This window comes from Paenibacillus sp. EKM211P (assembly GCF_011066175.1).
Taxonomy (GTDB): Bacteria; Bacillota; Bacilli; order Paenibacillales; family Paenibacillaceae; genus Paenibacillus; species Paenibacillus polymyxa.
The window spans coordinates 1-56922 of the sequence record NZ_JAAMNS010000025.1 but is presented as its reverse complement, the minus strand read 5'-3'; the positions used below and the strand labels follow the sequence as shown (position 1 = coordinate 56922).

Here is a 56922-nt window from a genome sequence, read left to right as displayed (position 1 = left end):
TATACAGATACTAATAATCTATATGGGACGAGGCGTGTAGTTAGTACAACTCAGGCATGAACATATTCTTTCATACCTTCAATCAGCACTTGAGCGACTTCTGGGCGTGTAAATTCCGGTGGCGGACAAACCCCGGAGCGTAACAATTCCCTCACTTTGGTGCCAGAGAGCGTCAAATGATGCTCCTTGGGATGTGGGCATGTTTTACTTGAGGCCATATTTCCACATTGGGTGCAGTAAAAGCTGTGTTCAAAAAACAACGGGGTAATCCCCAGCTCTTCAGGTGTAAAGTGCTTGAAAATTTCCTGCGCTTCATAGGTACCGTAATAGTCCCCTACACCCGCATGATCTCTTCCGACAATAAAATGAGTGCAGCCGAAGTTCTTCCGCACAATAGCATGGAAAATGGCCTCTCTAGGACCAGCGTATCGCATGGCAGCAGGAAAGACCCCCAGAAAGGCTCGATCAGCCGGATAATAGTTGTCCAGCAACACTAGATAGCTCTTCATACGCACATCTGCTGGAACGTCATCTGACTTGGTCTCTCCAACAAGTGGATTTAGAAATAAAGCATCCACAATTTCCATCGCGCTTTTTTGGATGTACTCATGTGCCCGATGTACCGGATTTCTTGTTTGAAAACCGACTACTGTCTTCCAGCCCTTTTCAGCAAAATGGCTACGTGTCTGTGCTGGTGTGTAATAAAATTCGCTAAATTGAGTAGGTTTGGGTCGATTCAGCACTTGCACCGTTCCACCTACATAGGTAGCAGGTCGATCTAACAATTTATTTACGCCAGGATGGGCCGGGTCAGCCGTCTTGAATACACATCTGGCTTCCTCTGCCTGGTCAACCTGATAAATACTCTCAATATCAAGTACAGCATAGATGATACCATCTGTTTCCCCCACCAAAGCCACCTGCTGACCTAGTTTCAGTTCACTGGCTATGGTTTCTACTACTGCAAGAGTAATGGGAATACTCCAGACTGTACCATCAGCAAGACGCATATCCGTTACCACTGAACGATAATCTGACTCATTCATAAATCCCGTCAATGGAGAAAAGGCACCTACTCCAATTAAATCCAGATCAGAAATCGTCCATGAGTTTACAGGGATAGGAAACAATTCACCTGCAGCCTGCAACAGTGCTTCTTGCTGCGGTCCAGTTATAATTCTATCAACGAGCGTTCCGCCATGCGGAAGAATTGCAGTCATGATGCACTTCCTTTCTATTCATAAATAAGTCTCAGAGCTACCTACATACCATTTTTTATTGGTGGAGCCCACACTCCGTTTTCTCATTGCCTGACCAACGGCCAGCACGTGGATCTTCACCTGGCAGGACTTCACGTGTGCATTGCTCACAGCCAATACTGGGAAAATTACGGTCATGCAATGGATTATACAATACATCATGAGTGCGAATATAGTTCCATACATCCTCGGAAGTCCAGCTTGCCAAGGGGTTAAATTTAACGAGACCAAACTTTTCATCATACTCTACCTTTTTTGCATTCGCACGCGTAGGAGCCTGATCGCGACGGATACCGGTAATCCATGCATCGTATTGAGACAGAATGCGTGTCAGCGGCTCAACCTTGCGTATACCACAGCATGCATTAGGATTTGATTTCCACAGCTCCTCTCCATGCTCCGCAGCTTGCTCTTCTGGAGTGATTAAGGGAGAGACTCTAACAAAATCCAAATTGTATCTAGCTTTCATCTGATCACGCGTATCATAAGTTTCTTGAAAATGAAAGTCGGTATCCAAGTAAAAAATGTCGGTAGAAGGGCTAATTCTTTGTAGCATATCTACTAGTACTACATCTTCTGCTCCGAAGCTACAAGCAAAGGTGAGGTTGGGAAATGTATGAACAGCATATTGGATAATTTCTTCAGGCGTGGCCTCTTCCAGTTCACTTGCCTTGACTCTAATCAACGCTTCTTTCTCCAATAAATTCATTATCAATGCGCCTCCATATGAAGATTCATAAATAAGTGATACTTCAATGCCGACTAAACTAATAAGATTAAGTACAGTATAAAACTTTCATATTCATTGTCAATCCAAGCAAAATCGTCATACTGTAAACATTTATCATCCCGCATGAAGCAGGAACGTTGTTCTGTCAGCATTCTTAAACGCTCTCCTGCATATTCAACCAAGTTCAGTGGCTATATATAAAATATTCTTATACCAAACGTTTAAAAATTGCCTTAGATTGCTTAATAACTAAAAGTAACTAGTCATAGCAGAGGGTATGCCTGAACGTAAGTATTTTAGGTTAGCGAAAATGCTTCCTCTACCCCACCCGAGACAAAGATATACCCACTACTCGGCTGTCATCGTAATCCTGGATAGCTATGGCTATTATGATCAGGTAAAAATATCTGAGGATAAAAGCGCCCTTCCTTAGAGCCATGATTATCCTTGGATTTGGTCAAGGAAATATAATTAGGGTTCGTTCGTCATATTTACATTTGCATTCAAAGATGAAGCATACGTGGTCGTGCTCAGCTCAAGGTAAACCAGCTCTGACTATAAGGTTTACATCCGAAGAATCCCACTACCAAATCGGGAGCTCTGATGCTAATCGTGCTTCTATTAAGGAATATTACAAAGAAATGGTACCCAGATCGATAATAAGCCTCTCAACGCTCCTATAGCGCTCACAGAGGCCCTCCCTGAGAAATTAAAGCATTCAGATATACAGATAGCCCTTAACGTAACTGGAGCCCTATTTTAGCCCATTCTCAATGGTTAAAAATACTCACATCATCATCGCTGCAATTACGGAAGCCGAGGAGATGGGCAGTACCAAGCTAAAGATTGCTCTGCAAAAGTTCCCTGATCTTTTTAATTAGTCACAGGTTGTGAACATTACAGGATAAACTGTGTTGAAATAGCAAACTATATTTGTGCATAAGTATACCGATCTTAGTTACATCGTGGATAACTTACGTATTCCAGATAGTATATGCACCTTTTTATGTATCGCAGGGCAGACGTAGCCATAAAATTCTAGTCTAGATCCATTTATCCACATGTAGTTAATGTGCAGCAAATGATCTAAATAAAAAAGAACCCTTTCCATAAGGAAAAGGTTCTTCTGTATTCGAAATATTAACGTTTCGAGAACTGTGGTGCACGACGAGCGGCTTTGAGGCCGTATTTTTTACGTTCTTTCATACGTGGGTCACGAGTCAAGAATCCTGCTTTTTTCAAAGCTGGACGGAATTCTGGGTCTGCTTTCAACAGAGCACGGGAAATACCGTGGCGAATTGCGCCTGCTTGACCAGAGATACCACCACCATGAGCGATAACGAGTACGTCATAGCTACCAAGTGTTTCTGTCAGATTCAGTGGTTGTTTTACGATCAGTTTGAGAGTTTCCAAACCGAAATATTCATTAATATCACGCTTATTGATGACAATGCGTCCTTCACCCGGTACGAGACGAACACGAGCTACCGAATGTTTACGACGACCTGTCCCATAGTATTGTACTTGTGCCATGAAACTGTCCTCCCTTTTAATTATCCGCGAAGTTCGTAAACTTCAGGTTTTTGTGCTGCATGTGGATGCTCTGTACCTCTGTAAGCTTTAAGTCTCAGCTTCATTTTGTCGCCTTGACGAGTTTTAGGAAGCATACCGTGAACAGCCAATTCCAACATACGTTCAGGTTTGTTCTTAACCATATCTTGTGCAACTGTTACTTTCAGACCACCTGGGTGCAGGGAGTGACGATAGTATTTTTTGTTCTCCATTTTTTTACCGGTCAATACGATTTTCTCCGCATTGATTACAACAACAAAATCACCTGTGTCCACATGTGGTGTAAACTGTGGCTTGTGTTTGCCGCGAATCAACGCAGCCGCTTCGCTTGCCAGACGGCCGAGCGTTTTGCCTTCGGCATCAATGATGTGCCAATTGCGCTCAACTTCATTTGGCTTCGCCATATACGTAGTACGCATGAAAAGTATCCTCCTTAAGTTCGTTAACAGAAATCATCATTTATCTTCGTTCGTTAAGTTGCTGCATTATTGATGGATTAGATGTTGCTATAAAGTGATTATCTTAATTGGGGCTGTGGGAAAGCCATTAAGAAAACACAACTTTTATATTACAGGATAACCATCAATTCTGCAAGGAAAAAATCAATGTTTTTTGATGTTTTCTTCGTACTCTACATTCCAGAGCGTTAAAGCGTGTCCAACGGCTGTAGGGCCAGCCTTTGAACGGTTTTTTGCTTCCAAAATGGAAGGAATATCATCCGGCGATTTTTTGCCTTCCCCCACTTCCAGCAAAGTCCCCATTATAATCCGAACCATGTGCTGCAAAAATCCGCTACCTGTAATATAAGTATGAATAATTCCCTGATCGTCCGACCCAGGACGTGAAAAGGAATGGTCTACCGTTATATAGGCTTCGTAAATAGTGCGAACATGATTCGTCTTTTGGGAACGTCGAGATGCGAACGAAGTATAGTCAAAGGTGCCCACTAAATGAGCCAACCCCTTTTCCATCGCTCTTACATCCAGACTCGTTGGATGATGGGCCTGTGTACGACGGTGAAAGATGTCTGGAAACCGGTTCGCATTAATACTGTACCGATACGTCTTCCGCTTCGCCATGCGGCGTGCATGAAAGGACAGTGGCACCTCTCTCGCATCCGTAACGATGATATCACGAGGCAACCAGGCATTAAGTGCCAGACACCAGCGATGTATCGGAATCGGCGATTCAGTATGAAAATTGAATACCTGCCCGTATGCATGCACACCTGCATCTGTACGTCCTGAGCCCGTAATTTTAAGACGTTCGCCCGTCAATGAGTATATAGCATTTTCAAGACAGTCCTGAATGGTGTTGCCACTAGGCTGTGTCTGAAAGCCATCATAGTGGGTTCCATCATAGTTCACCTTCATACACAAGTTCCGCATGCTTCTCACACCTTTGCAGGGGTATTCTCTGGTCTTGCAGGAAAAAACCGAACATAACAAAGGAGAAGCCCCTCAAGGACTCCTCCAAGAGAAAAAAAGGGTTGTTCAGAATCAAGCCGATTCTGTCCACCCTTCCCTCATCTTCGCCTGTTTACGCGCGGTCAACCAATTCCAGATATACCATTGGAGCGGCGTCGCCACGACGAGGTCCCAGTTTCAAGATACGAGTGTATCCACCTGGACGCTCATTGTAACGTGTAGCCAATTCGCTAAACAGCTTTTGGATTGCATCCTGCTCACCATCCAAAGTTTCACGGCGAACGAACGCAGCCACTTGACGACGTGCGTGCAGATCTCCTTTTTTCGCTTTGGTGATCAGTTTTTCAGCAATAGAACGAACTTCTTTCGCTTTAGCCTCAGTAGTTTGGATACGCTCATACAAGAACAGATCGGTTACCAAATCACGAAACAAAGCTTTACGGGCACTGGAATTACGGCCCAATTTTTGGTATGCCATGTAGTTTCCCCTCCTTCACAAAAACGTTGCTGTGCTATTCTTCCGTACGAAGTCCTAAACCAAGTTCCTCGAGCTTCTCTTGTACTTCTTCCAAAGATTTGCGACCCAAGTTACGGACCTTCATCATATCTTCTTCAGATTTAGTCGTGAGTTCTTGTACCGTATTGATACCAGCGCGCTTAAGGCAGTTATAGGAACGGACGGAGAGATCCAGCTCTTCGATCGTCATTTCAAGAACTTTTTCTTTCTTGTCTTCTTCTTTTTCGACCATAATTTCTGCATCTTTTGCTTCATCCGTGAGACCCACGAATAGCATCACATGCTCGGTCAAAATTTTGGCTCCAAGGCTCACAGCTTCTTCAGGACGAATAGTTCCGTCTGTCCAAACCTCAAGTGTCAGCTTGTCATAATTCGTAACCTGGCCGACACGCGTATTTTCTACGCCGTAGTTCACGCGTGCAATCGGAGTGTAGATGGAGTCGACGGGAATGACGCCGATCGGCTGGTCATCACGTTTATTCCGATCCTGCTTAACGTAACCGCGACCGCGATTGGCAAAAATACGCATGTGAAGTCTCGAACCCGGTCCGAGCGTTGCAATGTGAAGATCCGGATTAAGAATTTCCACATCACTATCCGCACGGATATCACCTGCCGTTACAACTCCTTCGCCTTCCGCATCGATTTCGAGTACTTTCTCTTCATCTGAGTGGATTTTAAGCGATAAAGCTTTCAAGTTCAGAATGATCTCCGTTACGTCTTCCTTCACACCGGGAACCGTTGCAAACTCGTGCAGAACCCCATCGATCTGAACCGATGTGACTGCTGCCCCCGGTAACGAGGATAACAGAATACGGCGAAGCGAGTTCCCCAGCGTCGTACCGTATCCGCGTTCCAGCGGTTCTACTACGAATTTTCCATAGGTGCCATCATCATTGACGTCAACCGTCTCAATTTTCGGCTTTTCGATTTCTATCACTGCAATATCCCTCCTTCAAAACGTCGCTCCTATATGAAACATTCACCTTATCCATAGTCTATCATGCAGTATACCTAAACATCCATTCTTGGCAGTTTGTGCCGGATCTATACTACACGCAGAGGAGAAATCTCATTAGACGCGACGACGTTTTGGAGGACGGCATCCGTTATGAGGTACCGGAGTTACGTCTTTGATCAGGTTAACTTCCAGACCAGCAGCTTGCAAAGAGCGGATTGCTGCTTCGCGACCTGCACCAGGTCCTTTAACCATGACTTCGACTGTCTTCATGCCGTGTTCCATAGCAGCTTTAGCAGCAGTTTCTGCGGCCATTTGCGCTGCGAATGGAGTAGATTTACGGGAACCACGGAATCCCATGCCGCCTGAGCTGGCCCAAGAGATTGCGTTACCGTGTGGGTCTGTGATCGTAACGATCGTGTTGTTGAACGTGGAACGGATGTGTGCCACGCCACTCTCGATATTTTTACGGTCACGGCGTTTTGTGCGTACAACTTTTTTCGGTTTAGCCATTGAATGTTATCCTCCCTTCTTATTTCTTCTTGTTCGCTACAGTCCGACGAGGACCTTTACGGGTACGAGCATTAGTTTTAGTACGTTGTCCGCGAACAGGCAACCCACGACGGTGACGAACACCACGGTAGCAGCCAATCTCAGTCAGACGTTTAATATTCAAGGAAATTTCACGACGCAGATCGCCTTCTACTTTAACTTCTTTGTCGATCGTTTCACGTAATTTGCTCACTTCATCTTCAGTCAAATCACGAACACGCGTGTTTGCACTGATGCCTGTTTCCTTCAAAATTTTCTGAGAAGTCGTCTTACCGATTCCGAAAATGTAAGTCAAGGCGATCTCAACGCGTTTGTCACGTGGCAAATCCACACCAGCTATACGAGCCATTTACGCTACACCCCCTTCTATTAACCTTGTTTTTGTTTGTGTTTCGGATTTTCGCAAATAACCATTACATTCCCTTTGCGGCGAATGACTTTGCATTTCTCGCAAATAGGTTTTACAGAAGGTCTTACCTTCATGTTGATTACCTCCTCCAAGCTTTACCCTGGTAAAACTCGCTTCGTGAACATTCACATCGTTTTGCCGAGCAAAACAAGTTTTTTTAAATGATGTACGTTTAATAAAAACCTGCATGAATTACTTGCGGTACGTTATACGGCCTTTGGTTAAATCGTAAGGCGATAACTGTACAACCACCTTGTCGCCTGTCAAAATACGGATAAAGTGCATCCGCAGCTTTCCGGAAACATGAGCAAGAATTTGATGACCGTTCTCCAGCTCTACCTTGAACGTAGCGTTCGGCAGTGGCTCGATTACCGTACCTTCAACCTCAATGACATCTTCTTTGGCCAAAGTCAGTCTCCTTTCTCTTCAGCTTGGTATTCGGACGAGTCCAGGAAAGTTTTCACTGCATGCCGCAGTTTTCCGTTCGTCACCCGACCGCTTTCGTTTAAACTATTTACAATCTCGCTACTAATCTTTGGCTGAGGTACCAAATGAAGAACATTTTTCTTCTTCGCTTGATCAAACTTTCGTTTATCCCCATCCGCAATATACACAAACCTGCTATCTGCTATTGAAACGACAACCGCAATCTGTCCGGCACCTCTGCCCTTCAGAATCTTCACCAGCTGACCGATTTGCAGGTTTCCTTGCTGATTCATTCCAATCACCTACGCACTCAGTTTCGTGAAAATGTCCATGCCGTCCGCTTCGCACGTCACCACTTGCTCAAAATGAGTACAAGTGATTACGTTCATCGTAACGACCGTCCAGTTGTCTTCCAGCGTCCCTACAAGGCGAGCACCTATTGGAATCATTGATTCAATAGCCAGCACAATGCCGGTTTTCAGCCTCGGCCCCTGCTCAGGAATACCACGGTTTGGATTCTCAATATATTGCCGAATGGCATGCGACATTGTAAACTGGCGAGTTTTCGTAATGACATCGCCTTTGTTTAACTTGCGTTTGCCGGGAAATCCGTGCACCAGTTGTTCGTTGACTGAAGCGCAAATGCTAGCAGGAAAACCGTTATAACCTTTAAAAGACGGCACAGCTCCCTGACTGCGAATATACCGATCAGCTAAATGATCAAGTTCACCGGTCGTAATACCGGGCTCGATGTGTCCTGCTAAGAAATAACTCGTTGCCGAATTCATTTTCCTAGCTTTCCTCATAAAGCTTGATTCCGTCCCCGACTTGCAAATGATCATTACAGCTAACCCCGCAACAAGGACACGATATTTTGGGAAACCACATCAATATCCTGTTCTCCGTCAATATGACGCAGAAGATTCTGGTTCTCATAAAACGTGAGGAGTGGTGCTGTTTTATTACTATATTCGTCAAGTCGTGTTCTTACGCTATCTTCGTTATCGTCAGGACGCTGATAGAGTTCACCACCGTCTTTATCGCAAATGCCTTCAACCTTAGGAGGATTAAAGACAATATGATAGCTAGCTCCGCAGCTTTTACAAACTCGCCGTCCTGTGATTCGTGCCAACAAGTTGTCACGATCCACTTTCAGGTTGATGACATCATCCAGCTTCGTATTCAAACGGCCCAAAATTTGATCCAAGGCTTCAGCTTGAGCTAAAGTTCTTGGAAAACCGTCCAGCAAGAAACCTTTCTTGCAATCAGGCTGCTGCAGCCGTTCTTCAACGATACCGATTGTTACATCATCCGGAACAAGTTCACCCTTGTCAATATACTCTTTGGCTTTAATGCCAATAGGTGTTCCCTGTTTCATCGCTAGGCGAAACGCATCACCTGTCGAGATATGAGGAATGCCGAACTCCTTCACAATGACATCTGCTTGTGTACCTTTACCAGCCCCCGGAGGGCCCATGATCAAAATATTCACAATCTGTCACTCCTCAAGACGACCCCTACACAAGAAACAGCACAAAAGGTGCCGGTAAGCATGCGAACATCCTATGCCGGTACCTATTGCCTATTTGTTGATGAAGCCTTTGTAATGGCGTTTGATCAGTTGGCTTTCGATTTGCTTCATCGTATCCAATGCTACACCAATAATGATGAGCAATGAAGTACCGCCAATTTGCACGGAACGAGGCAAGCCCGAAAGCGAACCGAAGAATACCGGCAAAACGGATATGACTGCCAGGAACAAAGCTCCTGTCATTGTCAAACGTGACATTACTCGTGTCAAGTATTTCTCCGTGGCTTTACCTGGGCGAATGCCGGGGATATAACCGCCGTTTTTCTTCATATTGTCGGCCATTTGCTGCGGATTCATCTGTACAAAGGTATAGAAGAATGTGAAACCGATAATCATTACGACATACAAAACCATGCCCAGTGGCTTGTCATAATACAAGTAAGTGGTAATCCACTTAGCCCAAGCATGATCTGCCCAGAAACTCGCAATAATTGTCGGGAATTGCAGCAATGATACCGCAAAGATTACCGGAATAACGCCTGCCGCATTAATTTTCATCGGAATATGCGTATTCTGGCCACCGTACATTTTGTTGCCAACTACACGTTTTGCGTATTGTACTGGAATTTTCCGAATACCTTGCTGGATGTAGATAACACCAACGATAATCAGAACAACCACCAAGGCAATGATAATTGCCTTCAGAATATTCATAAACAGCTGATCTGCTTGAATAAACTGAGATTCTACAATCGTCCGAATATGTCTTGGAATACCTGCCGCGATCCCTGCAAAGATTACAATAGAGATACCATTACCGATTCCCTTTTCGGTAATTTGCTCACCGAGCCACATAAGGAACGTAGTTCCTGCAGTAAGCACAATGGCAATAACCAGATAATCAGCAAAAGTAGCACCTGGAATCATCGCTGCACCGTACAGTCGATTAAATCCAATCGACGTTCCGAATGCTTGGATTAAGCCCAGTATTACAGTACCATACCGTGTAATTTGAGCCAATTTCTTTTTACCATGCTCTCCTTGTTTAGCCCATTCCGCAAGTTTCGGAATCACGTCCATTGACAGCAACTGTACAATGATGGACGCTGTAATATATGGCATAATCCCGAGGGCGAAGATCGAAAACTGATACAACGCGCCCCCTGAGAAGGTGTTAAGGAGTCCAAACAACTCGCTTCCTGCCTGATCCTGAGAAGTAAAGACTTGCTTATTCACACCGGGAACCGGCACGAAGGAGCCAATACGATATACAAAGAGTATAAACAGGGTAAACAGGATTCGGGTTCTAAGATCCTCAACCCGCCATATATTTTTCAGGGTCTTGAACATTAGATCACCTCGGTTTTACCGCCGGCAGCTTCAATTTTCTCTACCGCAGATTGAGAGAACTTGTTCGCTTTAACTGTCAATTTCACAGTGATTTCACCGTTACCCAGAATTTTAATTCCGGATTTCGCGTTCTTCACAATACCATTGTTCAGCAAAAACTCAGGGCTTACTTCTGTACCCGCTGCAAAACTGTTCAAATCTTCGATATTCAAAACCGCATACTCTTTACGAGTAGGATTTACGAAACCGCGTTTAGGCAAGCGACGATACAGTGGGTTTTGACCACCCTCGAAGCCCGGACGTACACCACCGCCGGAACGAGCGTTTTGACCCTTATGACCACGACCAGAAGTTTTACCCGTACCGCTACTAGGACCACGACCCAAACGTTTACGTTCTTTGCGGGAGCCTGGAGCTGGGGAAAGCTCATGTAACTTCATCGTTCGTTGCACCTCCTTGATTATTGTTAAAATACTTTATTGCTTAAGCCTCGATTTCTTTAACAGAAACCAAATGGCTAACTTGATTAATCATCCCGCGAATCGCTGCATTGTCGGGTTGAACTACTTTATGGTTGATTTTACGCAAGCCGAGCGTTTTAACAGTCGTTCTCTGAGTACCAGGACGGCCGATCAACGAACGAACGAGGGTAATTTCTAATTTCGCCATGATATTCCCTCCTTAGCCCAGCAGCTCTTCGATGGATTTGCCGCGCAATTTAGCAACATCTTCAGCGCGTTTCAAGCGGGACAAACCTTCCAAAGTCGCATTGACCATATTCATGGAATTCGAAGAACCCAAAGATTTTGTCAAGATATCACCTACACCAGCAAGTTCCAGAACTGCACGAACTGGACCACCAGCGATAACCCCAGTACCTTCCGATGCCGGTTTCAACAGAACCCGGCCAGCACCGAACTTACCTGTAACAAGGTGAGGAATTGTTGTGCCTACGAGTGGAACGTGAACCAGGTTTTTCTTAGCATCTTCAATACCTTTGCGAATCGCATCAGGTACTTCGCCCGCTTTACCGATTCCAGCGCCTACCCAGCCGTTGCCGTCGCCCACTACTACCAGAGCACTGAAGCTAAAACGGCGTCCGCCTTTGACAACTTTAGCTACACGATTAATATTTACTACTCTTTCAGTCAGTTCCAAAGTATTCGGATCTACACGCAAGTCGTTAACCTCCTTTTGAGAAATGTCTTAGAATTCAAGGCCTGCTTCGCGAGCTGCATCAGCCAAAGCTTGAATCCGTCCATGATACAAGTATCCACCACGATCAAATACGATGTTAGCATGGCCTTTTTCTTTCGCACGTTTAGCAACGAGTTCGCCAACCTTGCGAGCTGCTTCTACACTACCACCGTTTTTGATTTCGCTGCTCAGTTCTTTATCCATAGTGGATGCAGAAACCAATGTTACACCAGCAACATCATCAATCAGTTGTGCGTAGATATGCTTGGAAGAGCGGAATACGTTCAAACGAGGACGTACAGCCGTACCTTCGATTTTCTTACGTACACGCAGATGTCTTCTGACACGTGCTTTATTTTTATCTTGTTTTGTAATCATCTCAAGTTTTCACTCCCTTCAGTTTGCCTTTTAAAACTTTATACTAAGACGCACTGGGTAAAAAAGAGTACAAGTCTTTCCAGTAGAAAGACCGCACAAAGTCGGTAAGAAACTTATTTCTTCTTACCGGCTTTACCTTCTTTACGGATGATGCGCTCGCCTTCGTATTTAATCCCTTTACCTTTGTACGGTTCAGGTTCACGAACGGAACGAATCTTAGCAGCATAGGCACCTACACGCTCTTTATCAATTCCGCGAACGATAATTTTAGTGTTCGAAGGAACTTCGAACTCGATGCCCGCTTCCGGTGTAATTTCAACCGGGTGAGAGTATCCAACGTTCAGAACGATTTTATCTCCGGATTTGCTTGCACGATATCCGACCCCAACCAGCTCCAGAGATTTTGAAAAACCTTCAGTTACACCACTTACCATGTTATTGACAACGCTGCGGGTTGTTCCATGCAAAGAGCGGTGAAGTTTATTGTCCGAAGGACGAACTACATTAATTTCATTATTTTCCACAGTAACGGACATGTCTTTATGAAGCTCACGAGTCAATGTTCCTTTAGGACCTTTAACTGTGATCACTGTGTTGTTCAAAGTCACGTCAACACCACTTGGTACTGTGATTGGTTTACGACCAATACGGGACATATCTGTTGCACCTCCTATCTTTTAAACGTTAAATTACCAAACGTAGCAAACCACTTCTCCGCCGGCTTTGGACTGACGCGCTTCTTTGTCCGTCATGATACCTTTGGATGTTGAAATGATTGCGATCCCGAGTCCACCCAATACGCGTGGAATCTCATTGCTCTTCGTGTAAACGCGAAGACCTGGTTTACTGATTCTTTTCAAACCTGTGATAACACGCTCGTTGTTCGCACCGTATTTCAAGAAAATACGGATGATCCCTTGTTTGCTATCTTCAACAAATTCCGCATCACGAATGAATCCTTCACGTTTCAGGATGTCGGCGATTTGTTTTTTCATTGTAGATGCAGGCATTTCTACTGTTTCGTGGCGAACAGTGTTCGCGTTACGAATACGAGTAAGCATATCTGCAATTGGATCAGACATAGTCATTGTGTATAAACCTCCTTCCCAAACAGGACTTTTTACCAGCTTGCTTTTTTCACGCCAGGAATCTGGCCTTTATAAGCTAATTCACGGAAGCAAATTCTGCAGATCTTAAACTTTTGCAGCACCGAATGTGGACGACCACAACGTTCGCAACGAGTATAAGCACGAACTTTAAACTTTGGTGCGCGTTGTTGTTTGACTTTCATTGAAGTTTTTGCCACTTAGCCTGACACCTCCTAAATAGTTTCGGAGAACAGGGTGTCTTTAAATCAGACGCCCGAAACGTTATGCCAACATTATTTCGCGAAAGGCATGCCCAGCTGAGTCAGAAGCTCACGGGACTCTTCGTCAGTCTTGGCAGTCGTTACGATAACGATGTCCATACCACGAACTTTATCAACTTGATCATACTCGATTTCCGGGAAGATCAACTGTTCTTTCAGACCAAGCGTGTAGTTACCACGTCCGTCGAAAGCTTTTGTTGATACACCATGGAAGTCACGTACGCGAGGAAGTGTAATGTTGAACAATTTGTCCAAGAAATAATACATACGCTCGCCACGAAGTGTTACCTTTACACCGATCGGCATGTTTTCACGCAATTTAAAACCTGCGATAGATTTTTTCGCGCGAGTGATAACTGGTTTTTGACCAGCGATCAGCTGCATGTCGTTGAGAGCCGAATCAAGCACTTTGGAGTTTTGGACTGCGTCGCCAACACCCATGTTGATTACAACTTTCTCGATTTTAGGCACTTGCATCACTGTTGTATAGTTGAACTTCTGCATCAAAGCAGGAGTGATTTCTTTCAAGAAACGTTCTTTCATTCTTGTTGTTGCCATGAATCATAGTCCTCCTTTCTTCAAAAAATAATTAGTCGATCACTTCGCCTGAACGTTTTGCAATGCGCACTTTTTTTCCGTTGTCCAAAACCTTGTAACCCACACGAGTTACTTTTCCGCTCTTCGGATCAATGTGCATAACGTTGGAAACGTGAATCGGAGCTTCTTTCTCGATGATGCCGCCTTGTGGATTCAGCTGATTAGGCTTTTGGTGTTTTTTAATCATGTTAACACCTTCCACAAGCACACGGTTTTGACGAGGGTAAGCAGCGATAACGCGACCTTTTTTACCTTTATCTTTACCTGTAATCACCAGAACAGTGTCGTCTTTTTTGACGTGCAGCTTGTTGTTATGGGATTCCAGAACTTTTTTCACTTTTGGCATTTCGTACACCTCCTACGGGCACATTTTAAGGTGAATTTAGATCACTTCCGGAGCCAAGGAAACGATTTTCATGAAGTCCTTGTCACGAAGTTCGCGAGCAACTGGTCCGAAAATACGAGTACCGCGTGGGCTCTTGTCTTCTTTAACGACCACTGCTGCGTTCTCATCAAATCCGATGTAGGAACCGTCTTTACGGCGGATAGAACGTTTAGTGCGAACGACAACCGCTCTTACTACATCACCCTTTTTGACAACGCCGCCTGGTGTTGCTTGTTTTACGGAACAAACGATCAGGTCACCAATTTGAGCTGTACGACGTCCCGTACCACCGAGCACACGGATACACATCAGTTCCTTCGCGCCGGAATTGTCAGCTACAGTCAAACGTGTAAATGGTTGAATCATTTATTTATCCTCCTTTCGGAAAAACTACACTACATTAGATTATAACAGCTTTTTCAACGATTTCGACCAGTCTCCAGTTTTTGTCTTTGGACAAAGGACGAGTTTCCATGATTTTAACAGTATCACCGATTTGTGCAGTGTTGTTTTCATCATGAGCTTTGAATTTTTTAGTCACTTTAATGCGTTTATGATAGAGATCATGTTTTTTGTAAGTTTCTACAGCAATCACAATCGTTTTATCCATTTTGTCGCTGACTACTTTACCGACTAATACTTTACGGGCATTACGTTCGCTCATTGTTGGCCTCCTTCCTAATTACAGGCGGAATTTCCACCCGGTCTAATATCTTAGCTAATCCCAAGTTCTCTTTCACGGATCACAGTTTTAGCACGAGCAATTTCCTTACGCACAGCACCGATCCGAGTCGGGTTATCAAGCTGACCGGTAGCGAGTTGAAAACGAAGGTTGAAAAGTTCTTCTTTAAAACCAGAGATCTTTTGTTCGATTTCAGCAGTGGTAAGGTTGCGGAATTCACTAGCCTTCATTTGCTTCACCACCCAATTCTTCACGTTTCACAAACTTAGTTTTGATTGGCAGTTTGTGAGCGGCAAGACGCATTGCTTCACGAGCAATCTCTTCCGGTACACCAGCAAGTTCAAACATGATCTTACCTGGTTTCACTACTGCAACCCATTTTTCTACGTTACCTTTACCACTACCCATACGAACCTCAAGAGGCTTTTGAGTAATTGGTTTGTCAGGGAATATTTTAATCCAAACCTTACCACCACGTTTGATGTAACGAGTCATCGCAATACGAGCAGCTTCGATTTGACGGTTAGTGATCCATGCTGGTTCAGTAGCTTGCAAACCGTACTCACCGAAATTCAGTGTAGTACCGCCTTTTGCACGACCCTTCATATGACCACGTTGTTGTTTACGATGTTTTACGCGTTTAGGTACCAACATGATTAGTTGCCTCCTTCCTGAGGAGCTTGTTTCTTAGCTGGAGGAAGAACCTCTCCACGATAGATCCATACTTTTACGCCAAGACGGCCATAAGTAGTATGAGCCTCTGCTGTACCGTAGTCGATGTCAGCACGAAGCGTATGCAGTGGAACAGTTCCTTCGCTGTATCCTTCGGAACGAGCGATTTCGGCACCGCCAAGACGTCCGCCTACTTGAGTTTTAATTCCTTTTGCACCGGAACGCATAGTTCTTTGAATTGCTTGTTTCAACGCACGACGGAAAGAAACACGACGTTCCAATTGTTGTGCAATGCTTTCAGCAACAAGAATTGCATCCAGTTCAGGATTTTTAATTTCAGAGATATTGATGTGTACCTTTTTACCGCCTGCGATTTTAGTGATTTCATTACGCAGATTTTCAACTTCGGAACCACCCTTACCGATAACCATACCTGGTTTCGCAGTGTGAATCGTTACGTTGACACGGTTAGCTGCTCTCTCGATTTCAACACGGGATACAGCGGAGTCTTTCAATCTTTTCTTCAGATGCTCACGAATCTTAACGTCTTCTAGCAAAAGATCACCGAAATCTTTGCCTGCATACCATTTGGATTCCCAATCACGAATAATACCGATTCGGAGTCCGACGGGATTTACCTTTTGGCCCACACGTTTTCCCTCCTTATTTTTCAGATACCACCAGAGTAATATGACTGGTGCGTTTATTGATGCGGCTTGCACGACCCATTGCACGCGGGCGGAACCGTTTCATTGTAGGACCTTGGTTTACAAAAACCTCAGACACTACCAATTTATTTACGTCCATGGAGTAGTTGTGATCTGCATTTGCGATAGCAGAATTCAGCAATTTCTCAACGACTGGAGAAGCGGATTTCGGAGTGTGACGAAGAATTGCAATCGCCTCACCTACCTGCTTGCCACGAATCAAATCGATAACAAGTTTCACTTTGCGAGCGGAAATCCGCACGGATTTAGCATGTGCTTTTGCTTCCATTGAGTTACCTCCTCTCAAACACTACGCTGTGTTGATTATCTTCTTGTTTTCTTATCGTCATCCGTATGGCCTTTGTACGTACGCGTTGGAGCGAATTCGCCCAATTTGTGTCCAACCATATCTTCCGTTACGTATACAGGCACGTGTTTACGACCATCATATACACCAAACGTGTGTCCGATAAATTGCGGGAAAATTGTAGAGCGACGGGACCAAGTTTTGATCACGACTTTTTTGTCAGACTCGTTCAAAACCTCTACTTTTTTCAACAGGTAACCATCAATAAATGGTCCTTTTTTGAGACTGCGACCCATTTGTGAATCCTCCCTTCGTTAAAACGTAGTCGTTCTTTAATATGTTAACGTGCGACTTAAGCGCACGTTTTATTACTTAGTACGACGACGAACGATGTACTTATCAGATGCTTTGCCTTTTTTACGTGTCTTGTAACCAAGGGTTGGTTTACCCCATGGAGACATTGGAGATTTACGTCCGATTGGAGCGCGACCTTCACCACCACCGTGTGGGTGATCGTTAGGGTTCATAACAACACCGCGAACTTCAGGACGTTGTCCCAACCAACGACTACGACCAGCTTTACCGATCTTAACAAGCTCGTGGTCTTCGTTACCTACAGATCCGATTGTAGCACGGCAAACTTTCAGAATGCGACGCACTTCACCAGAAGTCAAACGAATTGTAACATACTTCTCTTCTTTACCAAGAAGTTGGGCTTCCGTACCAGCAGCACGAACAAGTTGGCCACCTTTACCCGGTTTCAATTCGATATTGTGGATAACCGTACCTACTGGAATGTTTTCCAATGGCAAGGAGTTACCGATTTTAATATCGGAGTCCGGACCGGATACCACTACATCTCCTACTTTCAGACCTTTAGGAGCGATGATGTAACGTTTTTCACCATCCACATAGTGGATAAGTGCGATGTTGGACGTACGGTTTGGATCATATTCGATCGTAGCAACGCGGCCCGGTATTCCATCTTTGTTACGTTTGAAGTCAATAATACGGTATTTACGTTTATGTCCGCCGCCATGATGACGAACTGTAATTTTACCTTGGTTATTACGTCCAGCTTGCTTGCTCAGAGGTGCCAGCAACGATTTCTCGGGCTGATTTGTTGTGATCTCCTCGAAAGTAGATACAGACATTGCACGTCTGGCCGGGGACGTCGGTTTATACTTTTTAATTGGCACTGAGTTTCCCTCCTTACTTTACAGATTCAATTATACTGTTTCAAAAAACTCAAGCGGCTTACTGTCTTTGCTCAGCGTTACGAACGCTTTTTTCCACTCGCTCGTATAGCCGGAATGACGTCCGTAGCGTTTTGGTTTTGCAGGAACACGAAGTGTGTTAACGTTACTTACTTTCACGTTAAAAATCGCTTCGATTGCTTTCTTAACTTCGACTTTGTTGGAACGAATGTCAACTTCGAAAACATATTTCAAGTCATTCATCATACCAGCCGTACGTTCGGTGATAATCGGACGCTTGATAATATCACGAGGATCCTTCATTACGCGAGCACCTCCTCTACCTTCTGAACTGCTTCCTTCGTAATGATCAGTTTGTCGTGTCCGAGCACATCAAGAACATTAATGCCGTCTGCGGCTACAAACTTCACACCAGGAATATTACGAGCGGACAGCGCTACATTATCATCATAGCTAGGAGCTACAATCAATGCTTTACGATCTGCTTTAAGGTTATTCAAAATGGCTGCGAATTCTTTCGTTTTAGGTCCGTTCAGTGTAAGAGCGTCCAATACGATGATTTCATTCTCAATCACTTTGGATGACAGTGCCGATTTGATCGCCAGACGACGAACTTTTTTAGGCAATTTGTAAGCATAGCTGCGTGGAGTCGGACCGAATACAGTACCGCCGCCAACCCATTGTGGTGCACGAATCGAACCTTGACGAGCGCGACCAGTACCTTTTTGTTTCCAAGGTTTACGTCCGCCGCCACGTACTTCAGAACGTCCTTTTACTTTGTGAGTACCTTGACGCAGGGAAGCCAATTGCATAACAACAGCGTCATGAAGAACGTGTTTATTCGGCTCGATACCGAACACTGCATCGTTCAATTCAATTTCGCCAACTTGGCTGCCGCTAATATTAAATAGTGCTACTTTTGGCATTTCGTGTTCCTCCTTTCTTCAGTTAATTATTTTTTCACCGTTTCTAATACTTTAACGAAGCTGTTTTTAGGTCCTGGAATGGAACCTTTCACGAGCAATACATTGCGTTCTGTATCGATCTTAACAACTTCAAGGCGTTGGATTGTTACCGTTTCATGTCCCATGTGTCCTGGCAGGTGTTTACCTTTAGGAACGCGGTTAGCTTGAATGGAACCCATAGAACCTGGACCTCTGTGGTAGCGCGAGCCGTGTGCCATTGGTCCGCGGCTTTGTCCCCAACGTTTGATAACGCCGGCAAAACCTTTACCTTTAGAAATACCTGTTACGTCAACGAATTCGCCTTCTGTGAAGACATCAGCCTTCAGCTCTTGGCCAACCTCGTACGCAGCAAGGTCGATGCCACGAAGTTCACGAACGTAGCGCTTAGGTGCAGTATTTGCTTTTTTAGCATGCCCTGCTTCAGGTTTATTGGATCTTTTTTCTTTTTTATCAGAGAACCCGAGTTGGATAGCTTCGTATCCATCGTTTTCCAGATCTTTCTTTTGCAGAACAACACAAGGACCAGCTTCGATAACCGTAACAGCAAGTACGTTACCTTCAGGGGTAAACACTTGAGTCATTCCGAGTTTTTTTCCTAAGATACCTTTCATGTTGACACCTCTTTTCTTTTCCTGATTACATATTACAATTTAATTTCGATATCTACACCGGACGGCAGGTCCAAGCGCATCAAGGCATCCACAGTTTGTGGAGTCGGATTAACAATGTCGATCAAACGCTTGTGTGTGCGCATTTCGAATTGTTCCCGAGAATCCTTGTACTTGTGTACCGCACGGAGAATAGTAATGATTTGTTTTTCAGTTGGCAGCGGAATTGGTCCGGAAACACCTGCACCCGAACGTTTAGCTGTTTCAACAATCTTCTCAGCGGATTGATCAAGAATTCTGTGATCGTAAGCTTTCAAACGAATACGAATTTTTTGCTTTGCCATTTTAGTCCCTCCTTCTATCGCCCAATTTGGTATCGGACATACTCCGTGAAAATTTTCCGACAGCCCTCCCATGGCAAAGGGGCCGGGTGTGTCAGTAACCTCTCACATCATCGCACAGTCACAAACAACATTAGTTATTATATCGAATACTTCTGCCTATTGCAAGCAAAAACAAAAAAAACAATGTATCTTATTTTCAAAGATAACAATTGTGCTCGCAGCTCGCGATTTTCCTCAAGAGAAAAGCCCCCGCACCATGGCAGGGGCTCGTTTTGCTTCGTTCCAATACAATGTTACTCGTTCCAGTACAATGTTGCTATATTCAAGGCTCGAAGCCTTATTATTTAGAGATTGTTGCTACAGCGCCTGCACCAACTGTACGTCCGCCTTCACGAATGGAGAACTTAGTTCCTTCTTCAATCGCGATTGGGCTGATCAGTTGAACAGTAACCGTAATGTTATCACCAGGCATTACCATTTCGGAACCTTCTGGCAAAGTAATGATACCAGTTACGTCAGTTGTACGGAAGTAGAACTGTGGACGGTAACCAGTGAAGAAAGGTTTGTGACGTCCGCCTTCTTCTTTAGTCAAAACGTAGATTTGAGCAGAGAATTCTGTATGTGGGTTAACAGAACCTGGCTTAGCCAATACTTGACCACGCTCGATTTGTGCACGATCTACACCGCGAAGCAGTGCGCCGATGTTGTCACCAGCTTGAGCGGAGTCAAGCAATTTACGGAACATTTCTACGCCTGTTACTACGGATTTACGGGATTCTTCTTGAATACCGATGATTTCGATTTCGTCGCCCACTTTAACTGTACCACGCTCTACACGGCCTGTAGCAACTGTACCACGACCAGTGATGGAGAATACGTCCTCGACAGGCATAAGGAAAGGCTTGTCAGTGTCGCGTTCTGGAGTTGGGATGTATGTGTCGATTGTTTCGAACATTTCAACGATTTTCTTAGCCCAGTCGCCATCTGGGTTTTGCAGTGCTTCACGAGCGGAACCACGAGTGATTGGAGTGTCGTCGCCTGGGAAGTCATACTCGCTCAGCAAGTCACGAACTTCCATTTCAACCAATTCCAGCAACTCTTCGTCTTCAACCATGTCGCATTTGTTCAGGAATACAACGATGTATGGAACACCTACTTGACGGGACAAGAGGATGTGTTCACGAGTTTGTGGCATAGGACCGTCAGCAGCGGATACAACCAGAATAGCTCCGTCCATTTGTGCAGCGCCAGTGATCATGTTTTTAACATAGTCGGCGTGACCTGGGCAGTCAACGTGTGCATAGTGACGGTTAGGTGTTTCATATTCCACGTGTGCAGTGGAGATTGTGATACCGCGTTCGCGCTCTTCTGGAGCTTTATCGATTTGATCGAATGCTACAGCAGCACCACCGTAAGTTTTGGAAAGTACAGTTGTGATTGCAGCAGTCAAAGTTGTTTTACCATGATCGACGTGACCAATTGTACCGATATTAACGTGCGGTTTGTTACGTTCAAACTTAGCCTTTGCCATTTGAACAATTCCTCCTCAATAACATGTTTTATTTTTAGGCTGTCGGAAACCTTTTGGAAAACCTAGAGTATCCGATCAGCTAATACACTGTATTACTCGCCGCCTTTGGTTTTGGCAACGATCTCTTCAGCAATGCTCTTCGGAACTTCTTCATAGTGATGAAGCTCCATGGAGAACACACCGCGTCCTTGTGTACCGGAACGAAGTGTAGTGGAATATCCAAACATTTCGGACAATGGAACCATTGCACGAATAATTTGGGCACCACCACGGGAATCCATACCTTCAATCCGACCACGACGGGAGTTCAGCATACCCATTACGTCTCCCATGTATTCCTCTGGAACCGTTACTTCAACTTTCATAATCGGCTCAAGCAATACAGGTTTACATTTGTCTTTCGCTGCTTTCAGCGCCATTGAACCGGCAATTTTAAATGCCATTTCATTGGAATCGACATCATGGTATGATCCATCCACAATTGTAGCTTTAACGTCCACAAGCGGGAAGCCTGCAAGGACACCGTTCTTCATTTGCTCTTCAATACCAGCAAGTGCAGGTCCGATGTATTCTCTTGGAACAGAGCCACCGACAACCTTGCTTTCAAACTGGCTACCAGTACCTGCTTCAAGCGGTTCGAACTCAACCCATACGTGACCATATTGACCACGACCACCGGATTGACGAACAAACTTACCTTCAACACGTGCTGGAGCACGGAATGTTTCACGGTATGCTACCTGTGGTTTACCAACATTGGTTTCCACTTTGAACTCACGACGCATACGGTCAATGATAATGTCCAAGTGAAGCTCACCCATACCTGCCAAGATAGTTTGGCCAGTTTCTTCGTTAGTTGAAGCGCGTAGAGTTGGATCTTCTTCGGTCAACTTACCGAGTGCAACTGCCATTTTGTCTTGGTCAGCTTTGGTTTTAGGCTCAACCGCGATTTCGATAACCGGATCAGGGAAGTTCATGGATTCGAGAATAACAGGATTCTTCTCATCACACAGTGTATCACCTGTACCTGTATCTTTCAAACCTACGGCTGCCGCAATGTCACCGGAGTATACTTCAGTGATTTCTTGACGGCTGTTCGCGTGCATTTGAAGGATACGTCCGATACGTTCGCGTTTGCCTTTTGTTGCATTCAATACGTAAGAACCGGATTGAAGAACACCGGAATATACGCGGAAGAATGTCAATTTACCAACGTAAGGGTCCGTCATGATTTTGAAGGCCAATGCGGAGAAAGGCTCTTCATCAGAAGAATGACGTTCAACTTCCGTTCCATCTTCCAGATGACCTTGAATACTTGGTACATCAATAGGAGCTGGCAGGTAATCAACAACTGCATCCAGCATCAGCTGAACACCTTTGTTACGGTAAGAAGATCCACAGATAACTGGGAAGATCTTAACTTCTACAACACCTTTACGGAGAGCGGCTTTAATTTCTTCAACCGTGATCTCTTCGCCTTCAAGGTATTTCATAGTCAAATCTTCATCCAGTTCAGCAACCTTCTCGATCAATTCGTTACGGAGTTCCTCAACTTTGTCTTTGTAGTCCGCAGGAATTTCGGCTTCTTCGATATTTTGACCAAGGTCATCTTTGTACATATGAGCCTTTTGTTCAACAATATCGATGATACCTAAAAAGTCATTTTCTGCACCGATTGGAAGTTGAATAGCAACTGCGTTCGCTTGAAGGCGATCACGCATATCAGCTACAACGTTCAAGAAGTCGGCACCGATAATATCCATTTTGTTTACATATGCGATCCGTGGAACGCCATAGCGATCAGCCTGTCTCCATACGGTTTCAGACTGAGGCTCAACGCCTTCTTTCGCACTGAAAACACCAACTGCTCCGTCCAATACACGAAGGGAACGTTCAACTTCAACAGTGAAGTCAACGTGCCCCGGGGTGTCGATGATATTGACGCGGTGACCTTTCCAGGCAGCGGTCGTCGCAGCGGAAGTAATCGTGATTCCGCGCTCTTGTTCTTGTTCCATCCAGTCCATTGTCGCAGCACCTTCGTGAACTTCACCGATTTTGTGCGTACGGCCTGTGTAGAACAAGATCCGCTCTGTTGTTGTGGTTTTACCCGCGTCAATATGAGCCATGATCCCGATATTACGTGTATTTTTCAAGGAGAACTCTCTTGCCATGAAATGGGTCTCCCTTCAAAATTGAAGTTATTTTTTTAAGCTGAATCCTACCAACGATAGTGAGCAAACGCTTTGTTCGCTTCAGCCATTTTGTGCGTGTCTTCACGTTTCTTCACGGAAGCGCCTGTGTTGTTGGAAGCATCGATAATCTCAGCCGCCAAACGCTCTTCCATAGTTTTCTCGCCGCGGTTGCGGGAGTAGTTTACGAGCCAACGTAATCCCAGGGACGTACGTCTTTCTGGTTTTACCTCGATTGGTACTTGGTAGTTGGCACCGCCGACACGGCGTGCTTTAACTTCCAGGACTGGCATGATATTCTTGATAGCTGCTTCAAATACTTCCATCGGGTCATTACCCGTACGTTCTTGGATAAGCTTGAACGCATTATACAGAATGCTTTGAGCAACGCCTCGTTTTCCGTCGAGCATGATGCGGTTGATCAAGCGAGTAACCAACTTGCTGTTGTATACCGGATCTGGCAACACGTCTCTTTTGGTAACTGGACCTTTGCGTGGCATGGATATCCCCCTTTCTTACATGTTAAACCTGCATACGCGGTTTATATTCATTAGGATTTTTTAGCTTTAGGGCGTTTTGCGCCGTATTTGGAACGAGCTTGCATGCGGTTGTTTACGCCTGCAGTATCCAAAGCACCTCGAACGATGTGGTAACGCACACCCGGAAGGTCTTTTACACGACCGCCACGAATCAGCACTACGCTGTGTTCTTGAAGGTTATGTCCAATACCTGGAATGTAAGCAGTCACCTCTACACGGTTCGTCAAGCGAACACGAGCATATTTACGAAGTGCGGAGTTTGGTTTTTTCGGAGTCATAGTACCTACACGAGTGCAAACTCCGCGTTTTTGCGGGGCACTGATGTCGGTAGCTTCACGTTTCAAGGCATTAAAACCTTTTTGCAAAGCCGGTGATTTCGATTTCTCGATTTTGGCTTGACGTCCTTTACGAACCAGTTGGTTAATAGTTGGCATGTTGGTTGCCACCCCCTTCCTCAATTTTTGCTGTTACTTTACAAACCTTATCTAAGCCCACAGACCCAGGCGGTTCATAAAAGAACAAATGAAAAGTCTTTGCCGCCAAGAATAACGATTCCCTAGACAAAAACGTTCCTTACCCTATTGTTTTACGATAGCAGCCATCGCGGCTCCCACTTCAATCCCGCATGCAGCTCCGAGATTTTTCATTGTATCTACGAGAGTCACTTTGACCCCGTGCTTGTTGCACAAATCAATGATGTTGGAAGTGAAACGCTGATCTGCATCTTCTGCCACATATACTTCCGAGGCGAAGCCCATTTCTACCATACGAATGGTTTGTTTGGTACCGATTTTGACATGAGCATCTTGCAGTCCCTGTTCTTTAGACATATCTCATTCCTCCGAAAAGACCCAATAGCATATAGGCTGCTCACGCACCTTTGCTATATTAGCATTGACTATGAACAATGTCAAGACAATTATCAACTATAATCTATTTAAACAAAGTAATACGTTACATTTTTATAAGAAGTACCGGAGCACCGTTGCTACAGCCTTTACCAAAGCTTATATCTACGGTGTTCCGGGCTTATCATATTATTTTATATTACTACTCAGCTGAAATGGGTTCGAGTTCCTCAGATGAGGATTGCCCCTCTTCAGGCTGGGCAAATTTCACGCTACGGTAACGATTCATACCTGTTCCCGCAGGGATCAATTTACCGATAATTACATTCTCTTTCAATCCAAGCAACTGATCGACTTTTCCTTTGATAGCTGCATCTGTCAGGACACGAGTAGTTTCCTGGAAGGAAGCTGCTGACAAGAAGGAGTCCGTTTCCAGAGAGGCCTTGGTAATACCAAGGAGAACCGGTTTGGCTACCGCTGGTTCTTGGCCGCTGAGAATCGCTATCTTGTTTGCATTTTCATACTCATGCACATCCACAAATGAACCTGGAAGTAGTGTTGTGTCACCCGCATCAATGATACGAATTTTACGCAACATTTGACGAATCATAACTTCTACGTGCTTGTCGTTGATTTCAACACCTTGGTTCCGGTAAACACGTTGAACTTCCTGAAGGATATAGTTCTGCACCCCGCGAATACCTTTAATACGCAGCATTTCTTTAGGGTCAATCGAACCATCGGTCAGTTCGTCCCCAGCTTCAACAGTCATTCCTTCGCTTACGCGCAAACGTGAACCATAAGTGACCGAATAGGTTTTTGTTTCAGCTTCACCCTGAATGTCGATTTCGCGACGGTCTTTCCCTTCACGAACTTCTTTAACTACACCGTCAATTTCACTGATGGTTGCCTGACCTTTAGGATTACGTGCTTCAAAAAGCTCCTGGATACGAGGCAAACCTTGTGTGATATCGTCGCCCGCTACACCACCTGTGTGGAACGTACGCATGGTGAGCTGTGTCCCTGGTTCACCGATGGATTGAGCCGCGATAATACCAACCGCTTCACCAATCTCAACGTGTTTGCCAGTAGCCAGATTACGGCCGTAACATTTTTTGCAGACGCCATGTTTGGCACGGCAGCTTAGCACGGAACGAATTTGAACTTTATCCACACCAGCTTTGACGATCGCCTCAGCTTTGTTGGAGTCAATCAATTCGTTGCGTCTAGCCAAGATCTCACCCGTCTCAGGATGACGTACGGTTTCGAAACAATAACGACCTTCCAGACGATCGTACAGGTCCTCAATGACTTCTTTACCGTCTTGGATGCGGCTTACTGTAAAGCCTTTATCCGTTCCGCAGTCATCTTCGCGCACGATAACATCTTGTGCCACATCAACGAGACGACGAGTCAGGTAACCGGAGTCAGCCGTACGTAACGCTGTATCCGCCAAACCTTTACGCGCTCCGTGAGTGGAGATGAAGTACTCGAGTACTGTCAGACCTTCACGGAAATTCGATTTAATTGGGAGCTCGATAATACGACCCGATGGATTCGCCATCAGTCCACGCATACCGCCAAGCTGGGTAATCTGCGATTTGTTACCACGCGCTTTGGAGTCAACCATCATCATGATAGAGTTGTAGCGATCCATGGATTTCATCAAAATGTCTGTAATATCGTCTTTGGCCTTGGACCAAATATCAATAATCCGATCATAGCGTTCTTCGTTCGTAATCAGACCACGACGGTACTGATTGGTCACGACTTGTGCTTTATCATCAGACGCTTTAAGAATATCCTGTTTCTCTTGAGGTACAACTACGTCTGCCACAGCAACCGTCACACCTGCACGAGTAGAATACGTAAAGCCAAGCTGTTTGATTTTATCCAAAATCACAGCAGTTTCTGTCGTATGGTAAATCTCAAAGCAACGGGCGATGATATTACCAAGGTAATCCTTGCCCACTCCACTAGCTTGCGGAGCGTTCTGGATGGCTTCAGTGAGGTTTACACCCTTATCGTAAACAAAGAACTCTTCAGCAGTACCATAGAGCAGGTTGGCACGAGTAGCGTCATTGATGTACGGGAAGCTTGCCGGGAAAATCTCATTAAAGATAATTTTACCCACGGTTGTAATCAACATTGCATCCTGTTGCTTCTCTGTAAAGCTAGTTTTATTCAAAGCCTTAACCGGAATAGCTACACGAGCATGAAGACCCGCTGTTCCACGTTGATAAGCCGAGATAGCCTCATTCGGGTTGCGAAGGATCATGTTGCTTCCCTCTTCTTCCTTGTTGTCCATAGTCAAATAGAATGAACCGAGGACCATATCCTGGGAAGGGGTAACAACAGGCTTGCCGTCTTTTGGATTCAAAATATTGCCGGATGCCAGCATGAGCAAACGAGCTTCCGCTTGAGCTTCTGCAGACAACGGAACGTGAACCGCCATTTGGTCACCGTCAAAGTCGGCATTATACGCCGTACATACGAGTGGATGCAAACGAATCGCACGACCTTCAACCAAGATCGGTTCAAACGCTTGAATACCCAATCTATGCAGCGTAGGGGCACGGTTTAGAAGAACCGGATGTTCTTTGATTACTTCTTCGAGCACATCCCATACTTCAGCACTCACACGCTCTACTTTACGCTTCGCACTCTTAATGTTGTGTGCCAAACCTTTGTTAACAAGTTCTTTCATAACAAAAGGCTTGAACAGCTCCAGCGCCATCTCTTTTGGCAGACCGCATTGGTACATCTTCAAGTACGGACCTACTACGATAACGGAACGACCGGAGTAGTCAACACGTTTACCGAGCAAGTTTTGACGGAAACGTCCTTGTTTACCTTTCAGCATGTGGCTGAGGGATTTCAAAGGACGATTACCCGGACCTGTAACAGGGCGACCACGACGACCATTATCAATCAGAGCGTCAACAGCTTCCTGCAGCATCCGTTTTTCATTTTGCACGATAATATCTGGCGCACCCAGATCTAACAAGCGTTTCAGACGGTTATTACGGTTAATAACACGACGATACAGATCATTAAGGTCAGAAGTAGCAAAACGTCCACCATCCAACTGTACCATTGGACGAAGCTCAGGAGGAATAACAGGCAGTACGTCCATGATCATCCAATCCGGTTGGTTGCCAGAGTTACGGAATGCCTCAATAACTTCAAGGCGCTTGATCGCACGGTTTCGACGTTGCCCTTGAGCTGTACGCAGCTCTTCTTTCAAAAATTCCAATTCTTTGTCTATATCTAAATCTTGAAGAAGCTTTTTAACCGCTTCAGCACCCATTCCTGCCTGGAATCCGTAGCCATATTTCTCACGATAGCTGCGGTATTCTTTCTCGGACAGGAGTTGCTTTTTCTCCAAAGGCGTATCTCCTGGATCGGTTACAACATAAGATGCGAAGTAAATGATCTCTTCCAAAGATCTTGGAGACATATCAAGAGCAAGACCCATACGACTCGGAATGCCTTTGAAGTACCAAATGTGCGATACAGGAGCTGCCAACTCAATGTGGCCCATACGCTCACGGCGAACCTTAGCGCGAGTAACTTCTACTCCACAACGGTCACAGACAACACCTTTATAGCGTACACGTTTGTACTTACCACAGTGACATTCCCAATCTTTCGTAGGTCCGAAAATTTTCTCGCAAAATAGTCCTTCTTTTTCCGGTTTAAGCGTACGATAGTTAATCGTCTCCGGTTTTTTGACTTCTCCGCGGGACCAAGAACGAATCTTTTCGGGGGAAGCAAGCCCGATTTTCATATATTCGAAATTGTTAACGTCCAACAAGGAGCAACCCTCCTTAACCAAATCCTGAGTTTTTAGGTTTGATACCGCCCGGCAGCACCGGGCGGTATCAAGAAGCCTGATCCATCCAAAAATGGATCGAGGCATATAACAAAGCTGATATGAGTCAGTCAGCAGTCAAATTACTCTACGCCAACCTCAGAGCCTTCCAGATTCAAACTCAGCTTATCGCCAGTTGTGTCATCTTCATCATCAAGCTCTCTCATTTCGATCTCTTGTTCGTCTTCAGACAGAATCTTCACGTCCATACCCAAGCTTTGCAGCTCTTTGATCAAGACCTTGAATGATTCAGGAACACCCGGTTCAGGGACATTTTCACCTTTGACGATGGATTCGTAAGTTTTAACACGTCCAACCACATCATCGGATTTCACAGTCAAAATTTCCTGAAGCGTGTATGCTGCACCGTAGGCTTCCAGTGCCCATACTTCCATCTCCCCGAAGCGCTGACCACCGAATTGGGCTTTACCACCCAACGGCTGTTGCGTAACGAGAGAGTAAGGACCTGTAGAACGGGCATGGATCTTATCGTCGACCATGTGCGCCAGTTTGATCATGTGCATGACACCGACAGTAACTTCACGTTCAAAACGATCACCTGTACGTCCATCATACAACACCGTTTTACCATTGCGTTGCATACCCGCTTCTTCCATCGTATCAAATACGTCATACTCCTTGGCACCATCGAATACTGGAGTTGCCACATGAATACCAAGACGCATTGCAGCCATACCCAGATGCACTTCAAGCACCTGTCCGATGTTCATCCGTGAAGGTACGCCCAGCGGGTTCAGTACGACTTGCACTGGGGTGCCATCCGGCAAGAATGGCATATCTTCTTCAGGCAGAATACGGGCAACGACACCCTTGTTACCGTGACGTCCAGCCATTTTATCGCCTTCAGAAATTTTACGTTTTTGAGCAATGTATACGCGTACCAACTGGTTTACACCCGGTGGCAGCTCATCGCCATTTTCACGTGTAAATACTTTAACATCTACAACGATCCCGTCGGTTCCGTGAGGAACTCTCAAGGAAGTATCACGAACCTCGCGCGCCTTCTCACCAAAGATTGCATGCAAGAGACGTTCTTCAGCTGTCAGCTCAGTCACACCCTTAGGTGTTACTTTACCAACAAGAATGTCACCTGCGGCAATTTCCGCACCGATGCGAATGATGCCGCGCTCATCTAGATTACGAAGTGCTTCTTCACCAACATTCGGAATATCACGAGTGATTTCTTCTGGTCCAAGCTTCGTATCACGAGCCTCGGATTCGTATTCCTCGATATGGATCGAGGTGTATACATCCTCTTTAACCAGCTTCTCGCTCAGCAAGATCGCATCCTCGTAGTTGTAACCTTCCCAAGTCATGAACGCTACGACAACGTTACGTCCCAATGCCAACTCGCCCATTTCTGTGGATGGACCATCCGCTAGAATATCGCCAACCTTGACAATATCGCCTCTGTTTACGATTGGACGCTGGTTGATGCATGTTCCTTGGTTAGAACGCATAAATTTGTGTAATTTATACTTAACAATATCGCCTTTTACTTCAGTACCATCTACATTTTCAATACGACGCAACCAAATTTCGTTAGCCGAAGAACGTTCAATTACCCCGTTGTACTTGGACACAACGCAAACACCAGAATCTTTTGCAGACTTATGTTCCATCCCTGTTCCTACCAAAGGCGCTTTCGGAATCAGTAGTGGAACAGCCTGCCGCTGCATGTTGGAACCCATCAATGCGCGGTTCGAGTCATCATTCTCCAGGAACGGAATCAGTGCAGTAGCGACTGATACGACCTGTTTAGGCGATACGTCCATGTAATCAACACGGCTACTTGCCATCGGAATAATGTTATCAGACTGCTTGTTATAGCGGACAATAACGATTTCATCCTTAAAGGTGTTTTCTTCCGTCAATTCCGCATTTGCCTGAGCAACGATGTAGTTATCTTCTTCATCAGCAGTCAGGTAATCAATCTGATCTGTAACTTTTCCGGTTTTCGGATCTACCCAGCGATAAGGAGCTTCGATAAATCCGTACTCGTTGATACGTGCGAAAGTGGACAAAGAGTTGATCAAACCAATGTTTGGTCCCTCTGGTGTCTCGATAGGACACATACGGCCGTAGTGACTCGGATGGACGTCACGTACTTCCATGCCCGCGCGTTCGCGCGTCAAACCGCCGGGTCCGAGTGCAGACAGACGACGTTTGTGCGTTAATTCAGCAAGCGGGTTTGTCTGATCCATGAATTGAGACAGCTGGGAGCTACCGAAGAACTCTTTAATCGACGCAATGACCGGACGTATGTTAATCAGCGCCTGTGGCGTAATTACATTAGCATCCTGAATTGACATTCTTTCGCGTACCACGCGTTCCATACGGGACAGACCAATACGGAACTGATTTTGCAGCAACTCACCTACAGAACGCAAACGACGGTTACCCAAATGGTCAATGTCGTCTGTACTTCCGATTCCGTGAAGCAAGTTAATAAAATAACTGATGGAGGAAATAATATCGGCAGGCGTAATGTTCTTAACCGATTTATCGATATTTCCATTGGCAATCAGTTTTACTACTTTACCGTCTTCAATCGGTGAGAATACATCGATCGTTTGAAGCGGAATATCGTTGCTTTCCAATACGCCACTAGCAACATGATACGTACGATGTCCAACCGACTCTTCTAGTTGTGCCAAAATCTCGTCCAACAGGCGGCGGTCTACCATTTGCCCTGCTTCAGCGATGATTTCACCAGTTGTCGTATCAATCAGTGTCTCAGCAAGACGTTGATTGAACAGACGGTTTTTGATGTGAAGCTTTTTATTGATTTTGTAACGGCCTACGTTGGCCAGGTCATACCGTTTTGGATCAAAGAAGCGTGCAACAAGCAAGCTCTTTGCGTTATCCAATGTTGGTGGCTCACCCGGACGAAGACGCTCATAAATTTCAATCAGCGCTTTCTCCGTGGAATCCGTGTTGTCTTTATCAAGTGTGTTGCGGATATATTCGTCATTGCCGAGCAAATCCAGAATCTCAGCATCAGTGCCAAAGCCAAGCGCACGCAGCAACACCGTAACCGGAATTTTACGGGTACGGTCAATCCGGACATAGATAATATCCTTCGCATCCATCTCCAGTTCGAGCCAAGCCCCCCGGTTAGGAATTACCGTTGCGGTGTATGTTGTTTTCGCATTCTTGTCGACTTTTGTGCTGAAATAGACGCTGGGAGAGCGAACCAACTGGCTGACAATAACCCGTTCCGCACCGTTAATAATAAACGTACCCGTTTCAGTCATCAGCGGGAAGTCTCCCATGAATACTTCCTGCTCTTTCACTTCCCCGGTTTCTTTATTAATAAGCCGGACTTTTACCCGAAGCGGTGCTGCATACGTAACGTCGCGTTCCTTTGCGTCGTCAACGGTATATTTGGGTTCTCCGAGAGAGTAATCGATAAACTCCAGAATCAGATTTCCTGTGAAATCTTGAATTGGAGAAATATCCCGAAACATTTCCCGTAATCCTTCCTCCAAAAACCAATCATAGGATTTTTGTTGGATCTCAATCAGGTTGGGAACCTCGAGTACCTCATTAATACGTGCATAACTGCGCCGAGTGCGTCGACCATATTGAACAAGATGTCCTGCCAACTTAAACTCACCCCTCATGTCTACTCACTTTAAAAATACATTGCGAACCTCTGTTTGTGACCTTATAATAAGACACATACAGATGATTCGATCTTACAAATACAGAAAAGCCCTTACTCGAATGCATTCGAAAAAAGAGCGACGTATCTGCAGAATCCTCATACCGGAAGATCTTCATCACTTGTAGATTTGCCCAAAATGGTTATATTATACGTAAGAGATATAAATACTATACCCTGTTACGCATAAATCTATTGACATTTCAACAAACTAAAGCCATGGAGGGCATCCTAATACTGACATTTTATAATGATATCACAGACCAGGATTCAAGTCAATGGTCCTATTGCATTTTTCTAAAACTTTTTTCAGCCTTTAAAATCCGATAACCTTTATCCTTCGTAACTTCTTCCACATGACCGAAAAGGCTCTCTATTTTAGCGCTCGCCGAAGGAGCACCCTGCTTTTTCTGAATGACGACCCATAAAGCTCCACCCTCATTTAAATGCTCATACGCAAGCTCAAATATGGTATGAACCGTTTCTTTCCCTGCACGTATAGGAGGATTCGTCAAGATCACGTCAAAACGTTCGTGTTGCACTTCTGCAAACAAATCACTTTGCTTAATGGTGACATTTTTAATTCCATTACGCTCCGCATTCTCTATCGCTAGTTGAACGGCTCGCTCGTTAATATCAACCATTGTAACGTGTCCGTCCGGGACAAGCGTAGCCGCCGTCAAACCAATCGGCCCGTAACCACATCCTACATCCAATACCGAGGCATTTGCAGGAAGTTGCATAGCTTCAATCAACACACGACTCCCATAATCAATCCCCTGCTTTGAAAAAACGCCTGAATCGCTGGCAAATCGATAGGAACGTCCACGCAGCACCGTCTCTAGACTTCGCCGTTCATGTGCCGTCTCTGGCCGTCTGGAGTAATAATGATCAGCCATTCACGCCCACCTCTTTCGGTTGTACGGTTATATTAACATCATAGCCTTTAGAATAATATTTCAGACCTGTTTGTACTACCGCTTTACAGCAACAAACCCCTTGAAGATCACCTCAAGGGGTTTGTTTTAATTCATTGTCTGCTAAAGAGCAGTCAATTATTTTACTTCTACAGAAGCGCCTGCTTCTTCCAATTTTGCTTTAACGGATTCAGCTTCTTCTTTTGCAACTTTTTCTTTCAATGGTTTTGGAGCGTTGTCAACCAGTTCTTTTGCTTCTTTCAGGCCAAGACCTGTAATTTCGCGAACTGCTTTGATAACGTTGATTTTGGAAGCGCCAGCGCTTGTCAAGATTACGTCGAACTCGGATTGCTCAGCTTCTGCTGCGCCACCTGCTGCGCCACCTGCTACAGCTACTGGAGCTGCTGCAGTTACGCCGAATTCTTCTTCGATTGCTTTCACGAGATCGTTCAGTTCCAATACGGACATACCTTTAATTGCTTCCAAGATTTGCTCTTTACTCATGGTTGAACCTCCATTTAAATTCGTATTTTTTTGTTCTTAACTGCTATACAGCAGGTTTAAATCCCAACTTATGCACTTTGCTCTTCTTTATCTGCAACAGCTTTAACCGCAAGCGCGAAGTTGCGCATAGGAGCTTGAAGCACGCTGAGGAGCATGGAAAGGAGACCTTCGCGGGATGGCAGTTCTGCCAGCGCTTTGATTTCCTCAACACCGATCACACGACCTTCTACAACTGCACCTTTCAGTTCCAATGCATTGTTTTTCTTAGCGAAATCGTTCAAGATTTTAGCTGCAGACACTGCATCATCTTTACCGAACGCGATTGCAGTAGGACCTGTCAATACTGCGTCCAGTTCAGTCAATTCTGCTGCCGCAGTTGCACGGCGGAGCAGTGTGTTTTTCAGCACTTGAAATTCGATTCCGGCTTCGCGAAGCTGCTTACGCAGCTCAGTTACTTGGGCAACATTCAGACCGCGATAGTCTGCAACTACAGTTGTTACGCTCTCGCGCAATTTTGCAGCTACAACTTCAACAGCTTCTTGTTTTGCTTGAATCACCTTTGCATTTGCCAAACTGTACACCTCCTGATCAATTTATCTACTTTGTTAGAAACACCCATTCTGGCGTTCTACCAAAGTCGTTTTCATGAGCATGAAAAAAGCCTCCGTAGAGTACGAAGGCTTGATAAATCCACATGGACGGGACAAGCCCGTCGCATGAAACGTTCTATCATAACACCTCGGTAGGAAATTAAGCCCGAAAGCACCTACTGTCTACGGTAAGCATATTCAACTTTAACGGTCAGTCACAAGGACTCACAACTTTTACAGAATAACAAATTTGATTGAACGTGTCAACCGAAATATTATCTGTAAACAGATGTGTTCACACGTGCACTTGGTCCCATAGTCGAAGAAATAGCGATGTTTTTCAGGTATACACCTTTAGCAGCCGCTGGCTTCGCACGGTTCAAGGCTTCAATCAAGGCTTTAAGGTTCTCGTTCAGTTGCTCAGCACTGAAAGATGCTTTGCCGATTGGTGCGTGAATTTGACCTGCTTTGTCGAGACGGTATTCGATTTTACCGGCTTTAATTTCTTGAACAGCCTTGGCAACGTCGAAAGTAACTGTGCCTGCTTTAGGGTTAGGCATTAAACCTTTACCACCGAGCAAACGACCCAGTTTACCAACCTCACTCATCATATCAGGTGTCGCAACGCAGACGTCGAATTCGAACCAGCCTTGTTGGATTTTGTTGATCATATCTTGATCGCCAACAAAATCAGCGCCAGCCGCTTCCGCTTCTTTCACTTTGTCACCTTTTGCAAATACCAGAACACGTTGTGTTTTACCCGTACCATGTGGCAGGACAACAACACCACGAACAGCCTGGTCTTGTTTACGGGAATCTACGCCCAGACGAACTGCAGCTTCAACGGTTTCGTCGAATTTAGCAGTTGCAGCCTTTTTCACCAATTCAACGGCTTCCAAAGGCTCATAAGTTGCTTCGCTGTCAATCAGCTTAGCAGCTTCAAGGTACTTCTTACCATGTTTAGCCATTATCTTTTCCTCCTTATGTGGTATTAGCGGATATTCCTCCCACACTTACCGGACAGTCAAACCGCCGGCACACGTAGATTAATAAAATTAATCTACGATGGTGATACCCATGCTGCGAGCAGTACCTTCAACCATACGCATTGCCGATTCTACGGAAGCTGCGTTAAGGTCAGGCATTTTTTGCTCTGCAATTTGACGAACAGCAGCGCGATTTACAGTTGCAACTTTCGTTTTATTCGGTTCACCGGAACCTTTTTCGATTTTAGCAGCAACTTTCAACAGAACAGCAGCCGGTGGAGTTTTGGTGATGAACGTAAAAGAACGATCCTCAAATACCGAAATTTCAACCGGGATAATCAGGCCTGCTTGATCAGCAGTACGAGCATTGAACTCTTTACAGAATGCCATAATGTTGACACCTGCTTGACCCAAAGCTGGACCTACTGGAGGCGCTGGATTAGCTTTCCCTGCAGGGATCTGCAGTTTTACCATTTTAATTACCTTTTTTGCCATGGATGACACCTCCTTGACTCAATAGTGGTAGACGGACCTATTGATCCTCCCACAAGAAACCTGTAAGAAAAATCTATATTTTCTCCACTTGAGTATAATCCAACTCAAGCGGGGTTTCCCGTCCAAACATGTTGACGTGAACCTTAAGCTTGCTCTTCTCAACCAAAATTTCTTCCACGGAGCCCACAAAATTCGCAAAAGGACCAACTTTAATTCGCACGGATTCCTTAACATCGAATTCAATCTTCGGTTTCGGCTCTACCATGCCCATATGCTTCAGAATCTGTTCAACTTCTTCTGGAAGCAATGGCGTCGGCTTGGAACCCGAGCCTGTCGATCCTACAAATCCCGTAACACCTGGCGTGTTGCGTACAACATACCAAGAATCATCGGTTTGGACCATTTCGACCAAGACATAACCAGGGTAGACTTTACGCATAACGGTTTTTTTCTTACCGTCCTTGGTTACCAGTTCTTCTTCCATAGGAACAAGAACACGGAATATCTTGTCTTCCATGCCCATGGACTCAACGCGTTTTTCCAAATTGGCTTTGACTTTGTTCTCATACCCTGAATAGGTATGAACGACGTACCATCTTTTTTCCATATCAAGCCACCTGGAACCCTTCCTAGATAATCGCTTCGATCACAGCGGAAATGCCGATATCGAGAACCCAAAAATAAATCGTGACGAACGCAATCGTCCCTATGACAATCAGCGTATAGTTGGTCAGTTCTTTACGATTGGGCCAGCGAACTTTCTTGAGTTCAGCCCAGCTTTCAGAGAAAAAGGAAAACAGAGACTTGAAACTGCGTTTCACGCCGACTACACCTCCAAAAACTATCTGGTTTCCCGATGAGAAGTCTGTTCGTTACAGGACTTACAGAATTTCTTCATCTCCATGCGGTCGGGGTGATTACGCTTGTTTTTCGTCGTTGTGTAATTTCTTTGTTTGCAATTTGTACAAGCCAAAGTAATAATTACCCGCATGATGTGCACCTCCCGAAGACATCCAACACCGGAAGTCTCATAATTGATCCTAAAAAAAACCGCGAATTTAGGCCTACCTAAAACACTTTATCACACGGGGTTTTCCATGTCAACGAATGTTTGCATACATTTCGCAGTCCCGGTTGTGGTGCATTTTTACATCTGTCCATCCTTTGAAGCTGTTCTCTGAAATACTGCTTCAAAATCAAAGCGATATCTATTATTCATCTTTTTTAGTATAAATCATTTACAACACTTATAAACCTGCACAGCATACCCAAAACGAATAAAAAAAGACTCAAACTCGAGCCTTTTCCATGTCAGCCTCTACTTTCAACTATCCCTTACTTCCAGATACTTTTCAAGTTTACGTTTGACCCGTTGCAGCGCGTTATCAATGGATTTCACATGACGATCCAGATCTTCAGCAATCTCCTGATACGAACGTCCGTCCAGATACAACATAAGTACCTTGCGTTCTAGCTCGCTCAGAATCTCGGACATTTTGTCCTCAAGACCCACAAACTCTTCCTGATTGATAATCAGCTCTTCAGGATCACTTACTTGTGTTCCGCAAATCACATCGAGCAACGTCCGGTCTGACTCTTCATCATAGATGGGCTTGTCCAGAGATACGTAAGAGTTCAGAGGAATGTGCTTTTGTCGTGTAGCCGTCTTAATTGCCGTAATAATCTGTCGTGTTATGCACAACTCGGCGAAAGCCTTGAACGAAGCAAGCTTGTCTCCCTTAAAATCACGGATGGATTTGTAGAGACCAATCATGCCCTCCTGAATAATATCCTCGCGATCAGCCCCAATCAGGAAGTAGGATCTGGCCTTGGCCCGCACAAAGTTTCGATATTTGTTAATCAGAAACTCCAGCGCTTCCCCATCACCTTCATGGACTGCTCCGACAATGTCTTCATCATTTTTGTAATCAAACTTTGACAACATGATATCCTTGAGGTCCACACTCACTAACAATCCCTCCGGCTGCAACGCAAGGTACCCGTTACTCTCTCAAATATACGACAAGTATACGCGATGTAACCTGATACCGTCAACCACAACAACCTAAAAAAGAAGAGCGCTAACAAAATTGTCAATGGTTTCAAAATGGAGAGTATCCCAATTACTGGATCATTCTCTTCTCCAGCGTTCAAACAACTTTCGAAGCTCCGGACTCAGCTTGCCATCCAGCGAATTGCGGGACAATTTGGCGTTATCCTGCTGGATTCGCTTCTGGACTTCCCTTTCAGATTCCTCAATCTCGATCAGTAATTCTCGTGCCGATACTCTGAGTGCTCCCTGGCCAAAGGCCACATGCTGCTCTACCTGATCACTTGTCGCTACGTAAATGCTTCTCCTCTTGCTGCTCAGCTCACGAACTAATCGCTCGATGCACTCGTCGGCTGTCTCTTTTTCTCTCGTAAAATAAATCTGGACTTTGCTCTGGGCAAAGGTTTTACCTAATCCTGGCACCCTGTAAGCATCAAATACGACGATGACTCTTCTGCCCGAATACGCCTGATGATCCGCCAGTCGTTCAAGAAGTCTGTCCCTCGCTTCCTGCATACCAGATTGTACCAGTGCGGAAAGTTCGGGCCAGGCTCCAATCATGTTGTAACCGTCCACAAGCAGAACATCCCGCGTGTCAGCCATATCGTTAGCCCCGTGCCTGTCGTCCGCGCAAAACTTCGTACATGACGACACCTGCAGCTACAGAAGCATTGAGGGAATTGATTTGTCCCGCCATTGGCAGCTTGACGAGTACATCACATTTCTCGCGGATCAAACGGCCCATTCCTTTATTTTCGTTACCAATGACAATCGCTACGGGACCGGTGAATACTCCATTCCCAAAGACGGGATCGGTTGCTGTAACATCCGTGCCAACTACCCATACACCTTCTTCTTTAAGACGGTCAATGGTTTGTCCCAAATTGCTCACACGCGCCACCGGGACGTACTCCACAGCACCTGCCGATGTTTTAGACACCGTTACAGTTACAGCGGCTGAACGCCTTTTCGGCACTATAATACCGTGTGCTCCAGTGCAATCCGCCGTACGAAGGATAGAGCCCAAGTTATGAGGGTCTTCAATCTCATCGAGCAAAATCAAAAACGGCTCTTCTCCCTTAGCACGAGCACCAGCAAGCAAGTCCTCCACCTCAGCGTAGGCAAAAGGTGCAGCTTGCGCGACCACTCCCTGATGCTGAATGCCTGGAACCATTTGATCGAGCTTACGCTTGTCCACCTGCAAAACAATGATTCCTGCTTTTTTCGCCTCAGCCGTAATCGGCAGTGTCAAATGCTTTTGTGCATTATCCGCAATCCATATTTTATTTATCGTCCTGCCTGAACGCAGCGCCTCTGTTACCGAATGCTTACCGGCAATCCATTCTTCTTCCATCTCTAGCTTCCTCCCGGGAAACGGTCGATATCAATTCGTTCAATCCGTCTCCAATTTATGATTTTTCTGCATTTTCCATTTGTGCAATTCCGTACGTAATCAACTCTCTCAATCTGTCCAAATGTCCATCACAATAAAGATAACCAATCAAGCCTTCCAGCGCCGTGGCATGCCGATACTCAAGCACATCAGCATTTTTGGGCAGGCTCCCTGATTTGGCATTTCTTCCTTGTCGGACAATATCACGTTCTTCATCCGTCAGCACCGTTTCTAGCAATCCCAACATACGGCTCTGTGCTTTGGCGGAGACAAGCCTTGTAGCTCGTCGATGTAAATGATTGGGACGCAGGTTGGGCTGTGCCAACAGATATTGCCGGACAGCCACCTCATACACTGCATCACCAATGTAAGCTAACGCAATGGGTGGCATCAAGCGAGCCGGCTTGGACGCAGGATACGGAAACCAGTTTCCTGCGCCTTCCACAGCTCCTGAGTTCAGTGGCTTATTACTCATTTCCGCCGCCACCGCATACCCTGCGCCGTATCTTCAAGCACAATGCCTTTAGTAGCTAACAGATCACGAATTTCGTCAGCTCTACCCCAGTTTTTAGTTTTACGAGCTTCGACACGTTCTGCAATTAACTGCTCAATTTCGTCATCCAGCAGTTCTTCACTCGGTTCCGAATAAATGCGAAGCACCGTATTCATCGAATGGAAGGTATGCAGCACCGCTTGCAATTCCGCCTGATTGACAACATCACGCTGCAACAAAAGATTGGCTTCGCTGACCCATTCGAACACCGCAGTAATCGCATCAGGCGTATTGAAATCATCATCCATTTTTTCGCCAAATTGCTGTAATATCCCGTCAAGCTTCATTTGCAGCTCAGCCGATACTGCTTCATTACCTTTCAAAGCCATGGATAAACGATGCTTTACATTGGCGACTGCATTGGCAATCCGTTCGACACTATTCTCCGCCTGACTCATCGTCTCTTGGTTGTAGTTCAAAGGGTTGCGGTAATGTGTCGACAGCATAAAATAACGTAAAGCTTCGGGCTTGTGACGAGCACGCAGATCTTTAACCAAAATACCGTTACCGAGTGATTTCGACATTTTTTCATTATCTATGCGAATATATCCGTTATGCATCCAGTAGCGAGATAATGGTTTACCCGTAATCACTTCGGATTGTGCGCATTCACATTCATGATGCGGAAATTGCAGATCCTGTCCGCCTCCGTGAATATCCAGTGTATCCCCCAAATAGTGACGAGCCATAGCAGAGCATTCGATATGCCAGCCTGGGCGTCCATCCCCCCAAGGACTTGACCAGTAAATTTCTCCCGGTTTCGCTGCTTTCCAGAGTACAAAATCCTCGGCATTCTCCTTGCGTTCATCCACATTGATGCGAATCCCAAACTGGAGTTCCTCCAAATTTTGGCCTGACAGCTGTCCGTAGTCTTTAAACATTTTGGTCCGGTAGAAGACATCACCATCATTCTCGTAGGCATAGCCTTTGTCTACCAGGTCCTTGATAAAATCAATAATCAGATCCATGCTTTCGGTTACACGAGGATTTATGCTGGCAGCAGGAACATTCAATCCTGTCAGATCCTCATGATAGGCAGCAATAAACTTCTCGGCAACTGCCGGAACCTCCATATTAAGTTCCCGAGCTTTGCGGATCAACTTATCATCAACGTCCGTAAAATTCACCACATAGTTTACATCATAGCCCAAATACTCCAAGTAGCTGCGTACCACGTCGAACACAATTACAGGTCGTGCATTACCAATATGAATGTAATCATACACTGTAGGACCACATACATACATTTTAACCTTTCCAGGCTCCAGTGGCACAAAAGGCTCCCGGCTCCTCGTCATTGTATTATAAATTTGAAGCGACATCGTTATGTTCCTCCCTCATGAAAATTATCCTTGTAATTTATTCTCTTGGGTCACCTGATGTTTCTGAGCAGATTGCTCCTCCTTCAAATCAGACAATTCTGCTCGTAATCGTTCTATTTCCATTTGAAGAGACCGTATGGAATCGACGACCGGGTCAGGCAACTGGTGACTAAGTCGATCTGGACGTCTGCCATCCTGTCTGACCACTCGCCCGGGGATACCCACTACCGTACTGTTTGGCGGAACTTCTTTTAGCACAACCGAGTTGGAGCCAATATTGGATTGCGCCCCAATCGTAAATGAACCCAATATTTTTGCACCGGAGCCTATAACGACATTATTCCCAATGGTGGGGTGGCGCTTCCCTTTCTCTTTTCCAGTTCCTCCAAGAGTAACCCCCTGATACAATACGACATCATCGCCAATTTCACAGGTTTCGCCAATGACAACACCCATGCCGTGGTCAATGAACAGCCGATCTCCGATACGAGCGCCAGGATGAATTTCAATTCCTGTCATAAACCTCGATACCTGGGATATAACACGGGCTAGAGTACACCACTTTCGCAAATAAAACCAATGTGCAATTCGGTGTGCCCAAAGGGCATGAACGCCAGAATACGTAAAAATGACTTCCAGCTTACTCCGGGCGGCCGGATCATTATCCAAAACAGTTTGAATATCGGATTTGAAATGCCTGAACATGTCGCCCTCCTATTCCCTCCATATCCTTGCCGCATCACACTTCACATTTCGCCAATTTTCGTAGTCACCAGCATTCTTCGACAATTTTCAGTCTACAGCGAGTCTGAATCTGATAAAAATGAAAAAGCGCCTCCGCAGCCTAGGCTGCAGAGACGCATATACGTGGTCCCACTCTGCTTCGAACATATCTGCTACAAAAAAAGCAGAAAAGTCCGTCTTTGGCGTCCTGTAACGGGAACGAATCGGCAAGCCCTTGCCACATTAGCATTGTAGGCTAACGAGGGTTCGGGCGCACGGCTCCCAGGCGCATTTCCTCCGCAGGTCATCTAGACGGTTCTCAGCCTGGGGTTTCCCCTCGACCGTCCTCTCTGGCAGATGCCCTTATGCAGTGTACTTCTCCTGTTCGCAGCCTTTACACGTAAGTATCAATCCATATCAATGGAGTCATTATAGCGAAAAGACAACAAATTGACAAGAAATATCAGCCTTTAATTTGTGCCTTAAGACGGTCCAATACCTTGTCACGTCCAAGTAGATAGATGGTCTCGTTCAGATCCCGTCCATGAGTTTGACCTGTAAGGGCCACACGAATCGGCATGAACAGCTGTTTCCCCTTAAAACCAGTTTCCTTTTGGACTTCTTTGATCAGCTTGGCCATTTGTGGAGCCGTAAATTCCTCGCTCGTTTCAACCTTAGCTGCAAAGGCTCTAAGTACATCAGGAACCTGTTCTTCAGCCAGAACAGCCGCCGCATCAGCATCCAACTCCAGATGTGAACGGAAAAACAACTCAGACAACGCCACAATATCAGACGCTGAAGTCATTTGTTCTTGGTATAAGCGGACAAGAGCTTTAGCCCAATCCTGTTGTTCAGCCGATAAATCATTCGGCAACAGTCCTGCTGCCTGCAAATGTGGAATTGCCATACTGGCAATCCGTTCAGGATCAGCTTTTTTAATATAATGATTATTCAAATAAGCAAGCTTGTTTGTATCAAATACAGCTGGGCTTTTGGACAAACGATTAGGATCGAAAATCGAGATTAATTGTTCCCGATCATAGATCTCTTCCTCGCCTTCCGGAGACCAGCCCAACAATGCAATAAAGTTGAATATAGCTTCCGGCAGATAGCCCAGCTTATCGTACTGCTCCATGAACTGAATAATGGATTCATTTCGTTTGCTGAGCTTTTTGTGATCCTCGCCTACGATCAGCGTCATATGACCAAAGCGTGGAGGCTCCCAGCCGAGAGCTTCAAAAATCATCAACTGCCGCGGTGTATTGGATACATGATCCTCACCCCGTAGTACATGCGATATTTTCATCAAATAGTCGTCAACCGCTACAGCGAAGTTATATGTCGGAATACCGTCTTTTTTGACGATAACAAAATCGCCGCTTTCTTTGGAATTGAACGTAATTTGACCTTTAACAATATCATCAAACGTATATTCACGATCTTCTGGTACGCGAAAACGAATACTTGGTACACGGCCCTCTGCTTCAAACGCCTGACACTGTTCTTCTGTTAAATCACGGTGTTTTCCTGAGTAACGTGGTGTCTCCCCACGTTCCATCTGTTCTTCACGCTCGCGTTCAAGTTCTTCTTCCGTGCAATAACAGCGGTATGCCAAACCGCGATCCAGCAAGTCCTGCCAGTATGTTTTGTAGATGTCCAAGCGCTCGGTCTGGCGATAAGGTCCAAACTCGCCGCCCACGTCTATACTTTCATCCCAGTCCATACCCAACCATTTCAAATATTTAAGCTGGCTTTCTTCTCCGCCCTCAATATTGCGCTTCACATCTGTATCTTCAATGCGAATAATAAATTTCCCGCCTTGATTGCGGGCAAACAAATAATTAAATAATGCCGTTCTGGCATTTCCAATATGCAGATGTCCTGTTGGACTTGGTGCATAGCGTACACGAACTTCCGTGCTCATATAATCTCCTCCAAATAGAATTACTCAAGATGATAGCATTTACTTGATTAGACAGACAACCGACTGAGCCGCGATTCCCTCGCTTCGCCCGGTAAACCCGAGTTGCTCCGTCGTCGTCGCCTTGACATTTACCTGTGATGACTCCTCTGCTTCCAGCACCCGGGCGATGATTTCATTCATCTGCGGGATGTACGATGCCATCTTGGGCTTCTGCGCAATAATTGTAGAATCGATGTTCCCCAATCGGTATCCCCGCTCTTTAGCCAGCCCCCACACATGCTCCAGTAGCTTAAGACTATCCGCGTCCTTAAATTCAGGGTCATTATCTGGAAAATGCTTTCCGATGTCTCCCAAGCCAAGCGCACCCAGGATAGCATCGCTAATGGCATGCAGCAGCACGTCTGCATCGGAATGACCCAGTAAACCTTTTTCATACGGAATATTTACTCCTCCGATGATGCATGGCCTTCCTTCCACCAGCTGGTGGACGTCAAATCCTTGCCCCACTCTAATCATTTGATATCCTCTCCCTCTGTCTTTACCCATAACCCCGCCATCTCCAAATCCTCAGGCGTAGTAATTTTGATGTTTTTGTAGCTGCCTTGAACGACAGTAACCGGAATGCCTAGCCGCTCCACCAGCATGGAATCATCTGTCCCTAAAAATCCTGTCTGCTCCGCTTCCTCATAGGCCCGCAGCAGATCGGAAAGACGAAAAGTCTGTGGCGTTTGAATACTCCACAGACTACGGCGATCCGGCGTTGCTGTAATGATACCATCCCCGTTCACTTGCTTGATCGTATCCTTTACAGGTACTGCCGCTACAGAAGCACCAGTACGCTGAGCAGCCTCCAGGCATGAACGTACAAGCTCAGGCTGAATCAATGGCCGCACACCATCATGCACCATCACCCAATCTGTTCGCAAGTGGCGCAAACCGCGATAAACCGAATGCTGGCGTTCACTGCCACCAGCCACCACCCGTACATTTTTACCAATCTTGTATTGATGAATCCAGTCTCTGCAGCGTTCCACATCTCCAGCTCCAGTAACCATCACCATTTCATCCACTTCAGGCATTGCTGCGAATATTTCAAGTGTATGTATGAAGATGGGCTTGTCTCGCAAAAGCAGAAATTGCTTGCTCTCCTGCGTTCCCATACGGGAGCCGCGCCCGGCCGCCACAATCACGACTCCTACCTGATTGTTCATTCAAATAACTCCTGCCCTGATCGCACTTGGACGATCCGTATGATAACACATCTACTTCATCATACCTCGTTTATTGAGCTTTTTCCAATAATTTCGGTTTAGCAAAGATCATACGGCCCGCAGAGGTCTGAAGTACGCTTGTGACCAGTACTTCCATGAGAGAGCCAATATAGTCACGTCCACCCTCCACAACAATCATCGTACCATCATCCAGATAAGCTACACCTTGCCCATGCTCCTTGCCATCTTTGATAATCTGCACCATAATCTCCTCACCGGGCAGTACGACAGGCTTCACTGCATTCGCCAAATCATTAATGTTCAGCACAGACACACCTTGAAGTTCGCATACTTTATTCAGGTTAAAATCATTAGTTACAACTTTACCCTGCAACACCTTTGCAAGCTTAACCAGCTTACTGTCGACCTCTGAAATTTCCTCAAAATCCCCCTCATAGATGAGCACATTCACATCTAGCTCTTTTTGAATTTTATTCAAAATATCCAGACCCCGCCGCCCACGATTACGCTTAAGTAAATCTGAAGAATCTGCGATATGCTGAAGCTCCTCCAACACAAATTCAGGAATCACAATGGTCCCTTCAATAAAACCTGTCTTGCAGATATCCGCAATACGCCCATCTATAATGACGCTGGTGTCCAAAATTTTATGTTCCTCCAGCTTGCGTTCTTCTACATCCGTTCCCCGACCAAAAAAGCCTGAACTCCAAAAGGATGACAACTCGTCCCGTTTTTCTAGCCCAACCATCAACCCCACATATCCACATACCAAGGTAACCGCGGTCTGGATAAGTAAACCAGGTGCTCCTAACCCTGAAAAGAGTGGATAAACTGCCAAGGAAAGGATCAGCCCCACCGCTAAGCCCATGACACCTGCTATCATCTCATTCATCGGAATTCGTACCAAACCTTCAATACCCTGCTGCAATCGATTCGCCACGGACGCCCCTGCGAATGAGCAGCCAACCATAAATACCACCGCTCCCGCTAACATCCAAACAGCCATTCCTGGTAAAGAACCATCACTCAACCATTGTGGCATCCACGTTACTAAGCCTCCTATCCGCTGGTATAACGTATAGCCAAACCACGCGCCGCACAATCCTGTAAAAGTTAAAATAGCCTTTCTCCACATTGAGTCTCTATACCTCCTTTATTTTCTTTTCAATAGTCTGCTATTTATTGGATACATAGCACTTCCCTTACCAGTATGGTCCATTTCCCACATAACTAACCCTGTGTTTTCACTTTTTATGCATAAAAAAAGCATTTATCCCCTTGAATGAATCAAGGAAATAAATGCTTCTTGTAGTTCTTGTCTGACACTAACGTTGCGAATGACGATATTGATCGTCCTGTTCTTCCTGTTTAGAACGATCCCGCTCACGTCCACGTCTGCGTGATAACTTCCGAATGTTCAGCTTCATACCGTACAACGCATAAAGCACCAGTGGTACAAAAATCAGCTTCGACAGCTGATCAGGAAATTTAACAGCTAGAACCACCGCTGCAATTACGACCCACGGAGCAACCCAGATCGCTTTTTTCGGAAGGCCGACCTTTTTGAAATTTGGATATCTCATGGAGCTAACCATCAAATAAGAGACTAGCAACATGGCAATCGACATGTATAACAATGAAATCTCGTTATGGAATAAGGACAACGTGGCTAATACGCCACCTGCTGCCGGAATGGGTAAACCTGTGAAATAACCTGGTACACCGGGACGTACGTTAAATCGAGCCAAACGCAATGCTCCGCACATCGGAAAAATGGCTGTAACCGTCCAAGCCAAAGCCGAATTCGCATCATGAAAAGCAACCATGTACATAATAACTGCGGGAGCAACACCAAAAGATATCATATCTGATAAGGAGTCCAGTTCTTTACCGAATTCGCTCTGGGCATTCAAAGCCCGGGCCATCCTTCCATCCAGTCCGTCCAACAACATGGCGACAATAACCATAATAGCGGCAAGACTGTATTTTCCGTCTACGGCCAATAAAATGGCGATCATTCCGAGAAACAAGTTACCCAAGGTACACATGTTCGGAATTGATTTGGTAATCATCTCTTCACCTCAATGTATGAATTGTTCCATTATAATCCTTTCACTGTATTACATTTACATTTGTCTGTCAATGAAAACTTGTTCCTGTAAACGTTTAAGCCCTTCTTTAATCGTACGTGCACGAACCTCTCCTATACCATCCACTTCATCCAGTTCTTCTATCGTTGCTGTGATGACATGTGGAAAACGTCCAAACCGCTCTACCAGATTATGAATAATCACATTGGGCAAACGAGGTATTTTGTTCAGCACCCGATATCCGCGTGCAGCAATATATTCTTCTGATGTCGCTGCTGAAGAAGGGTAGCCTAATAAACGTACTATATGATTCACATCCAGTAATTCGTCGTCCGTAGAACGTTTGAGTCCCAATATAATTTCACGGATCTTCTCGTCGCTGTCGTCTTTGGCATAATCCTTATACAGCAACCAAGCTTCTTCCTCGATATTACTGACAAGCTCCTCCATCTGCATGCTAATCAGCCTGCCCTCATTCCCGAGCTCGTTAATAAATCGTTTGATCTCCATTTTGATGCGCAGCACCATTTCGATCCGTTGAATGACATTAACGACCTCCGGCATGGTAACCAGTTCTTCGAATTCAGATGCAGTTAAATTCGTTGAGGCTTGCCCCAATACGGATCTATATTTTTCTAACGTCTGAATAGCCTGATTAGCTTTCGTTAAAATAACCCCGATTTCCTTGAGCGCATACCGTAAAGTCCCCTGATACAACGTAATAATATTACGACGCTGGGAAATAGACACAACCAGTTTGCCAGTCTGCTTTGCAACTCGTTCCGCCGTCCGATGCCGAATCCCTGTTTCTATGGACGAAATGGAGGAATCGGGAATCAATTGCGTATTGGCATATAAAATTCGCTTTAAATCCTCACTCAATATGATTGCGCCGTCCATTTTAGCCAGCTCATACAAATAGTTCGGCGAAAAGTCACAATTAATAGAGAAACCGCCATCCACGACTTCCATTACTTCCGGGCTATAGCCAACGACCAGAAGAGCACCCGTTTTGGCACGCAAAACGTTTTCCAATCCGTCGCGAAAGGGAGTTCCCGGTGCCACAAGCCGTAGCAAATCGTTCATTTTATCCAGTTGGCTCGCTTCCTTCATCCTCAATGCCCCCTAATCTAATGCGGCTGCCAGTGCATCTGCCACCGTTCCAACTCCGATAATTTGTATCCCTTTTGGATGTGTCCAGCCCTTCAAGCTTTTCTCGGGCATGATCACCCGTTTGAAACCTAATTTCTCTGCTTCTCGCACTCGCTGTTCTGCTCGGGATACAGCCCGCACCTCGCCTGTCAGTCCTACTTCACCAAAAATCACATCGTACGGCTTGGTAGGAGCATCCCTAAAGCTGGAAGCAATGCTCACCGCTATGGCTAAATCCACCGCTGGTTCATCCAGCTTTACGCCTCCAGCAACATTGAGATAAGCGTCCTGGTTTTGCAAAAACATGCCCATCCGCTTTTCTAGTACGGCAATGATTAATCCCATCCGATGATGGTCAATCCCCGTACCCATTCGGCGTGGAGATGGAAAATGCGTAGCCGCAATGAGTGCTTGCAGTTCAACCAATACAGGTCGGGTTCCCTCCATACTGGCAACGACTGTGGAACCAGCCACCCCCAGTGGCCGTTCGGACAGGAAGAGCTCAGAAGGATTCGCCACCTCACGCAAACCACTTTCGGCCATTTCAAAAATACCAATTTCATTCGTAGAACCGAAACGATTCTTAACCGCACGCAACAGCCGATACGTATGATGGCGCTCTCCTTCAAAATAAAGTACACAATCGACCATATGCTCCAACAAACGCGGACCTGCAATAGCGCCTTCTTTGGTCACATGCCCTACCAGTACTGTAGCAATACCTAATCCCTTGGCAATCCGCATAAATCGTGAAGTACACTCGCGCACCTGAGCTACACTACCAGGCGCACTTGTCACCTCAGGCAAATATACAGTCTGTATCGAGTCGATGACCAAAAACTCCGGCTTCAAGCTGTCCACTGCTTCTTCAATCGTCTCCAAATTCGTCTCACATAATACGTACAGACTGGGAGACAAAGCACCGAGGCGATCTGCACGTAGCTTCGTTTGGCGGACGGATTCCTCACCAGACACGTAGAGTACCTTTAAACCAGTTAAAGCCAGCTCATTAGAGGTTTGCAGCATAAGCGTAGACTTACCGATCCCCGGGTCTCCACCCACCAGAACAAGTGAACCTGGCACCACACCTCCACCGAGTACACGATTTAATTCACCAATTCCCGTCAAAATTCGTGTTTCTTTGCCACTCTCCACTTCAATAATAGGAAGCGGTTTGTCTTTTGTGCTATGAGTAAGAAGGGAAGATCCCATTCCTTGAGTTTTTACAACGCTTTCCGTTTCTTCGACCATGGAATTCCATGCCTGGCATCCAGGACATTTTCCGTACCATTTAGGCGATTCATAGCCACATTCTGTACAGGAAAATTTAGTTTTCACTTTAGCCATACTTTATTCCTTGGCTCCTTCTTGACAACGATGATGTCAATTTTATCTTCACACAGCACCTGAAAGAGCTGTAACAATAAAAGTTTACCATTGAAGCTTGGCGGACGTAAAGCAATATCACAAACTTTCCCAAAGCTTTTACCCTACCCTTTCAAGGTGTTCAATACACAAAAAGGGTGCCTTCGCAATAGCTTTCCAGCCTGCGAGACACCCTTTTCTAATGTTTTATTTACTAAACTGCTTTAGGACTTCGCGGATACATTATCCTTTTTCGTTACTGTCAATGCACCGTTCTCTTCATCAATATAGAGAGAGTCGCCTTTAGAAATGTTTCCAGTCAACAGTTCCTCGGACAGGCGATCTTCAATATGCTTCTGGATTGCACGACGCAATGGACGCGCACCATACGCTGGATCGAAGCCTTCCTTGGCAAGGAAATTCTTAGCCTTGTCTGTCAACTCAAAGTCAACCTCATACTCATTCAGACGCTTACGCAGCTCCTCAGACATGAGTGAAACAATTTCGGCAATATGTTTTTCTTCAAGAGAATGGAACACGATAATTTCATCTATCCGATTCAAGAACTCAGGACGGAAGCTCTTCTTCAGTTCATCCATCACTTTGCCCTTCATGTTATCGTAATCCGCCCCAGCGTCCACAACAGCTGTAAAGCCAAGCGTGGAGTTACGCTTGATCGCCTGTGCACCAACGTTGGATGTTAGGATGATGAGAGTGTTACGGAAGTCAACAACACGTCCTTTGGAATCCGTCAGACGTCCATCCTCCAACACTTGCAGCAGAATATTGAATACTTCCGGGTGTGCTTTTTCAATTTCATCCAGCAACACAACAGAGTAAGGCTTACGACGTACCTTTTCAGTCAGTTGGCCACCTTCTTCATATCCTACGTATCCTGGAGGCGCTCCTACCAAACGGGATGTGGAGTGTTTCTCCATATATTCGGACATATCAATACGGATAACCGCATTTTCATCACCAAACATAGATTCAGCCAAGGCGCGTGCCAGCTCTGTTTTACCAACCCCAGTTGGACCGAGGAAAATAAAGGAGCCAATTGGACGTTTCGGATCTTTCAGACCGGCGCGTGCCCGGCGAATCGCCCGACTTACTGCCTTAACAGCTTCGTCCTGCCCAATCACCCGTTCATGCAACAGTTGCTCCATATTCAGCAAACGATGTGTTTCTTCTTCCTTCAGCTTGCTGACTGGGACACCAGTCCAGATGGCAACAACCTGAGCAATATCCTCTGGTGTAACTTCGGAATCTGTACGCCCCTGTTGTTCTTTCCATTGGTTTTTAGTGACATCCAGCTCTTCACGAATTTTTTGCTCTGTATCGCGCAGCGCAGCTGCCTTTTCAAACTCCTGGCTTTGTACCGCTGAATCTTTTTCCTTACGGATATCCTCCAGACGGTTTTCCAGCTGTTTCAGGTTTGGCGGTACTGTATAGGAATTGAGCCTTACCTTGGAGCCCGCTTCATCAATAAGGTCAATAGCCTTATCCGGTAGGAAGCGATCCGTAATATAACGATCTGACAATCTTACTGCAGCTTCAATAGCCTCATCAGTGATTTTCACACGGTGATGCGCTTCGTAACGGTCGCGCAGACCATACAAGATTTGAATCGCTTCTTCTGGAGAAGGTTGATCCACGGTTATAGGTTGAAAACGACGCTCCAAAGCAGCATCTTTCTCAATATATTTGCGGTATTCATCCAGCGTGGTGGCACCGATACATTGCAGCTCGCCACGTGCCAGAGCAGGTTTCAGGATGTTGGACGCATCAATTGCGCCTTCCGCTCCACCAGCACCAATCAGTGTATGCAGCTCATCAATGAACAATACGATATTTCCAGCTTGACGAATCTCGTCCATAATCTTCTTCAAGCGATCCTCAAATTCACCACGATACTTAGTACCTGCTACTACAGAACCCATATCGAGTGTCATTACGCGTTTGTCGCGCAACGTTTCGGGAATTTCATTCGCTATGATTTTTTGTGCCAATCCTTCGGCAATCGCCGTTTTACCTACCCCAGGTTCACCGATCAAAACAGGGTTGTTCTTTGTACGGCGGCTGAGCACTTGAATAACGCGCTCAATTTCCTTGCTGCGCCCAATAACGGGGTCCAGGTTATTTTCCTTCGCAGAAGCCGTCAGATCGCGTGCCAGACTGTCCAGAGTTGGTGTGCTGACATTAGCTGGAGCACCGTGATGGCTGGAAACCGCCTCGCTGCTACCGAGCAATTGAAGCACTTGCTGACGCGCTTTGTTCAGACTGATACCCAGGTTGTTCAGTACACGTGCTGCTACGCCTTCACCTTCACGAATAAGGCCTAGCAAAATATGCTCGGTACCTACATAGGTATGACCCAATTTACGTGCTTCGTCCATAGACAGCTCAATGACTTTCTTGGCACGTGGAGTATAGGCAATGTTCGTCGGTTGCTCTTGACCGCGTCCAATCAGTGTTTCCACTTCATCCTGGATTTTTTCCAGTCCCAGCCCTAAACCGATTAAGGCTTTCGCTGCTATTCCTTCACCTTCACGAATGAGTCCTAGCAAAATGTGCTCTGTGCCAATGTTGTTGTGTCCCAATCGAACAGCTTCTTCCTGGGCCAAGGCAAGCACTTTCTGTGCACGTTCCGTAAATCTTCCAAACATCATATATCCTGCACCTCCACAGTGTGTATTTCAGTTCATTCTATATATTAAAGGGTTGTGCCTAATTTTTGCCGGATCAGCTTCGCCCGGTACATATCGCGCTCACCGGTATTCATTTTATCCCCAAAGCTTTTTTGTAAAAAGCCGGGTTGCGTCATCACATTAAGCTCATTCATCGCTGCAATGGAAGGACGCTCCAAAATTCCTAAATCTACACCGAGACGTACATCGGACAGCCGCTGTGCAGCCTCCTTGGAATCCAAAACTGCTGCATATGACAAAATACCGAATGAACGCATCACCCGATCTGTAATCCGCAGCATGGATTCATTCATCAATCGTTCTCTGGCAGAACGTTCGTGCTCTATAATTTGCAGCACCACGCCATGTAGATTCTCGATAATTTCCGCTTCGGTTTGTCCCAAGGTAATCTGATTGGATACCTGAAACAAATTCCCAACTGCTTCGCTGCCTTCACCATAAATACCGCGAACTGTAAGACCCACCTGTGAAACAGCGGACAATATACGATTGATTTGATGAGTCATGACCAATGCGGGCAAATGCATCATCACCGAAGCTCTCATACCTGTGCCGACATTCGTCGGGCAACTGGTCAGAAAACCTCTCCGATCATCAAATGCATAATCAACATGCGCTTCAAATGCATCATCAATGACCATAGCACGTTCCCAAGCTTCTCTAACCTGACATCCCGGATATAAGCACTGAATACGCAGATGATCCTCTTCATTTATCATAACACTAACTGATTCATCATCACTAATCAACACAGCACCGTTGCGAGATTCGTTCGCCAAATTAGGACTAATCAAGTGCTTCTCAACCAGTACCTGTTTGTCGATCTCATCCAACTCGGATATTTTCAAGGTATGAAAAGTACCAAAACGACGCAAATCATCATACTGAAGGATATCCGTTAAGCGTTGAAGCACTTCTTCCGACTGCTGGTTGGTAGCAAGCATGGGAAAAGGCAGATGCTGCAAGTTACGCGCAATTCTTACCCGGCTACTAATGACAATCTCCGAATCCGCAGCATCACCACGCATCCAATCACTTAGCGGCTTTTCCGTAAATCGGATATTGGGCATCACGCATTCCCTCCTACTCTTCACAAACTTTACTCTTCAGTCATTTCTTTTTCAAGCTTTCTGATTTGATCCCTAAGCTCAGCAGCTGATTCGAATTCTTCCTGTACAATGTGTTGTTGCATCTCTTTTTTCAAATCATCAATTTGCCGTTTAACCTTTAATCGGCCTCCAGTACGGACCGGAACTTTCCCAACATGACTCGTACTACCATGCACACGCTTGAACAGAGGGTCCAGGCGACTATCAAAATATTGATAGCATGATGGACATCCAAAGCGTCCTAGCTTACTAAACTGTGTATAAGTCATACCGCAATCCTTGCATTGTAGATTTTGGGGAACACTGTGACCTGAAGACTGGCTCTTTGTGCTGGAGTCAAAATCCAACATCCCCGACAACAAGCTATGAATCGAAAAGCCATTAGGTGTTCCAGGGATCATCTCCCCTTTTTCCTTCGCACATGTCTCACAAATATGAAACTCTGTCTTTTCGCCATTCACAATTTTGGTGAAATGCAAAGTTGCCGGCCGCATATTACATTCTTGGCACAGCATAAAAGCACCTCCTTCAACGTCAGGATTTTTACAAATCCCTACATCTGAATTGCAAATCTCTATTCACTGGTTAATGGATACTAGCTATTTGGCCGCCAGCAACGAGATCAGCATAGCCTTAAGCAATCTTGCTCGCAGTTGGTCACGATAGGGAAGCTTCAGCAATAATGTATCTCTTGATAAAGCAGCCTTTATTAGACCCGCTTCCCTTTTACTTAAAAAATGAGCTTCCTCTAACTGATAAATCAATCCTTCTGCTGCCGATTGGCTAATTTCCTCCCCGATGCTCTGATGAAGGTGTGTATGGATCGCATGCTGTGCAGGCAATTGAATTCGCTGAATCCGAATATAACCTCCACCACCGCGTTTACTTTCCACCACATAACCTTTTTCCAGCGTAAACCGGGTACTAATTACATAATTAATTTGCGACGGTACGCAGGAAAAGCGGTCAGCCAGATCATTGCGCTGAATCTCCACTAAGCCTTGGGGACTTTCCAGCAGCATGCTCTTCAAATATTGTTCAATAATGTCGGAAACATTGCGCATTTCATCATCCTCCACTAACGGAAACGCAAGTATTCAAGTACATTTCACGCTCCACAGAGTCCGCCGTATATTGAACTTAACCAAACGGTATAGTCACGAATCTAAGCTGTATTCAGGCTATTGCCTGTTCTACATCCATTGGAATTGTACCGTTTCGTTTCTAGTGTGACCTTTATTTGCGATAAATCATACACTTCTCTTCTGTCCATAAGAAGCAGCTCCTAACTATACGCAAATCATGTCATTATTGTTATACTTCTGTAGATTCACACTGGTTCTAATTGACTTTGACTTTCTTTGACTATATTTGTATTATAGCACATATTTCATTTTTGCCAAGGGGTCAATACCATTTTTCGCAATCTAATTATGTTTTATACCCTAGAACAAAAAAACTCTTCCCATTATGGAAAGAGCTTTGAATAATTATGATATCCCACATCCAATTTGGTTAAAAAGAGTTGAGCATTAAGAATATCTAATTGGCCTTTATCAGAAAAAATCCAATAGGAACGTTCGTTTTGTTGGTATTACACGTTTAAGTGCAGCCACAGACTCACTGCTTCCTTCAATGCGCCCCCAATTAAACAGGTTATCAGCTTGCTGATAGCCAAGCATTAAAGTTGTTAATGACTGAATTCCCAGTTCCAAGTCAGCTACTGTGTCGTTCTCAGATAAATTACTTGTATCCACTCTTGCCAGATGTCCTTGCCCCTCCGTAGTAATCGTTAATCTCCATACTCCTTCATTCCAAGGAGCATACCGATCTGTCAGATGTAAGGTTAAACTTGTCTCCTCTCCAATCTGCTCAAAAGGGTATCTCTCTACAAAAGCAACAGCATCCACAATACGCCCCATAAAATAAGGCACCGTTTCCTGTTGAATTCGCGGATCATCGAGTAAAAAAGGCAGATTGTCATCTGCTGGAACGTAAATAAATTTACCTTGGGTTATCATTGAGTCATGATTTGCAAAATAAGTCCACAAAGCCCGACGTGCCGTCTCATTTTCATATACCAACTCATCACAATTTAACTGTTTATCTTCTATTTTGTATAGTGCATATCCCTGAGGATCGCCTGCATCTGTGTAATATACTACAGTTCGATAATTCTCATTTAAAATCCGTTCCTGCCACCATTCCTTATCTCGTACCAGCGTACCATTGTAACGTGAAACATACGATTGATACACTTGGTCTAGTTCTGAAATATTTTTGATATCCCGTTTGACTATACCTTCTGTTTTAAGTTTAGCAGGGAATTTATCAATTGGAATGACGTATTTTTTGTACTCAGTATACGTTTCCCATCCAAATTTACGATAGAAGGCAAAAGAAAATGGATGCAGAAAAGAAAGGCTTTGTCCTGCGGTCTTCATTTCTTCAAGCGCATGCGTCAACAAACGTGAAACCATACCTCCGCGACGCTTTTCCGGCCACGTTGCCACACCAGCAATGCCTCCCATATCAAAAACCTGACCATGTATGTATACCTGTAGTGGTAGCAAAGTCAGTTTAGCGTTCAAGTCAGGTCCGTCGAAGATCCCCCATGTTTGTTCTGGTTTGAATTTCTTCTTGGCTTTCTCCAGATCCTCCGGGGTCATTGTAAACTGAAAAGCATACTGGGATAATCCTATAGCTGCTTCAAATTCCTCACGTTGTAATTGTCTGATCTCCATAACTTCGTCACCTCGCTCGTATACTTGGACCTTTAAAAAAATACGCACTTAGAGTGTCGCAAAGCCTCTTCCCTCTGTCAACCTTAGAATCAGGTGTCCATCCACAAAATGCATAAAAAAAGGATGATAACCTCACTGAGGGTATCATCCTTTTTCACTTTTGCTTGGCAACGTCCTACTCTCCCAGGACCCTGCGGTCCAAGTACCATCGGCGCTGGAGGGCTTAACGGTCGTGTT

The 56922-nt window shown here is 45.3% G+C and carries 69 protein-coding genes, 1 rRNA gene and 1 other annotated feature; all 70 genes read right to left on the bottom strand.

From position 1 onward, the window contains the following. Window positions 1–50 precede the first annotated feature (50 nt). Window positions 51–1220 (bottom strand): sulfate adenylyltransferase, encoded by a 1170-nt coding sequence (gene sat / locus G9G57_RS24565; RefSeq protein ID WP_016818657.1) that lies wholly within the window; start codon window positions 1218–1220, stop codon window positions 51–53. 55 nt (window positions 1221–1275) lie between these two features. Further along, window positions 1276–1968: a phosphoadenylyl-sulfate reductase gene (locus tag G9G57_RS24560; RefSeq protein ID WP_019688711.1), complete on the bottom strand. Its 693-nt coding sequence runs from the start codon at window positions 1966–1968 to the stop codon at window positions 1276–1278. Between the two features lie 1161 nt (window positions 1969–3129). Then, window positions 3130–3522: a 30S ribosomal protein S9 gene (gene rpsI / locus G9G57_RS24555; RefSeq protein WP_013373250.1), complete on the bottom strand. Its 393-nt coding sequence runs from the start codon at window positions 3520–3522 to the stop codon at window positions 3130–3132. 20 nt (window positions 3523–3542) lie between these two features. Further along, window positions 3543–3980: a 50S ribosomal protein L13 gene (gene rplM, locus G9G57_RS24550; RefSeq protein WP_013373251.1), complete on the bottom strand. Its 438-nt coding sequence runs from the start codon at window positions 3978–3980 to the stop codon at window positions 3543–3545. A 183-nt stretch (window positions 3981–4163) separates the two neighbouring features. Continuing rightward, window positions 4164–4949, bottom strand: coding sequence for a tRNA pseudouridine(38-40) synthase TruA (gene truA, locus G9G57_RS24545; protein WP_025365929.1), 786 nt, complete (start codon window positions 4947–4949; stop codon window positions 4164–4166). A 151-nt stretch (window positions 4950–5100) separates the two neighbouring features. Then, on the bottom strand, window positions 5101–5466 hold the full coding sequence (gene rplQ / locus G9G57_RS24540; RefSeq protein ID WP_013373253.1) for a 50S ribosomal protein L17: 366 nt from the start codon (window positions 5464–5466) through the stop codon (window positions 5101–5103). Window positions 5467–5500: 34 nt separating this feature from the next. Continuing rightward, window positions 5501–6445, bottom strand: a complete 945-nt coding sequence (locus G9G57_RS24535) for a DNA-directed RNA polymerase subunit alpha (RefSeq protein ID WP_013373254.1) — start codon at window positions 6443–6445, stop codon at window positions 5501–5503. A 135-nt stretch (window positions 6446–6580) separates the two neighbouring features. Then, entirely contained in the window at window positions 6581–6976 is a 396-nt protein-coding gene (gene rpsK / locus G9G57_RS24530) for a 30S ribosomal protein S11 (protein ID WP_007432559.1), read from the bottom strand. 19 nt (window positions 6977–6995) lie between these two features. After that, window positions 6996–7364, bottom strand: coding sequence for a 30S ribosomal protein S13 (gene rpsM / locus G9G57_RS24525; protein WP_007432560.1), 369 nt, complete (start codon window positions 7362–7364; stop codon window positions 6996–6998). Between the two features lie 20 nt (window positions 7365–7384). Beyond that, complete coding sequence (gene rpmJ, locus G9G57_RS24520; RefSeq protein WP_003333770.1) at window positions 7385–7498, bottom strand: 50S ribosomal protein L36; 114 nt, start codon at window positions 7496–7498, stop codon at window positions 7385–7387. A 118-nt stretch (window positions 7499–7616) separates the two neighbouring features. Next, window positions 7617–7832: a translation initiation factor IF-1 gene (gene infA / locus G9G57_RS24515; protein WP_006212898.1), complete on the bottom strand. Its 216-nt coding sequence runs from the start codon at window positions 7830–7832 to the stop codon at window positions 7617–7619. Window positions 7833–7834: 2 nt separating this feature from the next. Then, on the bottom strand, window positions 7835–8143 hold the full coding sequence (locus tag G9G57_RS24510) for a KOW domain-containing RNA-binding protein (protein ID WP_013373256.1): 309 nt from the start codon (window positions 8141–8143) through the stop codon (window positions 7835–7837). Window positions 8144–8152: 9 nt separating this feature from the next. Next, on the bottom strand, window positions 8153–8692 hold the full coding sequence (locus G9G57_RS24505; protein ID WP_045245370.1) for a M24 family metallopeptidase: 540 nt from the start codon (window positions 8690–8692) through the stop codon (window positions 8153–8155). Window positions 8693–8697: 5 nt separating this feature from the next. Then, window positions 8698–9342: an adenylate kinase gene (locus G9G57_RS24500; RefSeq protein ID WP_013373258.1), complete on the bottom strand. Its 645-nt coding sequence runs from the start codon at window positions 9340–9342 to the stop codon at window positions 8698–8700. A 90-nt stretch (window positions 9343–9432) separates the two neighbouring features. Next, window positions 9433–10731, bottom strand: a complete 1299-nt coding sequence (gene secY, locus G9G57_RS24495) for a preprotein translocase subunit SecY (RefSeq protein ID WP_013373259.1) — start codon at window positions 10729–10731, stop codon at window positions 9433–9435. After that, complete coding sequence (gene rplO / locus G9G57_RS24490; protein ID WP_013312149.1) at window positions 10731–11171, bottom strand: 50S ribosomal protein L15; 441 nt, start codon at window positions 11169–11171, stop codon at window positions 10731–10733. The genes secY and rplO overlap by 1 nt, the downstream gene beginning before the upstream one ends. Before the next feature lie 43 nt (window positions 11172–11214). Beyond that, window positions 11215–11400, bottom strand: coding sequence for a 50S ribosomal protein L30 (gene rpmD / locus G9G57_RS24485; RefSeq protein WP_013373260.1), 186 nt, complete (start codon window positions 11398–11400; stop codon window positions 11215–11217). Between the two features lie 12 nt (window positions 11401–11412). Continuing rightward, the gene (gene rpsE, locus G9G57_RS24480) at window positions 11413–11910 is read right to left on the bottom strand and encodes a 30S ribosomal protein S5 (protein ID WP_013373261.1); all 498 of its coding nucleotides are present in this window, start codon (window positions 11908–11910) and stop codon (window positions 11413–11415) included. Between the two features lie 27 nt (window positions 11911–11937). Next, window positions 11938–12306, bottom strand: coding sequence for a 50S ribosomal protein L18 (rplR, locus tag G9G57_RS24475; protein WP_007432568.1), 369 nt, complete (start codon window positions 12304–12306; stop codon window positions 11938–11940). Between the two features lie 113 nt (window positions 12307–12419). Further along, the gene (rplF, locus tag G9G57_RS24470; protein ID WP_016818652.1) at window positions 12420–12962 is read right to left on the bottom strand and encodes a 50S ribosomal protein L6; all 543 of its coding nucleotides are present in this window, start codon (window positions 12960–12962) and stop codon (window positions 12420–12422) included. A gap of 33 nt (window positions 12963–12995) precedes the next feature. Further along, a complete protein-coding gene (gene rpsH / locus G9G57_RS24465; protein ID WP_007432570.1) occupies window positions 12996–13394 on the bottom strand; it encodes a 30S ribosomal protein S8 in 399 nt (132 codons plus the stop codon). A 32-nt stretch (window positions 13395–13426) separates the two neighbouring features. Next, the gene (locus G9G57_RS24460; RefSeq protein WP_010348808.1) at window positions 13427–13612 is read right to left on the bottom strand and encodes a type Z 30S ribosomal protein S14; all 186 of its coding nucleotides are present in this window, start codon (window positions 13610–13612) and stop codon (window positions 13427–13429) included. A 75-nt stretch (window positions 13613–13687) separates the two neighbouring features. Further along, entirely contained in the window at window positions 13688–14233 is a 546-nt protein-coding gene (rplE, locus tag G9G57_RS24455) for a 50S ribosomal protein L5 (protein WP_007432571.1), read from the bottom strand. Between the two features lie 31 nt (window positions 14234–14264). Beyond that, a complete protein-coding gene (gene rplX / locus G9G57_RS24450) occupies window positions 14265–14618 on the bottom strand; it encodes a 50S ribosomal protein L24 (protein ID WP_013312155.1) in 354 nt (117 codons plus the stop codon). A 36-nt stretch (window positions 14619–14654) separates the two neighbouring features. Next, window positions 14655–15023 carry a 50S ribosomal protein L14 gene (gene rplN / locus G9G57_RS24445; RefSeq protein ID WP_007432573.1) on the bottom strand — a complete coding sequence of 123 codons (369 nt, stop codon included), beginning with the start codon at window positions 15021–15023 and terminating at the stop codon, window positions 14655–14657. A 34-nt stretch (window positions 15024–15057) separates the two neighbouring features. Continuing rightward, window positions 15058–15321 carry a 30S ribosomal protein S17 gene (rpsQ, locus tag G9G57_RS24440; protein WP_007432574.1) on the bottom strand — a complete coding sequence of 88 codons (264 nt, stop codon included), beginning with the start codon at window positions 15319–15321 and terminating at the stop codon, window positions 15058–15060. A gap of 50 nt (window positions 15322–15371) precedes the next feature. Then, window positions 15372–15569 (bottom strand): 50S ribosomal protein L29, encoded by a 198-nt coding sequence (gene rpmC / locus G9G57_RS24435; RefSeq protein WP_007432575.1) that lies wholly within the window; start codon window positions 15567–15569, stop codon window positions 15372–15374. Next, complete coding sequence (gene rplP / locus G9G57_RS24430) at window positions 15559–15993, bottom strand: 50S ribosomal protein L16 (RefSeq protein WP_007432576.1); 435 nt, start codon at window positions 15991–15993, stop codon at window positions 15559–15561. Before rplP ends, rpmC begins: the two co-directional genes overlap by 11 nt. Window positions 15994–15995: 2 nt before the next feature. Further along, entirely contained in the window at window positions 15996–16661 is a 666-nt protein-coding gene (gene rpsC, locus G9G57_RS24425; protein ID WP_007432577.1) for a 30S ribosomal protein S3, read from the bottom strand. Window positions 16662–16674: 13 nt separating this feature from the next. Next, complete coding sequence (gene rplV, locus G9G57_RS24420; RefSeq protein WP_007432578.1) at window positions 16675–17007, bottom strand: 50S ribosomal protein L22; 333 nt, start codon at window positions 17005–17007, stop codon at window positions 16675–16677. A gap of 35 nt (window positions 17008–17042) precedes the next feature. Further along, a complete protein-coding gene (gene rpsS / locus G9G57_RS24415; RefSeq protein WP_007432579.1) occupies window positions 17043–17321 on the bottom strand; it encodes a 30S ribosomal protein S19 in 279 nt (92 codons plus the stop codon). A gap of 72 nt (window positions 17322–17393) precedes the next feature. After that, window positions 17394–18224, bottom strand: a complete 831-nt coding sequence (gene rplB, locus G9G57_RS24410) for a 50S ribosomal protein L2 (RefSeq protein ID WP_016818651.1) — start codon at window positions 18222–18224, stop codon at window positions 17394–17396. Between the two features lie 30 nt (window positions 18225–18254). Continuing rightward, window positions 18255–18545 (bottom strand): 50S ribosomal protein L23, encoded by a 291-nt coding sequence (rplW, locus tag G9G57_RS24405; RefSeq protein WP_013373266.1) that lies wholly within the window; start codon window positions 18543–18545, stop codon window positions 18255–18257. After that, window positions 18545–19168, bottom strand: a complete 624-nt coding sequence (gene rplD / locus G9G57_RS24400; protein WP_013312160.1) for a 50S ribosomal protein L4 — start codon at window positions 19166–19168, stop codon at window positions 18545–18547. Before rplD ends, rplW begins: the two co-directional genes overlap by 1 nt. A gap of 26 nt (window positions 19169–19194) precedes the next feature. After that, window positions 19195–19818, bottom strand: coding sequence for a 50S ribosomal protein L3 (rplC, locus tag G9G57_RS24395; protein WP_013312161.1), 624 nt, complete (start codon window positions 19816–19818; stop codon window positions 19195–19197). A 32-nt stretch (window positions 19819–19850) separates the two neighbouring features. Next, window positions 19851–20159 (bottom strand): 30S ribosomal protein S10, encoded by a 309-nt coding sequence (rpsJ, locus tag G9G57_RS24390; protein ID WP_005544556.1) that lies wholly within the window; start codon window positions 20157–20159, stop codon window positions 19851–19853. Between the two features lie 340 nt (window positions 20160–20499). Beyond that, complete coding sequence (gene tuf / locus G9G57_RS24385) at window positions 20500–21690, bottom strand: elongation factor Tu (RefSeq protein ID WP_013373267.1); 1191 nt, start codon at window positions 21688–21690, stop codon at window positions 20500–20502. A gap of 92 nt (window positions 21691–21782) precedes the next feature. Continuing rightward, window positions 21783–23861 carry an elongation factor G gene (fusA, locus tag G9G57_RS24380; RefSeq protein ID WP_016818650.1) on the bottom strand — a complete coding sequence of 693 codons (2079 nt, stop codon included), beginning with the start codon at window positions 23859–23861 and terminating at the stop codon, window positions 21783–21785. A 47-nt stretch (window positions 23862–23908) separates the two neighbouring features. Beyond that, window positions 23909–24379 carry a 30S ribosomal protein S7 gene (rpsG, locus tag G9G57_RS24375; RefSeq protein WP_007432586.1) on the bottom strand — a complete coding sequence of 157 codons (471 nt, stop codon included), beginning with the start codon at window positions 24377–24379 and terminating at the stop codon, window positions 23909–23911. Window positions 24380–24429: 50 nt separating this feature from the next. Then, window positions 24430–24852 (bottom strand): 30S ribosomal protein S12, encoded by a 423-nt coding sequence (gene rpsL, locus G9G57_RS24370; RefSeq protein ID WP_007432587.1) that lies wholly within the window; start codon window positions 24850–24852, stop codon window positions 24430–24432. Between the two features lie 144 nt (window positions 24853–24996). After that, the gene (locus tag G9G57_RS24365; protein WP_016818649.1) at window positions 24997–25248 is read right to left on the bottom strand and encodes a ribosomal L7Ae/L30e/S12e/Gadd45 family protein; all 252 of its coding nucleotides are present in this window, start codon (window positions 25246–25248) and stop codon (window positions 24997–24999) included. A 220-nt stretch (window positions 25249–25468) separates the two neighbouring features. Continuing rightward, window positions 25469–29083, bottom strand: a complete 3615-nt coding sequence (rpoC, locus tag G9G57_RS24360; protein ID WP_016818648.1) for a DNA-directed RNA polymerase subunit beta' — start codon at window positions 29081–29083, stop codon at window positions 25469–25471. 140 nt (window positions 29084–29223) lie between these two features. Next, window positions 29224–32769 (bottom strand): DNA-directed RNA polymerase subunit beta, encoded by a 3546-nt coding sequence (gene rpoB / locus G9G57_RS24355; RefSeq protein WP_016818647.1) that lies wholly within the window; start codon window positions 32767–32769, stop codon window positions 29224–29226. 343 nt (window positions 32770–33112) lie between these two features. Continuing rightward, window positions 33113–33727, bottom strand: a complete 615-nt coding sequence (locus G9G57_RS24350; RefSeq protein ID WP_016818646.1) for a class I SAM-dependent methyltransferase — start codon at window positions 33725–33727, stop codon at window positions 33113–33115. A gap of 156 nt (window positions 33728–33883) precedes the next feature. Then, window positions 33884–34249, bottom strand: coding sequence for a 50S ribosomal protein L7/L12 (gene rplL, locus G9G57_RS24345; RefSeq protein WP_013373275.1), 366 nt, complete (start codon window positions 34247–34249; stop codon window positions 33884–33886). Between the two features lie 68 nt (window positions 34250–34317). Then, the gene (gene rplJ, locus G9G57_RS24340) at window positions 34318–34821 is read right to left on the bottom strand and encodes a 50S ribosomal protein L10 (RefSeq protein ID WP_016818645.1); all 504 of its coding nucleotides are present in this window, start codon (window positions 34819–34821) and stop codon (window positions 34318–34320) included. Between the two features lie 73 nt (window positions 34822–34894). Then, window positions 34895–35046, bottom strand: a sequence feature (ribosomal protein L10 leader region). A 68-nt stretch (window positions 35047–35114) separates the two neighbouring features. Next, window positions 35115–35807, bottom strand: coding sequence for a 50S ribosomal protein L1 (rplA, locus tag G9G57_RS24335; RefSeq protein WP_016818644.1), 693 nt, complete (start codon window positions 35805–35807; stop codon window positions 35115–35117). A gap of 87 nt (window positions 35808–35894) precedes the next feature. Further along, window positions 35895–36320: a 50S ribosomal protein L11 gene (gene rplK / locus G9G57_RS24330; RefSeq protein ID WP_007432595.1), complete on the bottom strand. Its 426-nt coding sequence runs from the start codon at window positions 36318–36320 to the stop codon at window positions 35895–35897. A gap of 73 nt (window positions 36321–36393) precedes the next feature. Then, window positions 36394–36927: a transcription termination/antitermination protein NusG gene (gene nusG / locus G9G57_RS24325; RefSeq protein WP_007432596.1), complete on the bottom strand. Its 534-nt coding sequence runs from the start codon at window positions 36925–36927 to the stop codon at window positions 36394–36396. A 22-nt stretch (window positions 36928–36949) separates the two neighbouring features. After that, window positions 36950–37141, bottom strand: coding sequence for a preprotein translocase subunit SecE (gene secE / locus G9G57_RS24320; protein ID WP_013312170.1), 192 nt, complete (start codon window positions 37139–37141; stop codon window positions 36950–36952). 20 nt (window positions 37142–37161) lie between these two features. Further along, window positions 37162–37311: a 50S ribosomal protein L33 gene (gene rpmG / locus G9G57_RS24315; RefSeq protein ID WP_013373278.1), complete on the bottom strand. Its 150-nt coding sequence runs from the start codon at window positions 37309–37311 to the stop codon at window positions 37162–37164. Between the two features lie 333 nt (window positions 37312–37644). Then, a complete protein-coding gene (sigH, locus tag G9G57_RS24310; RefSeq protein WP_016324748.1) occupies window positions 37645–38289 on the bottom strand; it encodes an RNA polymerase sporulation sigma factor SigH in 645 nt (214 codons plus the stop codon). A 162-nt stretch (window positions 38290–38451) separates the two neighbouring features. Continuing rightward, the gene (locus G9G57_RS24305) at window positions 38452–38973 is read right to left on the bottom strand and encodes an NYN domain-containing protein (RefSeq protein ID WP_016818643.1); all 522 of its coding nucleotides are present in this window, start codon (window positions 38971–38973) and stop codon (window positions 38452–38454) included. Window positions 38974–38977: 4 nt separating this feature from the next. Further along, window positions 38978–39724, bottom strand: a complete 747-nt coding sequence (rlmB, locus tag G9G57_RS24300) for a 23S rRNA (guanosine(2251)-2'-O)-methyltransferase RlmB (protein WP_019688718.1) — start codon at window positions 39722–39724, stop codon at window positions 38978–38980. Between the two features lie 55 nt (window positions 39725–39779). Continuing rightward, entirely contained in the window at window positions 39780–40238 is a 459-nt protein-coding gene (locus G9G57_RS24295) for a Mini-ribonuclease 3 (RefSeq protein ID WP_107735228.1), read from the bottom strand. Then, the gene (gene cysS / locus G9G57_RS24290) at window positions 40235–41638 is read right to left on the bottom strand and encodes a cysteine--tRNA ligase (RefSeq protein WP_107735229.1); all 1404 of its coding nucleotides are present in this window, start codon (window positions 41636–41638) and stop codon (window positions 40235–40237) included. Before cysS ends, G9G57_RS24295 begins: the two co-directional genes overlap by 4 nt. 24 nt (window positions 41639–41662) lie before the next feature. Beyond that, complete coding sequence (gene cysE, locus G9G57_RS24285) at window positions 41663–42343, bottom strand: serine O-acetyltransferase (RefSeq protein ID WP_013373284.1); 681 nt, start codon at window positions 42341–42343, stop codon at window positions 41663–41665. Window positions 42344–42824: 481 nt separating this feature from the next. Then, window positions 42825–44285, bottom strand: a complete 1461-nt coding sequence (gene gltX / locus G9G57_RS24280) for a glutamate--tRNA ligase (RefSeq protein ID WP_017427898.1) — start codon at window positions 44283–44285, stop codon at window positions 42825–42827. A 39-nt stretch (window positions 44286–44324) separates the two neighbouring features. Beyond that, window positions 44325–44801 carry a 2-C-methyl-D-erythritol 2,4-cyclodiphosphate synthase gene (gene ispF / locus G9G57_RS24275; protein WP_016818638.1) on the bottom strand — a complete coding sequence of 159 codons (477 nt, stop codon included), beginning with the start codon at window positions 44799–44801 and terminating at the stop codon, window positions 44325–44327. Further along, window positions 44798–45496: a 2-C-methyl-D-erythritol 4-phosphate cytidylyltransferase gene (ispD, locus tag G9G57_RS24270; protein WP_107735230.1), complete on the bottom strand. Its 699-nt coding sequence runs from the start codon at window positions 45494–45496 to the stop codon at window positions 44798–44800. The genes ispF and ispD overlap by 4 nt, the downstream gene beginning before the upstream one ends. 70 nt (window positions 45497–45566) lie before the next feature. After that, entirely contained in the window at window positions 45567–46652 is a 1086-nt protein-coding gene (locus G9G57_RS24265; protein WP_107735231.1) for a PIN/TRAM domain-containing protein, read from the bottom strand. A 190-nt stretch (window positions 46653–46842) separates the two neighbouring features. Next, window positions 46843–47589, bottom strand: a complete 747-nt coding sequence (gene pssA / locus G9G57_RS24260) for a CDP-diacylglycerol--serine O-phosphatidyltransferase (protein ID WP_016818635.1) — start codon at window positions 47587–47589, stop codon at window positions 46843–46845. A 54-nt stretch (window positions 47590–47643) separates the two neighbouring features. Beyond that, window positions 47644–48720, bottom strand: a complete 1077-nt coding sequence (gene disA / locus G9G57_RS24255) for a DNA integrity scanning diadenylate cyclase DisA (RefSeq protein ID WP_013312183.1) — start codon at window positions 48718–48720, stop codon at window positions 47644–47646. 12 nt (window positions 48721–48732) lie between these two features. Beyond that, window positions 48733–50106 carry a DNA repair protein RadA gene (gene radA / locus G9G57_RS24250; protein WP_013373291.1) on the bottom strand — a complete coding sequence of 458 codons (1374 nt, stop codon included), beginning with the start codon at window positions 50104–50106 and terminating at the stop codon, window positions 48733–48735. 242 nt (window positions 50107–50348) lie between these two features. Further along, window positions 50349–52793: an ATP-dependent protease ATP-binding subunit ClpC gene (clpC, locus tag G9G57_RS24245; protein WP_016818634.1), complete on the bottom strand. Its 2445-nt coding sequence runs from the start codon at window positions 52791–52793 to the stop codon at window positions 50349–50351. A 44-nt stretch (window positions 52794–52837) separates the two neighbouring features. Beyond that, on the bottom strand, window positions 52838–53902 hold the full coding sequence (locus G9G57_RS24240; RefSeq protein WP_013373293.1) for a protein arginine kinase: 1065 nt from the start codon (window positions 53900–53902) through the stop codon (window positions 52838–52840). Window positions 53903–53931: 29 nt separating this feature from the next. Further along, window positions 53932–54456 (bottom strand): UvrB/UvrC motif-containing protein, encoded by a 525-nt coding sequence (locus tag G9G57_RS24235; protein ID WP_016818632.1) that lies wholly within the window; start codon window positions 54454–54456, stop codon window positions 53932–53934. A gap of 84 nt (window positions 54457–54540) precedes the next feature. Then, window positions 54541–55005, bottom strand: a complete 465-nt coding sequence (locus tag G9G57_RS24230) for a CtsR family transcriptional regulator (RefSeq protein WP_016818631.1) — start codon at window positions 55003–55005, stop codon at window positions 54541–54543. 492 nt (window positions 55006–55497) lie between these two features. Then, a complete protein-coding gene (locus G9G57_RS24225) occupies window positions 55498–56685 on the bottom strand; it encodes a GNAT family N-acetyltransferase (RefSeq protein ID WP_164965645.1) in 1188 nt (395 codons plus the stop codon). Between the two features lie 162 nt (window positions 56686–56847). Beyond that, window positions 56848–56922 (bottom strand): 5S ribosomal RNA (gene rrf / locus G9G57_RS26485); the annotation flags it as partial.

Bases quoted from the DNA above. Each gene is read 5' to 3' on its own strand.
- sat (WP_016818657.1), bottom strand. From the start codon at position 1,220: ATGACTGCAATTCTTCCGCATGGCGGAACGCTCGTTGATAGAATTATA.
- G9G57_RS24560 (WP_019688711.1), bottom strand. From the start codon at position 1,968: ATGAATTTATTGGAGAAAGAAGCGTTGATTAGAGTCAAGGCAAGTGAA.
- rpsI (WP_013373250.1), bottom strand. From the start codon at position 3,522: ATGGCACAAGTACAATACTATGGGACAGGTCGTCGTAAACATTCGGTA.
- rplM (WP_013373251.1), bottom strand. From the start codon at position 3,980: ATGCGTACTACGTATATGGCGAAGCCAAATGAAGTTGAGCGCAATTGG.
- truA (WP_025365929.1), bottom strand. From the start codon at position 4,949: ATGCGGAACTTGTGTATGAAGGTGAACTATGATGGAACCCACTATGAT.
- rplQ (WP_013373253.1), bottom strand. From the start codon at position 5,466: ATGGCATACCAAAAATTGGGCCGTAATTCCAGTGCCCGTAAAGCTTTG.
- rpsK (WP_007432559.1), bottom strand. From the start codon at position 6,976: ATGGCTAAACCGAAAAAAGTTGTACGCACAAAACGCCGTGACCGTAAA.
- rpsM (WP_007432560.1), bottom strand. From the start codon at position 7,364: ATGGCTCGTATAGCTGGTGTGGATTTGCCACGTGACAAACGCGTTGAG.
- rpmJ (WP_003333770.1), bottom strand. From the start codon at position 7,498: ATGAAGGTAAGACCTTCTGTAAAACCTATTTGCGAGAAATGCAAAGTC.
- G9G57_RS24510 (WP_013373256.1), bottom strand. From the start codon at position 8,143: ATGAATCAGCAAGGAAACCTGCAAATCGGTCAGCTGGTGAAGATTCTG.
- G9G57_RS24505 (WP_045245370.1), bottom strand. From the start codon at position 8,692: ATGATCATTTGCAAGTCGGGGACGGAATCAAGCTTTATGAGGAAAGCT.
- secY (WP_013373259.1), bottom strand. From the start codon at position 10,731: ATGTTCAAGACCCTGAAAAATATATGGCGGGTTGAGGATCTTAGAACC.
- rplO (WP_013312149.1), bottom strand. From the start codon at position 11,171: ATGAAGTTACATGAGCTTTCCCCAGCTCCAGGCTCCCGCAAAGAACGT.
- rpmD (WP_013373260.1), bottom strand. From the start codon at position 11,400: ATGGCGAAATTAGAAATTACCCTCGTTCGTTCGTTGATCGGCCGTCCT.
- rplR (WP_007432568.1), bottom strand. From the start codon at position 12,306: ATGATTACAAAACAAGATAAAAATAAAGCACGTGTCAGAAGACATCTG.
- rplF (WP_016818652.1), bottom strand. From the start codon at position 12,962: ATGTCCCGTATTGGTCGTAAACCAATCACAGTACCAAGTGGTGTTGAC.
- rpsH (WP_007432570.1), bottom strand. From the start codon at position 13,394: ATGACTATGTCTGATCCAATTGCAGATATGCTTACTCGTATTCGTAAC.
- rplE (WP_007432571.1), bottom strand. From the start codon at position 14,233: ATGGCAACAACAAGAATGAAAGAACGTTTCTTGAAAGAAATCACTCCT.
- rplX (WP_013312155.1), bottom strand. From the start codon at position 14,618: ATGCCAAAAGTGAAAAAAGTTCTGGAATCCCATAACAACAAGCTGCAC.
- rplN (WP_007432573.1), bottom strand. From the start codon at position 15,023: ATGATTCAACCATTTACACGTTTGACTGTAGCTGACAATTCCGGCGCG.
- rpsQ (WP_007432574.1), bottom strand. From the start codon at position 15,321: ATGAGCGAACGTAATGCCCGTAAAGTATTAGTCGGTAAAGTAGTCAGC.
- rpmC (WP_007432575.1), bottom strand. From the start codon at position 15,569: ATGAAGGCTAGTGAATTCCGCAACCTTACCACTGCTGAAATCGAACAA.
- rplP (WP_007432576.1), bottom strand. From the start codon at position 15,993: ATGTTGGTACCTAAACGCGTAAAACATCGTAAACAACAACGTGGTCAT.
- rplV (WP_007432578.1), bottom strand. From the start codon at position 17,007: ATGGAAGCAAAAGCACATGCTAAATCCGTGCGGATTTCCGCTCGCAAA.
- rpsS (WP_007432579.1), bottom strand. From the start codon at position 17,321: ATGGGTCGCAGTCTCAAAAAAGGACCATTTATTGATGGTTACCTGTTG.
- rplW (WP_013373266.1), bottom strand. From the start codon at position 18,545: ATGAAGGATCCTCGTGATATTATCAAGCGTCCGATTATCACCGAACGT.
- rplD (WP_013312160.1), bottom strand. From the start codon at position 19,168: ATGCCAAAAGTAGCACTATTTAATATTAGCGGCAGCCAAGTTGGCGAA.
- rplC (WP_013312161.1), bottom strand. From the start codon at position 19,818: ATGAAAGGTATCTTAGGAAAAAAACTCGGAATGACTCAAGTGTTTACC.
- rpsJ (WP_005544556.1), bottom strand. From the start codon at position 20,159: ATGGCAAAGCAAAAAATTCGTATTCGTTTGAAAGCTTACGATCACAGA.
- tuf (WP_013373267.1), bottom strand. From the start codon at position 21,690: ATGGCAAAGGCTAAGTTTGAACGTAACAAACCGCACGTTAATATCGGT.
- fusA (WP_016818650.1), bottom strand. From the start codon at position 23,861: ATGGCAAGAGAGTTCTCCTTGAAAAATACACGTAATATCGGGATCATG.
- rpsG (WP_007432586.1), bottom strand. From the start codon at position 24,379: ATGCCACGCAAAGGTCCAGTTACCAAAAGAGACGTGTTGCCAGATCCG.
- rpsL (WP_007432587.1), bottom strand. From the start codon at position 24,852: ATGCCAACTATTAACCAACTGGTTCGTAAAGGACGTCAAGCCAAAATC.
- G9G57_RS24365 (WP_016818649.1), bottom strand. From the start codon at position 25,248: ATGTCTAAAGAACAGGGACTGCAAGATGCTCATGTCAAAATCGGTACC.
- G9G57_RS24350 (WP_016818646.1), bottom strand. From the start codon at position 33,727: ATGGCTGATCATTATTACTCCAGACGGCCAGAGACGGCACATGAACGG.
- rplL (WP_013373275.1), bottom strand. From the start codon at position 34,249: ATGAGTAAAGAGCAAATCTTGGAAGCAATTAAAGGTATGTCCGTATTG.
- rplA (WP_016818644.1), bottom strand. From the start codon at position 35,807: ATGGCTAAACATGGTAAGAAGTACCTTGAAGCTGCTAAGCTGATTGAC.
- rplK (WP_007432595.1), bottom strand. From the start codon at position 36,320: ATGGCAAAAAAGGTAATTAAAATGGTAAAACTGCAGATCCCTGCAGGG.
- nusG (WP_007432596.1), bottom strand. From the start codon at position 36,927: ATGGAAAAAAGATGGTACGTCGTTCATACCTATTCAGGGTATGAGAAC.
- rpmG (WP_013373278.1), bottom strand. From the start codon at position 37,311: ATGCGGGTAATTATTACTTTGGCTTGTACAAATTGCAAACAAAGAAAT.
- G9G57_RS24305 (WP_016818643.1), bottom strand. From the start codon at position 38,973: ATGGCTGACACGCGGGATGTTCTGCTTGTGGACGGTTACAACATGATT.
- rlmB (WP_019688718.1), bottom strand. From the start codon at position 39,724: ATGGAAGAAGAATGGATTGCCGGTAAGCATTCGGTAACAGAGGCGCTG.
- G9G57_RS24295 (WP_107735228.1), bottom strand. From the start codon at position 40,238: ATGAGTAATAAGCCACTGAACTCAGGAGCTGTGGAAGGCGCAGGAAAC.
- cysS (WP_107735229.1), bottom strand. From the start codon at position 41,638: ATGTCGCTTCAAATTTATAATACAATGACGAGGAGCCGGGAGCCTTTT.
- cysE (WP_013373284.1), bottom strand. From the start codon at position 42,343: ATGTTCAGGCATTTCAAATCCGATATTCAAACTGTTTTGGATAATGAT.
- gltX (WP_017427898.1), bottom strand. From the start codon at position 44,285: ATGAGCACGGAAGTTCGTGTACGCTATGCACCAAGTCCAACAGGACAT.
- ispF (WP_016818638.1), bottom strand. From the start codon at position 44,801: ATGATTAGAGTGGGGCAAGGATTTGACGTCCACCAGCTGGTGGAAGGA.
- ispD (WP_107735230.1), bottom strand. From the start codon at position 45,496: ATGAACAATCAGGTAGGAGTCGTGATTGTGGCGGCCGGGCGCGGCTCC.
- G9G57_RS24265 (WP_107735231.1), bottom strand. From the start codon at position 46,652: ATGTGGAGAAAGGCTATTTTAACTTTTACAGGATTGTGCGGCGCGTGG.
- pssA (WP_016818635.1), bottom strand. From the start codon at position 47,589: ATGATTACCAAATCAATTCCGAACATGTGTACCTTGGGTAACTTGTTT.
- disA (WP_013312183.1), bottom strand. From the start codon at position 48,720: ATGAAGGAAGCGAGCCAACTGGATAAAATGAACGATTTGCTACGGCTT.
- radA (WP_013373291.1), bottom strand. From the start codon at position 50,106: ATGGCTAAAGTGAAAACTAAATTTTCCTGTACAGAATGTGGCTATGAA.
- clpC (WP_016818634.1), bottom strand. From the start codon at position 52,793: ATGATGTTTGGAAGATTTACGGAACGTGCACAGAAAGTGCTTGCCTTG.
- G9G57_RS24240 (WP_013373293.1), bottom strand. From the start codon at position 53,902: ATGCCCAATATCCGATTTACGGAAAAGCCGCTAAGTGATTGGATGCGT.
- G9G57_RS24235 (WP_016818632.1), bottom strand. From the start codon at position 54,456: ATGCTGTGCCAAGAATGTAATATGCGGCCGGCAACTTTGCATTTCACC.
- G9G57_RS24230 (WP_016818631.1), bottom strand. From the start codon at position 55,005: ATGCGCAATGTTTCCGACATTATTGAACAATATTTGAAGAGCATGCTG.
- G9G57_RS24225 (WP_164965645.1), bottom strand. From the start codon at position 56,685: ATGGAGATCAGACAATTACAACGTGAGGAATTTGAAGCAGCTATAGGA.